Source organism: Amycolatopsis lurida, assembly GCF_900105055.1.
Classification (GTDB): domain Bacteria; phylum Actinomycetota; class Actinomycetes; order Mycobacteriales; family Pseudonocardiaceae; genus Amycolatopsis; species Amycolatopsis lurida.
Genome location: NZ_FNTA01000004.1, coordinates 3,160,252 through 3,217,922 on the forward strand (window position 1 = coordinate 3,160,252; position 57,671 = coordinate 3,217,922).

The 57,671-nt window shown below is 69.7% G+C and carries 52 protein-coding genes and 1 pseudogene (2 of these 53 only partly in view); 21 read left to right on the forward strand and 32 right to left on the reverse strand.

Translation table 11 applies throughout. The features are described 5' to 3' along the window. On the reverse strand, positions 1–187 hold the 5' portion of the coding sequence (locus BLW75_RS19775; protein ID WP_034304513.1) for a DUF3017 domain-containing protein. It extends 113 nt beyond the left edge of the window; 187 of the gene's 300 nt are visible here — the first part of the coding sequence; its start codon is at positions 185–187; its stop codon lies beyond the left edge, outside the window. 117 nt (positions 188–304) lie between these two features. Here BLW75_RS19775 and BLW75_RS19780 point away from each other — a divergent pair, with 117 nt between their 5' ends. Continuing rightward, entirely contained in the window at positions 305–2,965 is a 2,661-nt protein-coding gene (locus tag BLW75_RS19780) for a TNT domain-containing protein (protein WP_395766718.1), read from the forward strand. A gap of 69 nt (positions 2,966–3,034) precedes the next feature. Here BLW75_RS19780 and BLW75_RS19785 read toward each other — a convergent pair whose 3' ends face one another. From BLW75_RS19785 to BLW75_RS19815, 8 genes are all read right to left on the reverse strand, one after another. Continuing rightward, positions 3,035–3,622: a pentapeptide repeat-containing protein gene (locus BLW75_RS19785; protein WP_034304509.1), complete on the reverse strand. Its 588-nt coding sequence runs from the start codon at positions 3,620–3,622 to the stop codon at positions 3,035–3,037. 22 nt (positions 3,623–3,644) lie between these two features. Further along, the gene (locus BLW75_RS19790; protein WP_034304507.1) at positions 3,645–4,715 is read right to left on the reverse strand and encodes a reverse transcriptase family protein; all 1,071 of its coding nucleotides are present in this window, start codon (positions 4,713–4,715) and stop codon (positions 3,645–3,647) included. Positions 4,716–4,854: 139 nt separating this feature from the next. Further along, positions 4,855–5,337 (reverse strand): VOC family protein, encoded by a 483-nt coding sequence (locus tag BLW75_RS19795; protein WP_034304504.1) that lies wholly within the window; start codon positions 5,335–5,337, stop codon positions 4,855–4,857. A 67-nt stretch (positions 5,338–5,404) separates the two neighbouring features. Continuing rightward, positions 5,405–5,914 carry a hemerythrin domain-containing protein gene (locus tag BLW75_RS19800; protein WP_034304502.1) on the reverse strand — a complete coding sequence of 170 codons (510 nt, stop codon included), beginning with the start codon at positions 5,912–5,914 and terminating at the stop codon, positions 5,405–5,407. A 106-nt stretch (positions 5,915–6,020) separates the two neighbouring features. Then, positions 6,021–9,374: an error-prone DNA polymerase gene (locus BLW75_RS19805; protein WP_034304499.1), complete on the reverse strand. Its 3,354-nt coding sequence runs from the start codon at positions 9,372–9,374 to the stop codon at positions 6,021–6,023. 3 nt (positions 9,375–9,377) lie between these two features. Next, entirely contained in the window at positions 9,378–9,530 is a 153-nt protein-coding gene (locus BLW75_RS42860; RefSeq protein WP_167373507.1) for a hypothetical protein, read from the reverse strand. 2 nt (positions 9,531–9,532) lie between these two features. After that, complete coding sequence (locus tag BLW75_RS19810) at positions 9,533–11,125, reverse strand: DNA polymerase Y family protein (RefSeq protein WP_034305029.1); 1,593 nt, start codon at positions 11,123–11,125, stop codon at positions 9,533–9,535. 14 nt (positions 11,126–11,139) lie between these two features. Then, positions 11,140–11,814, reverse strand: coding sequence for a hypothetical protein (locus BLW75_RS19815; RefSeq protein WP_034305027.1), 675 nt, complete (start codon positions 11,812–11,814; stop codon positions 11,140–11,142). Positions 11,815–12,043: 229 nt separating this feature from the next. Here BLW75_RS19815 and BLW75_RS19820 point away from each other — a divergent pair, with 229 nt between their 5' ends. Beyond that, positions 12,044–12,862, forward strand: coding sequence for a hypothetical protein (locus tag BLW75_RS19820; RefSeq protein ID WP_034304497.1), 819 nt, complete (start codon positions 12,044–12,046; stop codon positions 12,860–12,862). A 107-nt stretch (positions 12,863–12,969) separates the two neighbouring features. After that, positions 12,970–13,917, forward strand: coding sequence for a prolyl aminopeptidase (pip, locus tag BLW75_RS19825; RefSeq protein WP_034304495.1), 948 nt, complete (start codon positions 12,970–12,972; stop codon positions 13,915–13,917). A gap of 329 nt (positions 13,918–14,246) precedes the next feature. On the opposite strand, the gene BLW75_RS19830 is transcribed toward pip, so the two are convergent. Further along, the gene (locus BLW75_RS19830) at positions 14,247–14,732 is read right to left on the reverse strand and encodes a pyridoxamine 5'-phosphate oxidase family protein (RefSeq protein ID WP_034304493.1); all 486 of its coding nucleotides are present in this window, start codon (positions 14,730–14,732) and stop codon (positions 14,247–14,249) included. Positions 14,733–14,914: 182 nt separating this feature from the next. On the opposite strand from BLW75_RS19830, the gene BLW75_RS19835 reads away from it, so the two are divergent. Next, entirely contained in the window at positions 14,915–15,619 is a 705-nt protein-coding gene (locus BLW75_RS19835; protein ID WP_034304490.1) for an SRPBCC family protein, read from the forward strand. Here the strand turns inward: BLW75_RS19835 and BLW75_RS19840 are convergent. From BLW75_RS19840 to BLW75_RS19880, 9 genes are all read right to left on the reverse strand, one after another. Continuing rightward, positions 15,616–16,377, reverse strand: a complete 762-nt coding sequence (locus BLW75_RS19840) for a hypothetical protein (protein WP_034304487.1) — start codon at positions 16,375–16,377, stop codon at positions 15,616–15,618. The genes BLW75_RS19835 and BLW75_RS19840 overlap by 4 nt on opposite strands. Positions 16,378–16,615: 238 nt before the next feature. Then, on the reverse strand, positions 16,616–18,178 hold the full coding sequence (gene purH, locus BLW75_RS19845) for a bifunctional phosphoribosylaminoimidazolecarboxamide formyltransferase/IMP cyclohydrolase (protein ID WP_034304485.1): 1,563 nt from the start codon (positions 18,176–18,178) through the stop codon (positions 16,616–16,618). Beyond that, positions 18,175–18,792: a phosphoribosylglycinamide formyltransferase gene (gene purN / locus BLW75_RS19850; RefSeq protein ID WP_034304483.1), complete on the reverse strand. Its 618-nt coding sequence runs from the start codon at positions 18,790–18,792 to the stop codon at positions 18,175–18,177. The genes purH and purN overlap by 4 nt, the downstream gene beginning before the upstream one ends. 76 nt (positions 18,793–18,868) lie before the next feature. After that, on the reverse strand, positions 18,869–20,347 hold the full coding sequence (locus BLW75_RS19855; RefSeq protein ID WP_034304481.1) for a cell division protein PerM: 1,479 nt from the start codon (positions 20,345–20,347) through the stop codon (positions 18,869–18,871). A gap of 143 nt (positions 20,348–20,490) precedes the next feature. Then, on the reverse strand, positions 20,491–21,300 hold the full coding sequence (locus BLW75_RS19860; protein ID WP_034304478.1) for a DUF5336 domain-containing protein: 810 nt from the start codon (positions 21,298–21,300) through the stop codon (positions 20,491–20,493). A gap of 308 nt (positions 21,301–21,608) precedes the next feature. Continuing rightward, on the reverse strand, positions 21,609–22,496 hold the full coding sequence (gene sucD, locus BLW75_RS19865; RefSeq protein ID WP_005165134.1) for a succinate--CoA ligase subunit alpha: 888 nt from the start codon (positions 22,494–22,496) through the stop codon (positions 21,609–21,611). Position 22,497: 1 nt separating this feature from the next. Continuing rightward, entirely contained in the window at positions 22,498–23,667 is a 1,170-nt protein-coding gene (gene sucC / locus BLW75_RS19870) for an ADP-forming succinate--CoA ligase subunit beta (protein WP_034304473.1), read from the reverse strand. Positions 23,668–23,784: 117 nt separating this feature from the next. After that, positions 23,785–24,144, reverse strand: a complete 360-nt coding sequence (locus BLW75_RS19875) for a hypothetical protein (protein ID WP_034304470.1) — start codon at positions 24,142–24,144, stop codon at positions 23,785–23,787. Next, entirely contained in the window at positions 24,141–25,982 is a 1,842-nt protein-coding gene (locus BLW75_RS19880) for a hypothetical protein (protein ID WP_034304467.1), read from the reverse strand. The genes BLW75_RS19875 and BLW75_RS19880 overlap by 4 nt, the downstream gene beginning before the upstream one ends. Before the next feature lie 665 nt (positions 25,983–26,647). Here BLW75_RS19880 and BLW75_RS19885 point away from each other — a divergent pair. Then, positions 26,648–27,334, forward strand: a complete 687-nt coding sequence (locus BLW75_RS19885) for a M23 family metallopeptidase (protein ID WP_034304465.1) — start codon at positions 26,648–26,650, stop codon at positions 27,332–27,334. 693 nt (positions 27,335–28,027) lie between these two features. Here the strand turns inward: BLW75_RS19885 and pcrA are convergent. Further along, a complete protein-coding gene (gene pcrA / locus BLW75_RS19895; RefSeq protein ID WP_034304460.1) occupies positions 28,028–30,442 on the reverse strand; it encodes a DNA helicase PcrA in 2,415 nt (804 codons plus the stop codon). Between the two features lie 90 nt (positions 30,443–30,532). On the opposite strand from pcrA, the gene BLW75_RS19900 reads away from it, so the two are divergent. From BLW75_RS19900 to BLW75_RS19930, 7 genes are all read left to right on the forward strand, one after another. Further along, a complete protein-coding gene (locus BLW75_RS19900; RefSeq protein ID WP_034304457.1) occupies positions 30,533–30,952 on the forward strand; it encodes a DUF1707 SHOCT-like domain-containing protein in 420 nt (139 codons plus the stop codon). A gap of 167 nt (positions 30,953–31,119) precedes the next feature. Beyond that, entirely contained in the window at positions 31,120–31,407 is a 288-nt protein-coding gene (locus BLW75_RS19905) for a chorismate mutase (protein WP_034304455.1), read from the forward strand. An 86-nt stretch (positions 31,408–31,493) separates the two neighbouring features. Beyond that, complete coding sequence (locus tag BLW75_RS19910) at positions 31,494–31,799, forward strand: hypothetical protein (RefSeq protein ID WP_034304453.1); 306 nt, start codon at positions 31,494–31,496, stop codon at positions 31,797–31,799. 338 nt (positions 31,800–32,137) lie between these two features. After that, positions 32,138–33,379, forward strand: coding sequence for a hypothetical protein (locus tag BLW75_RS19915; protein ID WP_034304450.1), 1,242 nt, complete (start codon positions 32,138–32,140; stop codon positions 33,377–33,379). 255 nt (positions 33,380–33,634) lie between these two features. After that, positions 33,635–34,480 carry a hypothetical protein gene (locus BLW75_RS19920; RefSeq protein WP_034304449.1) on the forward strand — a complete coding sequence of 282 codons (846 nt, stop codon included), beginning with the start codon at positions 33,635–33,637 and terminating at the stop codon, positions 34,478–34,480. A gap of 219 nt (positions 34,481–34,699) precedes the next feature. Beyond that, positions 34,700–36,322 (forward strand): serine/threonine-protein kinase, encoded by a 1,623-nt coding sequence (locus BLW75_RS19925; RefSeq protein WP_034304447.1) that lies wholly within the window; start codon positions 34,700–34,702, stop codon positions 36,320–36,322. Positions 36,323–36,335: 13 nt separating this feature from the next. Further along, positions 36,336–37,364: a serine/threonine-protein kinase gene (locus tag BLW75_RS19930; protein ID WP_034304444.1), complete on the forward strand. Its 1,029-nt coding sequence runs from the start codon at positions 36,336–36,338 to the stop codon at positions 37,362–37,364. On the opposite strand, the gene BLW75_RS19935 is transcribed toward BLW75_RS19930, so the two are convergent. Together BLW75_RS19935 and BLW75_RS19940 are read right to left on the reverse strand one after the other, a co-directional pair. Next, positions 37,361–38,029 (reverse strand): alpha/beta hydrolase, encoded by a 669-nt coding sequence (locus BLW75_RS19935; RefSeq protein WP_034304442.1) that lies wholly within the window; start codon positions 38,027–38,029, stop codon positions 37,361–37,363. The two genes, BLW75_RS19930 and BLW75_RS19935, sit on opposite strands and share 4 nt — an antisense overlap. Before the next feature lie 70 nt (positions 38,030–38,099). Next, positions 38,100–39,032, reverse strand: a complete 933-nt coding sequence (locus BLW75_RS19940; protein ID WP_034304439.1) for a LysR family transcriptional regulator — start codon at positions 39,030–39,032, stop codon at positions 38,100–38,102. 102 nt (positions 39,033–39,134) lie between these two features. Between BLW75_RS19940 and BLW75_RS19945 the strand changes: the two genes are divergently transcribed. Both BLW75_RS19945 and BLW75_RS19950 read left to right on the forward strand, forming a co-directional pair. After that, positions 39,135–40,076, forward strand: a complete 942-nt coding sequence (locus BLW75_RS19945) for a DMT family transporter (protein ID WP_034304436.1) — start codon at positions 39,135–39,137, stop codon at positions 40,074–40,076. Further along, the gene (locus BLW75_RS19950) at positions 40,073–40,417 is read left to right on the forward strand and encodes a hypothetical protein (RefSeq protein ID WP_034304433.1); all 345 of its coding nucleotides are present in this window, start codon (positions 40,073–40,075) and stop codon (positions 40,415–40,417) included. The genes BLW75_RS19945 and BLW75_RS19950 overlap by 4 nt, the downstream gene beginning before the upstream one ends. 77 nt (positions 40,418–40,494) lie before the next feature. Here BLW75_RS19950 and BLW75_RS19955 read toward each other — a convergent pair. The 3 genes and pseudogenes from BLW75_RS19955 to BLW75_RS19965 all read right to left on the reverse strand — a co-directional run bounded on the left by BLW75_RS19955 (position 40,495) and on the right by BLW75_RS19965 (position 42,933). Beyond that, positions 40,495–40,862 (reverse strand): annotated as a pseudogene (locus tag BLW75_RS19955) (DUF4345 domain-containing protein). Beyond that, positions 40,863–41,537: a response regulator gene (locus tag BLW75_RS19960; protein WP_005165099.1), complete on the reverse strand. Its 675-nt coding sequence runs from the start codon at positions 41,535–41,537 to the stop codon at positions 40,863–40,865. 40 nt (positions 41,538–41,577) lie between these two features. Further along, entirely contained in the window at positions 41,578–42,933 is a 1,356-nt protein-coding gene (locus tag BLW75_RS19965) for an ATP-binding protein (protein WP_091597916.1), read from the reverse strand. Between the two features lie 110 nt (positions 42,934–43,043). Between BLW75_RS19965 and BLW75_RS19970 the strand changes: the two genes are divergently transcribed. Next, entirely contained in the window at positions 43,044–44,315 is a 1,272-nt protein-coding gene (locus tag BLW75_RS19970; protein WP_034304429.1) for a PspC domain-containing protein, read from the forward strand. Beyond that, complete coding sequence (locus BLW75_RS19975) at positions 44,308–44,541, forward strand: hypothetical protein (protein WP_034304426.1); 234 nt, start codon at positions 44,308–44,310, stop codon at positions 44,539–44,541. Before BLW75_RS19970 ends, BLW75_RS19975 begins: the two co-directional genes overlap by 8 nt. Before the next feature lie 177 nt (positions 44,542–44,718). On the opposite strand, the gene guaA is transcribed toward BLW75_RS19975, so the two are convergent. Beyond that, positions 44,719–46,275 carry a glutamine-hydrolyzing GMP synthase gene (gene guaA, locus BLW75_RS19980; RefSeq protein ID WP_016331177.1) on the reverse strand — a complete coding sequence of 519 codons (1,557 nt, stop codon included), beginning with the start codon at positions 46,273–46,275 and terminating at the stop codon, positions 44,719–44,721. 126 nt (positions 46,276–46,401) lie between these two features. Between guaA and BLW75_RS19985 the strand changes: the two genes are divergently transcribed. The 3 genes from BLW75_RS19985 to BLW75_RS19995 are packed head-to-tail and all read left to right on the forward strand — an operon-like array spanning position 46,402 to position 49,481. Continuing rightward, the gene (locus BLW75_RS19985) at positions 46,402–46,938 is read left to right on the forward strand and encodes a DinB family protein (RefSeq protein ID WP_034304423.1); all 537 of its coding nucleotides are present in this window, start codon (positions 46,402–46,404) and stop codon (positions 46,936–46,938) included. A 44-nt stretch (positions 46,939–46,982) separates the two neighbouring features. Further along, complete coding sequence (locus BLW75_RS19990) at positions 46,983–48,017, forward strand: zinc-dependent alcohol dehydrogenase family protein (protein ID WP_034304422.1); 1,035 nt, start codon at positions 46,983–46,985, stop codon at positions 48,015–48,017. A gap of 18 nt (positions 48,018–48,035) precedes the next feature. Beyond that, positions 48,036–49,481: an aldehyde dehydrogenase family protein gene (locus tag BLW75_RS19995; protein ID WP_034304419.1), complete on the forward strand. Its 1,446-nt coding sequence runs from the start codon at positions 48,036–48,038 to the stop codon at positions 49,479–49,481. Here the strand turns inward: BLW75_RS19995 and BLW75_RS20000 are convergent. Genes BLW75_RS20000 through BLW75_RS20015 form a run of 4 tightly spaced genes read right to left on the reverse strand, consistent with a single transcriptional unit; the run spans position 49,478 to position 53,727 of the window. Continuing rightward, positions 49,478–50,902, reverse strand: coding sequence for an FAD-binding oxidoreductase (locus tag BLW75_RS20000; protein ID WP_167373509.1), 1,425 nt, complete (start codon positions 50,900–50,902; stop codon positions 49,478–49,480). The genes BLW75_RS19995 and BLW75_RS20000 overlap by 4 nt on opposite strands. A 37-nt stretch (positions 50,903–50,939) precedes the next feature. Beyond that, the gene (locus BLW75_RS20005) at positions 50,940–51,734 is read right to left on the reverse strand and encodes an ABC transporter ATP-binding protein (RefSeq protein WP_034304416.1); all 795 of its coding nucleotides are present in this window, start codon (positions 51,732–51,734) and stop codon (positions 50,940–50,942) included. Further along, positions 51,731–52,789: a FecCD family ABC transporter permease gene (locus tag BLW75_RS20010; protein ID WP_034304413.1), complete on the reverse strand. Its 1,059-nt coding sequence runs from the start codon at positions 52,787–52,789 to the stop codon at positions 51,731–51,733. Before BLW75_RS20010 ends, BLW75_RS20005 begins: the two co-directional genes overlap by 4 nt. Beyond that, a complete protein-coding gene (locus BLW75_RS20015) occupies positions 52,786–53,727 on the reverse strand; it encodes a FecCD family ABC transporter permease (protein WP_395766717.1) in 942 nt (313 codons plus the stop codon). The genes BLW75_RS20010 and BLW75_RS20015 overlap by 4 nt, the downstream gene beginning before the upstream one ends. A gap of 119 nt (positions 53,728–53,846) precedes the next feature. On the opposite strand from BLW75_RS20015, the gene BLW75_RS20020 reads away from it, so the two are divergent. Beyond that, a complete protein-coding gene (locus BLW75_RS20020; RefSeq protein ID WP_198935643.1) occupies positions 53,847–54,830 on the forward strand; it encodes an ABC transporter substrate-binding protein in 984 nt (327 codons plus the stop codon). 24 nt (positions 54,831–54,854) lie between these two features. Here the strand turns inward: BLW75_RS20020 and BLW75_RS20025 are convergent, their stop codons facing one another. Continuing rightward, on the reverse strand, positions 54,855–55,577 hold the full coding sequence (locus BLW75_RS20025; protein WP_034304407.1) for a maleylpyruvate isomerase N-terminal domain-containing protein: 723 nt from the start codon (positions 55,575–55,577) through the stop codon (positions 54,855–54,857). A gap of 9 nt (positions 55,578–55,586) precedes the next feature. Continuing rightward, positions 55,587–57,293, reverse strand: a complete 1,707-nt coding sequence (locus BLW75_RS20030; protein WP_034304404.1) for a GMC family oxidoreductase N-terminal domain-containing protein — start codon at positions 57,291–57,293, stop codon at positions 55,587–55,589. A gap of 102 nt (positions 57,294–57,395) precedes the next feature. On the opposite strand from BLW75_RS20030, the gene BLW75_RS20035 reads away from it, so the two are divergent. After that, a protein-coding gene (locus BLW75_RS20035) for a hypothetical protein (protein ID WP_241783207.1) crosses the window boundary here: on the forward strand, positions 57,396–57,671 show its 5' portion. 120 nt of this gene lie beyond the right edge of the window; 276 of the gene's 396 nt are visible here — the first part of the coding sequence; the start codon lies at positions 57,396–57,398; its stop codon lies off the right edge, out of view.

Consider the following 57,671-nt stretch of genomic DNA (forward strand, 5'->3'; position numbering starts at 1 on the left):
TCGCCTCGGGCAGTACCGCCCGGAGCAGGCCGGCGAGCAGCAACGCGCCGCCGATCAACGCGGCCCCCTGCCGCCAGTGGTACTGGCCGATCCGCAGGGCGGCGACCGCCACCACCAGCATCACCAGCAGGAACGGCAGGTGATGGAGCAGTGCCCCACGGTCACGCCGTTGTCCGGCCACCGCCATCAGTCCTCGTCCTTCAGAGTCGCGTGGGCGATTCGAGTCACTCCGCCAGTATCCCGGGTGAGTGACCTGGGACCAGGTCAGGGCGTCTTCGGGGCGGTCAATAGCGGCAAAACCCACATGCGGGGTGCACACGAGCGCGGATACGGTCAAAATGTGACCGTGGCACAACCGACGACTCAGTTGAACGCGACCGAGCAGGACACCCTGGTCAAACAGATCGGCCTCGCCCTGCTGCGGGCCGCTCCGCGTGATTGGCGGAAGGTGACCGCCGAGTACCGAGCCGTCGGCAGGTACCACGAGATGACCGGCGAGATCATCACCGAGGACGGCACCTCGCACGAATGGATCGCGACGCACGACATCGCGACGCTGTTCGGCAGGCTCCGTGCCGGGATGTATCGCGACGGCCGCGGCACCTGGTTCAACGCCCGTTACCAGCTCGACCACCCGTCCAGCTACAACCTCGAATACAACCGCGACGAGCCGCAGTGGCGTCTCGCGCCGCCTCCGCAGGCGCTCTCCGACGAGCTGCGCATGTTCCCCCGCTCCGAGGAGAACGTGCCCGAATGGCTGATCCGGCGCATGTCCGGCCTCGGCCCCGAGCAGCCCGGACCGCATTTCCGCATCGCCCGCATCTTCGACACCATCGGCCCGGCCGGGCGTCCGGTGATCAACCGGCCCGACCTGGAGATCGAGGAGCAGGACAGGCTGCTCGAGTACCTCGACCACGCGCCGCTGGTGGTCACCGATCGCGGCTACGACATCGACCGGCTCGCGCAGACCCCCGAGGCCACCGTCCCGGTCGCCTTCCACAGTGATGGGCAGTGGATCTGGCCCGCCGCCGTGAACTTCTATCTGCGCCAGTACGGCGTCTCGCCGGAGCTCGACCTGATCGAGCACGTCCGGCAGAACGACTTCACGCTGCCCGAGGTCGACCCTCCGACGCTGCAGGCCGCGGCGGGGTACCTCACCCGGGGGAATCAGCCTCCGCAGCAGCGTCCCAACGGCCCGGGTGGCCCGGGCGGGCCTGGTGGGCCTGGTGGGCCCAACAACGGCTCGCCCGCGGGCCCGCCTCCGCAGGGTCCGCCGCAGCCGCCTCAGCAGCAGGCCGCGCCCGGTCAGGCCGGACCAGGTGGTCCCGCGGGCCCCGGTCCGAGCCAGGCGCTCGCCCAGCCGCCGCACCCGCAGGGTCCGGACCAGGCCGCGATGGCCGCCGCGGCCGCCGCACCGGTCGCCGCGGCGGCGGCCGTCCCCTCCTCCGACACAGGCGTCCCGGACCAGGCCGAGCAGGCCCAGCGGTACGAAGACGACTACGACACCCGGGATTACCAGGCGCAGGACTTCCACGAAGCCGCCGCCGAGCAGCAATACGAAGACGGCTACGAAGACCCGTACGCACACGACGAGGCGCGGTTCCACGAGTCCGAACAGGACGTCTTCACCGACGAGGAGCGGCAGGGCACCGAGCCCGAGCCGGAACCTCGGGCCGACCCGGAGGCCACCACGTACGCGCGGGTCCCACAGCCCGACGCCTACGAGCAGCCACCGCTCGAGGAGGAGCAGGACGCGTACGCCCGGCAGGAGGAAGACCAGCCGTACGCGCCCCCCGAAGAGGAGACGACCACCGGCTATACGCCGGTCGAGCAGGCCGACGCCGGTCCCGAGCTGCCTCTCCTCACGCACGACGCGGAGCCGAACGTGGCTCCGCCGCCGTCGGACACCGAGGTCACGCAGGTCGACGTCCCGCCGCCTGCCCCCATGGCCCGCCCCGAGCCCGGACCGCGCCGCGCCGAGCACCCCGAGCCGGTGCTGAACGAGTTGCAGGCGAAGTTCGACGAACTCGACGTGCCCGGCGACGTCTACCGCATCGGTTCGCCCGCCGAGCACGGCTGGAGTGTCGAGCCGGTCGATGGTGGCGGCTGGCGGGTCGGCTGGTACGACGGGAAGCTGACCAATCCGGCGGTGTTCGGCGACGCCGAGGACGCGGCCGCGTTCATGCTCGGCAAGGTCCTGCTGAACCCGAACGGCGCTCCGCCTCCCTCGGAACAGCCCGCCGTCGCGGAGGAACCCGCCGACGAGCCCGCTCCGGCGCCGCCCGTGCTGGCGACACTGTCCCCCGAGATCGCCACCGGTTCGCATCCGGTGCCGCCGCGGGAGTCGATCCCGGCACAGGAACAGACCGCGTTCACGACGGCCGAAGAGCTGCTCGGGGACGATGTGGACGACGAACCCGCGCCGGTCCCGCCCGCGCCCCCCGCGCGGCCGAACCCGGTGCCGGCGAGCCCGGTGTCGGCGAGCCCGCCGCCCGCGCCGCCGCGGCGCGAGCCACCGGTGACGCCGCCTCCGCCACCGCCGATGCGGCGCGAGGAACCGGCCCGCCCGCCGGCCGCGGCGAACGCCGCCGGGGCGCCCGACGCCAAGCAGAACTGGCCGATCTCGCCGCTCAACGGTGAGCCGCCGCTGACACTGTTCCGCGGCAAGGAGCTGCGTGAGCTGCCCGCAGGCAGCGAGCTGGACCGCTTCGGCGGCCCGAACGGCAACCTGACGTACGCGGCCGGGACGCCGTTCGAGGAGCGCTCGCTCGTGCCGGAGTGGGTGAACCGGCCGTACCACGTTTATCGCGTGCAGCGTCCGCTCGAAGCCCTCGCCGGAGTCGCGATCCCGTGGTTCAACCAGCCGGGTGGCGGGTCCGCGTACCTGCTGCCGGCGTCCATCGAGGAACTGCTCGCCGAGGGCGACCTCATCGAGCTGGATCCGGGCGAACCGCCGATCGACTAGTCCGTTCTGCGATGAAGGGGCCTTTCCTCGCGAAACTTGCGAGGAAAGGCCCCTTCATCGCACGCGGGGTCAGCGGATGACGAGGCCGTGTGCGGCGGCGTAGGCGATCGCGGTTTCGGTGTCCACGTGGACACCGGAGAGGTTCGCCTGCACCAGGCCGTTGGCGTCGAGCCGCGCGCCGCGCAGGTCCGCGCCTTCGAGCTTCGCGCCCGCCAGCCGGGCGCCGGTGAGGTCCGCGCCGCGCAGGTCGGCGCCGGTCAGGTCGGCTTCGAGCAGGTTCGCCTCACGGAGCCGCAGGCCACCGAAGTCCACTTTGGACAAACGTGCCTTGCTGAGCGAGACCAGCGAAAGGTCGCATTCGGTGAAGGCGACCTTCTGGAACCGGCAGTCCACAAAGGACGATCCCAGCATCGAGCAGGAGCTCCACCGCGTTTTCGCCAGCACACTGCGGTCGAAGGTGCACGAGCGGAACGCGGACGCCTCGTGGCGCGAGCCTTCGAAGTCGGCCTTGGTGAAGTCGCACTGGTCGAAGGTGCAGCCCTGGGTACGCAGCCCGCGCAGGTCGGCTTCGGTGAAATCACAGCCGACGAAACTGCGTTTTTCCCACCATTGCTCGGAAAGAACGGCTTCTCGGAAATCCTCCGCGGTCTCGATCACCCGTCCAGGATCGCATATCCGCTCACGACCAGATGATGCCGCCGAACAAGTCGCGCAGCTTCGCCGCCCGGCGCTCCGAAGACGCGGCGATCCAGCCGATCCGGCCGAGCAGATGGGCGCGGAAGTCCGGGTGGCCGGCCCGGTTCTGTTCCTCCGGGCCGGTGCGGGCGCAGTTGTGGAGCAATGCGCGCAGGGCGTCGTAATCGGCGCGCGTCGCGGCGGGCGCGCTGTTGACCACCAGTCCCGCGACCCGTTGCCGCTGGTGCGCGGCGGCGATCGACGTCTTGTCGTCCCGGAGCCGGAAACCCTCGTCGGTCACGATCCGCCGAACTCCGGGGAGCAACCGGTGCAGCGGCAGGGAATCCCCGGAGAACGCCAGATCGTCGGCGTACCGCGTGTAGACCGCGCCCAGCGCCCGGGCGAGGCCGTCGATCCGCCGGTCCAACTGGTGTGTGACCGCGTTCGCGACCGCGGGCGAGGACGGCGCGCCCTGCGGAAGATGCGTGGCCGCCAGGTTGCTCAGCAACCGCACGCGCGCCGGATCCCGCCGGCCGTCGGGCACGGTGGCGAGGACATCCGGCGGAACGGCCGTGGTGAGCACACCCGCCAGCGCCTCCGCCACGACGGACGGATAGCCGGCGAGGGCGAGCAACGCCGAGATCCGGCGCGCGGACACCGTCGGGAAGAACCCTTCGAGATCCATCCGGACCACGGTCTCCCGGCCGGCATGCGGTGCCGCGCACGACATCGGCGACCGGCCGCGCCGGAAGCCATGCGCGGCCTCGTGCACCGGCAGCGCGTCGACGACGTGCCGCACGATCCGGCGTTGCAGTTCGGCGATCCGCGGCTTCGGCCGCTCGATGAGCCGCACGCCGCCCGAAGCGGTCGGGATCCAGCGGTAGGTGTAGTGCCGGATCGGCTCGGCCGCACGCCTGTTCCAGCCCTTCGCGTCGGCGAACCATGAGAGTTCGCCGGATGTCAGGTCCAGACCGGCCGCGCATTCGTCGAAGGTCGCCCAGCGGGCCACCTGAAATCGCCAGACCGGCGGCAGGGGGTCGAGGAGCGACGCGGAGGTGACTCTTTCTCCTGTCATCCGCGCGGACTCGCACGCGAAGCATGCCGCGCTCGCGCGGGGCGCCTTGTCTCGCTGTCTTCGTACTCCCCGGGGTTGCCCCGGAGTGGGTGGCGATCCACCGGCTCACCTCCGCGTCGCTATCGCCACCCTACCGACTTCAGCGGCTCGGGATGATCTCCGTGCCGGAGACGTAGCGCATGGCCTCGATGAACTTCGGGTCGTTCATCCGGCGCTCCATCTCCGGATAGTCGAGGTCGGCCAGCCTGGTCTGGATCCACCACAGGTTGCCGAACGGGTCGCGGACCCGGCCGACGCGGTCGCCGAAGAAGAGTTCGGTCTGCCTCGTCACCTCTTCGGCGCCCGCCTCGATGGCCCGGCGCTGCGTCTCCACGCTGTCCTCGACGTAGAGCCGCAGATACGCCGGGGTGTCGACCCAGTTGTCACGCGAGTCGAACAGCATGACGACCGAGTCGCCGATCCGGACCTCCGCGTGCCCGATCTTCCCGCCTTCGACGTACACCGGGTCGCCCAGCGGCTCGGCGTCGAAGACCCGCTTCAAGAAGTCGATCACGCTCGCGGTGTCGCGCGAGATGATCCACGGGGTGACCGTGTGGTAGCCGTCGGGGATCGGGTTGGTCATCGGGGTTCTCCTCGGTCGTCGTGTGCGATGAGAAGAACGCTAGAGCCCGTATAGGACAGATCGTGTCCTAATGCGTCTTCAGCAGGAAAGGCGGCTTCGACTCCTGCCATTCCGGCATGTCCAGCGAGTTGAGCACCTCGACGATCCGCTTCTCCTCGTACCGGAAATGCGTCTCCATGATCGCCGTGAGCCCGTCCAGCTCCCGTTGGACGTGCAGGATCTCGGCCTGACTCGACCCGGGGCCGACACCGGCGACCAGCTCTTCGAGCCGTTCGATGATCCCGGTCATGACCTCGTGATCGTGCGCGAGCTCTTCGAGCGACGGCCGCAATTCGGGGAATTTCTCCGCCAGCACGAGAAAGGCGCCGCCGTCCTCGCCGGTGTGATGCCTGGTCAGCGCCGAGCAGAAAGTGAGGCAATGAGCCCGGAGATCGCGCAGCCGCTCGGCGCGCCCCGCCGCGACCGAGCCGAGGTCGTCGTGCAGCGCGGCCAGCTCTTTACGCAGCCAGTTGTGAACCTGAACGAGTTGATTTCCGAACGCCGTCAAACGGCCGTTCGTCCGAGAAGGGGTTTCCATGATTTCCCATGGTCCGGCGCCTCCATGCCCGCGACGGTCTCTTTGCCGGGTGCACTGCGACGCTGGAAACACTTCAGCACGGTCCCCTGATGATCGTCAAGAGGGCTCAGCGGAAGTCACGGGACTTGGCGGTGATCCGCAGCGGCAGGTGCCGGATCTGTTCGGCGAGGACGTTCACCACCTCGCCGGTGCGCTCGACCACGCCCCGGACCAGCAGCGCGGGACTGCCGCGGGCGACCCGGTGATAGCGCTGCCACACCCCCATCGTGCAGATGATGTTGATCATCCCCGTCTCGTCTTCGAGGTTCATGAAGGTGACCCCGCCCGCGGTCGCCGGCCGCTGGCGATGGGTCACCGCGCCGCCGGTCAGCACCTGCGCGCCGTGCGGGATCTCGCGCAGGCCCGCCGCCGTGACGACGCCGAGTTCGTCGAGGTGCTCCCGGACGAACTGGGTCGGGAAGCTGTCCGGCGACACCCCGGTGGCCCAGACGTCCGCGGCCGCGATGTCGATTTCGTCCATCCCCGGCAACATCGGCGCCTTGGCCCCGGTGATGAGACCCGGCAGTTTCTCCGGGCTTTCGTCGGCGACCGCGCCCGCCGCCCAGAGCGCGCTTCGCCTGCTCTCGCCGAAACAACCGAAGGCACCGGCCGCGGCCAGCGCCTCGACCTGCGGCCTGGTCAGCCGTACCCGCCGGGCGACCTCGGACAGATCCGCGAACGGGCCGTCGCGTTCCCGCTCCTCGACGATCTTCTTCGCCAGGTTCTCACCGATCATCCGCACGGTGGACAGGCCACCCCGCACGGCGAGCAGTTCTCCCCCTTCCGGCAAGGGTTCCAGCGTCGCGTGCGGAAGACTCGCGTTGATGTCCGGGCCGAGCACCCGCACCCCGTGCCGCCGCGCGTCGGCCACCAGCGACTGCGGCGAGTAGAACCCCATCGGCTGCGCGCGCAGCAAACCCGCCAGGAACGCGTCCGGGTGGTAGTACTTGAAGTACGCGCTCGCGAACACCAGCAGGGCGAAACTCAGCGCGTGGCTCTCCGGGAAACCGAAATTCGCGAACGCCTTGAGCTTGCCGAAGATCTTCTCGGCGAGCTCGCCATCGACGTCGTTCTTCGCGGCGCCTTCGAGGAAGCGGCGTTTGAGCCGCTCCATTTTCTGTTCGGACCGTTTCGCCCCCATGGCGTGCCGTAACTGATCCGCCTCCGCCGGCGTGAAATCGGCGATATCGAGGGCGATCTGCATCATCTGTTCCTGGAACAGCGGGACACCGAGGGTCTTTCCCAGCGCGTTGGCCAGTTTCGGATGGTCGAAATCCCATTTCTCCTGGCCGTTCTTGCGCCGGATGTAGGGATGCACCGAACCACCCTGGATCGGCCCGGGCCGGATGAGCGCGACCTCGACCGCCAGATCGTAGAACTTCTTGGGACGCAAGCGGGGCAGCGTGGCCAGCTGCGCACGGCTCTCCACCTGGAAGACACCGATCGCGTCGGCCCGGCAGAGCATTTCGTAGATGTTCTGATCCTTGAGATCCAATTCGGAGATGTCGACCTCTTCCCCTTTGTGGTCACGAACCAGGTCGATCATATAGTGCAGGGCCGACAACATTCCGAGGCCGAGCAGATCGAATTTGACCAGCCCCGCGGCGGCGCAGTCGTCCTTCTCCCACTGCACGACACTGCGATTCTCCATGCGGGCCCATTCGATCGGGACGACCTCGCTCACCGGCTGACGGCAGATCACCATCCCGCCGGAATGGATACCCAGATGCCGAGGGAAGTCTTCGAGTGCGCAGGCCAGCTCCACGACCTCTTCCGGAATGTCGTGATCGTGGTCCTTTTCCGTGGCCCGCAACGCTCCCCAGCGGTCGATCTGCTTGCTCCACGCGTCCTGCTGGCCGGGCGAGTACCCCAGCGCCCGTGCCGCGTCCCGGACCGCGGACCGGGCCCGGTAGGTGATGACGTTCGCCACCTGCGCGGTGTTCAGCCGCCCGTATTTCCCGTAGACGTACTGGATCGCCTCCTCACGACGGTCGGATTCGATGTCGAGATCGATGTCCGGATAACCGTCGCGATCCGGGGCGAGGAACCGTTCGAAGAGCAGGCCGTAGCGCACGGCGTCGACCTTGGTGATGCCGAGCGCGTAACAGACCGCCGAGTTCGCGGCAGATCCCCGGCCCTGGCAGAGGATGTGGTTGGTCCGGCAGAAGTTCACGATGTCCCAGACGATCAGGAAGTAGCCGGGGAAGCCCAGTTCTTCGATGACGTCCAGCTCGTGGTCGATCAGCTTCTTGGCTTTTTCGCGGTATTCCTCGTCCTTGTTCTTTTCGTGCTCCTTCGCTCCCGCGTAGGTGAGTTCGCGGAGATAGGACGCTTCGGTGTACCCCTCCGGTACGTCGAACGGCGGCAGCTTCGGCTCGATGTGGTGGAGTTCGAACGCGCACTCCCGGCCGAGCAGCGCCGCCCGCTGCACCGCGCCCGGGTACCGCTCGAAGATCTCGGCCATCTCCTCCCCCGACCGCAGGAACGCCGTTCCCGCGGCGGGCAGCCAGCCCTCCATGTCCTCCAGGCCTCGCCGCGCGCGGATGGCGCTGAGCGCGTCGGCGAGCGGGGCCCGCTCCGGCCGGGCGTAATGCGCGGCCGTGGTCGCCACCGTCGGCAGGCCGAACTCGTCGGCCATTTCGCTCAGCAGGTCGTTGTGCGTGCTGTCCAAGGGAAGGCTGTGGTCGATGAGCTCGACGTAGACGTTCTCCCGGCCGAAGCAGTCGATGAGTTCCTTCAGTCTCACGACGGCCGCGGCGGGGCCCTCGGTGACGAGCGCCTTGCGTACCGCGCCCTTGCGGCAACCGGTGAGCACCACGCACTTCCCGCGCACCTCTTCGGCGACCGCGCGCAGGTCGTAGACCGGCCTGCCCTTCTCCGCCCTTTCCTTGGGCGACAGCGTTTCGCGGTCGAAGCCGGACAACTGGCCGGCGGTGATCGCCCGGTTCAGGCTCAGGTACCCGTCCTGTTGCTTCGCCAGTAGGAGCAGGTGCTCGCCCTCGGGATCGGCGAAGCCGTTCTGCGGCCCGGAAAGACCGAAACTGAGTTCAGTGCCGAAGACGGTGTGCACGCCCAGCTCCCTCGCCGCTTCAGCGAAGCGCACCACGCCGTACATGCCGTCGTGATCGGTGAGCGCGATCGCGTCCAGACCCAGCCGTGCCGCCTCCTCCACCAATTCCTCGGGATGGCTCGCCCCGTCGAGGAAACTGAAGTTCGAATGGCAGTGCAGTTCGGCGTACGGCACCCGGCGCGCGGTGGCGCCGTCGTCTTCACCGATCAGCCCGGTCAGATCCGCGGGCGGCCGATACCCCTGCCGCTTCGCACTCCAGGCGGGACTGTCACCGCCGTCGCCGGGCGGCACCTCGCCCGCGAGCTCACGGGCGAGGTCCTTCCACGGCCGCGGAGGGTTGTTCCAGCCCATGGGTCACCGGTTCTCGGTCGAACTTCTCGGCGCGGGAACGAACACTTCCGCGCGCGGGACGCACGCCGCCCAGGCGGTGTCCAGCTCGGCACGCTGCACCGGGATGGCCGGTTCCTCCAGCCAGCGTCGCACCAGCCGCGTGTACTCCTCGTCCATGGTCAGTCGTACTTCCCTTCCAGTGTCCACATCGGATTCTTGTGGTGCTCGAAGCGCAGCAGCACCGCCTCTTCGGCGTCCTGCCCGTCGGCCAGCAGCACCTGCAACCGCATCCGGGTCCCCGACCGGGCGTGCCCCGCCCCGGCTCGGACACCGACGAACCACGGCCCGGCCCAGGCGATCACCTCGCGCGGCTCACCACCCTCGAAACTCACGAGGAACGGCGCGGCGGTGACCCGGCGCCGCGCGGTGATCTCCACGGCGCGCCCGTTCTCGTCCAGCACCTGAGCGGGCACCGGGCGGGCGAACACCGTCGCCGGGGAGGGCGACGGGAGCCGCCCCGCCCAGTTCGCGTCCGCCTGCGCCGACTTCTCCCGCCTGTCGCCCCACGGCACCAGCCGGACCCGCTCGGCGGGGTCGCGACCGCCGTCGAGCACCGCGGTGAAGACGCTCTCCGGACCGAGCAACCCCTGCACCCGCACCAAGGCGCGGCCGGCACGCTCACCGGACAGCCCTTCGTCCTCTGTGGACGGACGCAGCACACCCGTCGCGCCCGCCTGCCACAAGCCGAGCTGCAGCGACCGCCCTTCGACCGTCTCCTCCGGCTCCAGCCGCAACCGCACGACTCCGGAGTTGGGGCGGTCCTTGGCTTTCAGCCAGCCTTCGAACTGCCAGCGCACCCTGTCCGCGACACCGAGCGGAGTCAGCGGTTCGGCGCAGCGCCACACCCGGCCGAGCTGCTCGCCGGTCTCGGTGGTGGCATAGATGCCGAGCCGGGTGCAGGCCAGCCCGTGCGCGGCGAGCCCGGCGTGGAAGCGTTCGCCGAGTCCTTTCGCCACGAACGCGGCGGCGTCCACCCGGTCGATCGGCGGGTCGAACGCCTTCGCCAGGGAGAGTTCCGGTGGTGGCCGCCGACGCGACGGCGGACGTTCGGACCGTCCTCGCGCCAGCCGGTGCGCGAGCACACCCTCCGCCCCGAAGCGCGCGGAAACGTCGCTTTCGTCGAGCGCCGCGAAGGCGCCCAGCGTGTGCAGGCCGAGCTGCTTGAGCAAGGTGACCAGCTCGGCGCGGCCCGCTTCGGGCTGATCGAGCTCGCGGATGGGCAACGGCGCCAGGAATTCCGCCGTCCCACCGGGTTCGACCAGCGTCGACCGGCGGGCGGCGAGCGTCGCGGCGAACAGGCCGTCGGCGACGCCGACCTGACTTTCTACTCCCGCCGCCACGGACACCTCGTCCACGAGTCTTTCGAGAAGGCCGTGCTCACCGCCGAAGTAGCCGGCCGCGCCGTCGACCGGGACGGCGACGATCCCCGGGCGGACCACCTCGACACCGACGGCCAGCTCCTCCACGGCCCGTGCGACGGACTCGAAGAGCCGGGCGTCACGACCGTCGTCCTCGCCGAAGACCGCCAGATCCGGGCAGCAGGACTGGGCCTCGCGCCGCCGCATCCCGCGGCGGACGCCGTATCCCCTGGCCACCGCGGTGCAGGCGACCACCCGGTTCGCCGAGAAGACCGCGGCGGGGCGGCCGACGGGTTCGCCCGCGACGGCCGCGGCGGCGACCGCGGGCCAGTCCGGGCACCACAACACCAGCATGCGCACAGGCAGATTCACGCCGTCCCCCACCTGGTCGCGGGGAAGTCCGCCCGCTCGACCTCGCCCTGGCCGGGGAACCGCAGCAAAGCCGACATCGGCCGGGCGGCCGCACCCCGGCCACCCGCCCGCACCTCCACCTCACGAGTGCGCAGATGGCCCGCGCCACCGCCGGTGAAGCCCGTCCATCGCGTGCGACGACAGCTCAGTTCGACCTCAGCACCGGGCCAGGAGCCCAGCGAAAGCAGCACCGATCCACGGTTACGCGCGCGGGCGGACAACCTTCTCGCCACCTCGGGCCGGGCGAGCCCCGGCCCGACGACCACGAGGTCGAAACCGTCGAGCAGCGCCGCGGTCACCGCCGGGAACTCGGCACCGGGACGGGGGACCAGCGCCAGCCTGCCCACCTCGACCCCGAGTTCCGCGGCGGCGACCACCCCGAGCGCGGGCAGGCCGACCGCGACCGCCCACGCACCGCCGGCGGTCGCGGCGGCCAGCAGGGTGAGCATCAATGACGTGGACCCCAGCACCGAAACGGTGCTCCCGCGCCGGAGCCCCGCGGCGGGCAGCAGACCGGACAACGCCGGGGACACCGGGAGCACCCTTCCCGTCGTCCTCGCGTGTTCGGCCGCGGAAGCCACGCCACTGGCCGTGCTCACTCCTGGCAAAGCCGCCAGCCTCGCCAACGGCAAGGCCCGCGCCTCGACCACCTCCGCTGTCACCGGACCTCGCCTCCCCACGACACCTAGACCGTCCTTTGTGGACGGCGACGGCGTGCCACGGGGAAGGCGGCACATCGAACGCTTGTTCGATGCCTCCAGTAGACCGGGTGGCGCAGCGGTTGTCAAGCGAGCCGGAACGATCACCGGACCTGTCACGTCCGATGTCCGGAATCGCCGTGTCAAGAAAGGAAAACCCGCAGTGGACGACGCTTGGCCCGAGACGGTGAACGGCTGGGAACTCGCCAGGGAAGGCCATATCGAGAACTACCGCAAACGCCTGGCCAACCGGGTCACGGTCACCGCGATCTGGGAGAACGGGACCGGACGGGGCCAGGTGGACGCCCGCACCGAGCCGCTGGGCGGCGGGCGGACCCTGACCAGCAGCCGCAAGGACTTCCAGGACAAGGACGCGTTCTGGACCGCCGCGACGTGCGTGCTGGAGATGGCTGCGAACCTGCCGTCGCTGGACTGGGGCACGAGCCCGGCGCCCACGGCGCTGGCGGGCACCGTGGCGGGCATGGTCGAGGCGAAGCCCGGCACCAGTGGCCACCCGGAGGCCGAACTGACGTTCACGTTGACCGAAGGCCACACCGTGACCCTGGTCATGACCGACGAACAGGCCTTCGACCTGAGCAACAGCATCTCGCGGCTCGATCACCACGTCTGGTCCGAAGAACGCGAGGACGAAGAAGAAGATGAAGACTACGAGGACTACGACGAGGCCGTCGTAGTCGAAGAAGTGCCTGACGTCAGCGAAGTCCAGTCCGGTCCGGACACCGGGCACGACCTGGTCACGGTTCTGGAGGAACGGTTCGGCGTCACCGAGGACAATCTGCTGGCGCACGTCGACTGGTCCGCGCTCATCGTGGTGGGTGAACCCGCGGTGAGCTCCCTCATCGAACGAGGTGAAGAGCTGACCGCCGCGGTCGCGCCGCGGTGGTATCCGGTCGTGGCGGACCGGCCCGGTGAGCGCTGGGTCGTCCTGAAGCGCACCGGCCTGCGCTACCACGGGGAATGAAGCCTCGTGAGTGGTAAGGACGGTTAGAACCGTCCTTACCACTCACGAGACCGGACCGCCGTTGTCCAGCGAGCCGTGAACCGCGCCGCGTGCCCGACAATAGGCACATGTACCCGGAGATCGAGCCCCACGCGTCAGGCCACCTGGACACCGGCGACGGCAACCTCGTGTACTGGGAGGAATGCGGGAACCCCGGCGGCAAGCCCGTGGTGTTCCTGCACGGCGGCCCCGGCGGCGGCTGTTCACCGTCGCACCGCCGGCTGTTCGACCCGTCCGCCTATCGGATCGTCCTGTTCGACCAGCGCGGGTGCGGGCGGTCGCTGCCGCACGCGTCGGAGTCGGAAGACCTTTCGTCGAACACGACCTGGCATCTCGTCGACGACATGGAACGCCTGCGGAAGTCGCTGGACATCCCGCGGTGGCAGGTGTTCGGCGGATCCTGGGGGTCGACGCTGGCGTTGGCGTACGCCGAAAAACACCCGGAACGGGTGGCGGAACTGGTGCTGCGCGGGGTCTTCACGCTGCGTTCGTCCGAAGTGGACTGGTACTACCGGGGTGGCGCGGCGAACGTCTTCCCGGACCTGTGGGAGAAGTTCACGGCGCCGATCGCCGGCCTCGACGGCGATCCCGTCGAGTTGTACGCGAAGCTGCTCGCCGACCCCGACCCCGCGGTGCACGGGCCTGCCGCCGTCGCGTGGAGCACTTGGGAGGGCGCGACGGGCACCCTGCTCCCCCAGCCCGAACGGGTGGCGGATTTCGCCGTGCCGGAGTACGCGCTGGCGTTCGCCCGCATCGAGAACCACTATTTCGTGAACAACGGGTGGCTCGAGGAAGGACAGCTGATCCGGGAGGCCACCGTGTTGAAGGACATACCCGGCGTGATCGTGCAGGGGCGGTACGACCTCGCCACGCCCGCGGTTTCCGCGTGGGACCTGCACAAGGCATGGCCGGAGTCGGAACTGGTGATCGTGCCGGACGCCGGGCACGTGTACGACGAACCCGGCATCCTGGCCGCGTTGCTGGCGGCGACGGACCGGTTCCGCGATCGGCCCTAGCGAGGAAGCGGTGCCGGAACGGGGGTGCGGAACTCCCGGCCGGCGCCCGGCCTCGCAACACCCGCGACGCCGTCAGTTCCTCCGCGGCGGTGTGCCGGCACTGGCCTCCCTGATGCGCGAACAGCCGCCGGAGGGAATCGACACGATCGCCGTAGGTCCGCTCGTGTCGCCGATCGGGTGCAGCGTGACGACGGGCGGCCGTCCACGTCCTGCCGGCGTCCCGACGCGGGTGAGCCAGATCAGCCCGGTTCCCGCCCTAGGACAGCTGGTCGTAGACGGCCAGAACGAACTCCGTCCGTGGATCGCCTTCCAGCTTCTTGAGGGTCATGTCAGGCACTCTTCCGGCGGATGAGCTCTTCGACGGCGGAAGGCAGGGTGGTCTCGAAGTCGATGAGCTTGACCCAGGTCGGGGTCATCACGACGCGGACCATGCCGTCGTAGAGCGACCGCACGTTTTCCTCCCACTCGACCCGCTGCTCGGGCGTCATCTCGTAGGTACCGCTCCACTGCAGGTACTCGTCGGGGATGCCGTCGACGTAGTCCAGTTCGACGGTGCCACGGAGGAGCAGGATCTTCGGCGGGTGCGATTCGGTGTCGATCGTCAGCGCGACGGCGGGGTTGCGGCGCAATGCCGGCAGCTTCTGGGCGTTCGTCGGGGTGCACATGACGATCTCCTCGCCGTTCCAGTGGATGCCGATCGGAATGGACCGCGGCGTGCCGTCGAGCGCGGTGTAGGCCAGCCGCGCCAGGTCACGGGCCAGGAGTTCCTGGCTGAGCGGGCGGTTCAGGATCTCGTCGATCGTGTTCTGCTGCATGTCGCTCTCCTCGGGTCGCCGTCTTCGCGGACACCCCAGGGACGCCGCCGCCCGGTGCACTTCGACACTCCAGAATGTGACCTGTGTCACATCGACTTTAGCGGGCTAAACGCGATCCGGTTGTCGAAAGCGCCCCTGGCCAGGCGTCGCTCTTGTAAAGGGCTGACGAGAGAGGGACAGAAATGGCGAAGGAATCCGAGGTCCGCTTCGAGGGCTTCCTCCCCACCACACCCGCCGACACCTGGGCCGCGATCACCACGGGCAGCGGCGGCTGGCTCTGGCCGATCCAGTACGAACCCCGGGACGGCGGCGCCGAGTCCGGCCTCACCCCCGACGGCGGCATGGTCACCGTCTGGAAGCCGTCACAGCGCTTCGTCACCTACGCGGAAGACGAGAGCGGCTGGTTCAACACGCTCGAATACGTCCTCGAACCGAGGGACGGGGGCACGTACCTGCGCTACGAGCACACCACCGTCCTCGACGATTGGGACGTCGAATACGACGCGTGCCGTCAGCACACGTCGTTCTACCACCACTCGCTGGGCGAATACCTGACGCACTTCAACCGGCGTCCGGCGAAGTACTTCAAGACCGACGCGCCCGAAGTGTCGAAGGCCCCGGAGGCGTTCGAGGCCGTGCGGGCGGCGATAGGCGCGAAGGCCGCGGGTGACCGGGTGTACCTCGACATCCCCGGCGTCGAGGGCGTCGTCGACTATCTGACACCGGCCTTCATCGGCGTCCGAACCGAAGACGCGCTGTACCGCTTCTACGGCCGGAACGCCTGGGGCTGGCCTGTCGGCATCGGGCACCACCTGTTCGCCGAAGACGCCGACGCGGGCGAGGCCGAGAAGGCGTGGACGGCCTGGCTGAACGACCTGTACGCCTAGCGGGGCAGGTTCTTCACGAGCTCCGCGCCCACGGACTTCGCCACTTCGGCGGACTCCGCGGGCGGAATCGGCGAGTTCGTGAAGAACCCTTTGTCCCATCCCTTGTAGGTGACGATGACGACGTACACGCCCTGGGTGACCCGGAGCTCAGCGCCGCTGAAGGCGCTGTCGGTGTCGAGGGAGACGAGAACCGCCTTCTCCCCGATGCCCTGCACCTGCTGTTGACGCTCGGACGGCGCGGCCGACCCGGGGGACGACTCCGAGGCGCGCTTCTCGGCGTTCGGCCCCTCGTAGCGGTACACCGTGATCTGGAGGGCGCGGTCGTGGACGTTGTCGCTCTCCGGCGGCAGCCAGGAACAGCCCTGCTGCTTGGTGACGATGTCGCCCGCCTTGATCTCGTTGTCCCGGACGCCCTGGAAGCTGTTGGTGAACGTCTTGCTCAGGAGCTCCGGCGAGAGCGTGCACTCGGCGGGCGGCTGCTGCGAGACCGGCGCCTTGCCGACCGACGAGTAGTACTCCGACGCGAAGATGCCGCCTGGGATGCCCAGCCCGAGAAGGACCACGCCGCCCACGATCAGGCCGACGATCAGCCCGGTCTTTTTCTTCTTGGGTGGCGGCCCGTAGCCGGGCGGGCCATACCCGGGCGGCGGACCGTAGCCGGGCTGAGGCGGGCCGTAACCCGGCTGCTGCCCGTAACCCTGCCCAGGTGGCGGGCCGTGACCCGGCCCCTGGCCGTACCCCTGCGGCGGCTGGTGCACCGATCCTCCCCTACCGATTCGCCTACGTCCGCGTCGCGTTTAGCCCGCTAAAGGCGACGCGCGCCCGGACCTGCGTTTCGCGGGCTAACCGCGATCCGCGGCCAGCATGGCACGACGGCCGGGACCGGGCACCAGAGGAATGCCGTGGTCCCGTCCGCGGTCGCCCCGGATCGCGATTAGGGGGCTAAACGCAGGTCCGGGCCCGGATCGCGATTAGCCCGCTAAACGCAGGTCGGCGTCAGTGGGCGAAGTGGCGCGTGCCGGTGAGGTACAGGGTGACCCCGGCGGCCTCGGCGGCGGCGATGACCTCGGCGTCGCGGATCGAGCCCCCCGGCTGGACGACGGCGCGGACGCCGGCCTCCAGCAGGACCTCGAGCCCGTCCGGGAACGGGAAGAAGGCGTCCGAAGCAGCGACGGAGCCCTTCGCACGGTCGCCCGCACGCGACACCGCGAGCCGCGAGGAGTCGACCCGGTTGACCTGGCCCATGCCGACGCCGACGGTCGCGCCGTCGTTCGCCAGCAGGATCGCGTTCGACTTCACCGCGCGCAGCGAACGCCACGCGAACTCGAGGTCGGCCAGCGTCCGCTCGTCGGCGGGCGCGCCGGTGGCCAGGGTCCAGTTCGCCGGGTCGTCGCCCTCGGCGGCGATCGTGTCGACGGTCTGCACCAGCATGCCGCCGGAGATCGGCCGGAACTCGATCGGATCCGGCGACGTGATCGCGGGCAGCTTCAGCAGCCGCACGTTCTTCTTGCGCTGAAGGATCTCCAGCGCCTCGGCGTCGAAGTCCGGCGCCAGGACGACCTCGGTGAACACCTCGGAGATCTGCTCGGCGGCCTCGCGGCTCACCGGCCGGTTGGTCGCGATCACCCCGCCGTAGGCCGAAACGGGGTCGCACGCGTGCGCCTTCCGGTGCGCCTCGGCGATGTCCTCGCCGACCGCGATCCCGCACGGGTTGGCGTGCTTGATGATCGCGACGGCCGGGGCCTCGAAGTCGTAGGCGGCACGGCGCGCGGCGTCGGTGTCGACGTAGTTGTTGTACGACATGGCCTTGCCGTGCAGCTGTTCCGCGTGCGCGAGGCCCGGCCGCCAGTGCTTGTACAGCGCGGCCTTCTGGTGCGGGTTCTCGCCGTAGCGCAGCACGTCGCCGCGCTCCCAGGAAGCACCGGTGAAGTCCGGGAAACCGGAGTCGTCCGCGGGCGCGTAGACGTTCGCGAACCACGCGGCGACGGCGGTGTCGTACGCCGCCGTGTGCGCGTAGGCCTGCGCGGCGAGCCGCTTGCGGTCGGCCAGCTCGAAACCGCCCGCGGCGACACGCTCCAGCACCCACTCGTAACGGGCGGGGTCGACCACGACGGCGACGCTGTTGTGGTTCTTCGCCGCGGCGCGCACCATCGCCGGACCGCCGATGTCGATGTTCTCGACACAGTCTTCAGGGCTCGCGCCCGAAGCGACGGTCTGCGTGAACGGGTACAGGTTGACCACGAGCAGGTCGAACGGCGCGATGTCGAGCTGCTTGAGCTGCTCGACGTGCTCCGGACGATCACGGTCGGCGAGCAGGCCCGCGTGCACGCGCGGGTGCAGCGTCTTGACCCGGCCGTCGAGGGACTCCGGGAACCCGGTGACCTCTTCGACCGGCGTCACCGGCACCCCGGCGTTCGCGATGACCTTCGCCGTGCCACCGGTCGACACGATCTCGACACCCGCCGCATGCAGCCCGGTGGCGAGTTCGAGCAGGCCGGCCTTGTCGGAGACGCCGATCAGCGCGCGCCGGACGGGACGCTGTCCCTGTGCGGTACTCACGAAAACCTCACCTTTCGTCCCTCGACCGCGCACCCGCTCCGGCCGAGCTTTTCGATCGTTTCCACCAGGAGCCTGCGTTCCACGGCCTTGATCCGCTCGTGCAGGACGTGCTCGTCGTCGTCGGGCTCCACGATCACCGGCTCCTGCGCGATGATCGGCCCGGTGTCGACTCCGGCGTCGACGAAATGGACCGTCGACCCGGTGACCTTGACGGCCATCGCCAGCGCGTCGGCCACGGCGTGCGCGCCGGGGAACGACGGCAGCAACGCCGGATGTGTGTTGATGACGCGGCCGGGGAACCGCTCGAGGAATTCGGCGCCGAGGATCTTCATGAACCCGGCCGAGACGACCAGGTCCGGCTGATAGGCGGCGACGGCTTCGGTGATCGCTTTGTCCCACGCCGCACGGTCGGGGTGGTCGGCCATCCGCACGGCGAACGACGGCACGCCGGCGCGTTCGGCCCGGGTGAGCGCCTCGATCCCGGCGCGGTCCGCTCCGACGGCGACCACCTTCGCCGGGAAGTTCGGCTTTTCGACCGCGTCCAGCACGGCTTGCAGCAGCGTGCCGGAACCGGACGCGAGGACGACGAGCTTCACCGGAGTGGGCAGGTCCAACCGACTAGCCAGAACGGGCTCCTTGCCACGGCGGTACGCACTCGGGCGTACAGCGCTTCACCTGGTCGCGACAACCCTAACGGTCGTCGCCGGGGGCGCTTTCGTCGCCGGACCCCTCGGTGGATTCGGTCACAGCGTCGTCGACGGCACCTTCGGGCTCGGGCTCCGGCTCGACCGCTGGTTCCGCCGGGGTCTCGTCGAGGTCCTCGCCCAGTTCCCTGGCGAGTTCCTCTTCGGCTTCGTCGTCGAATTCCTCGTCGAGCTCGGCTTCGGGTTCCTCCGCCGGTTCTTCGGATTCGGACTCGACGGGTTCTTCGCCGGCTTCGGCGATGTCTTCGACCTCGGGTTCACCCGGTGGTTCTGGGGCCTCGTGCGCTCCGGCGAAGAACGCGACGAATCCGCCGGGGACGACGATCCAGCAGAAGGCGATCACCGACGCGACCCCGACCGGCACGCTGACCGGATCGAACGGCCCGTCTCCCAGCCTGCCACCGGCAAGGGTCCCGAGGATGACGCAGCCGAACGCGACGAGCGCGCCGGCGACGGCGACCGCCCGCATCCGCAGCATCGGATCCTCGTCGATCGCGCGGATCCGCCAGCCGACCAGCGCGCCGACCAGCGCGGGCAGGAGCAGCAACGCGGGCCACCAGACGGCATGGTGCGACGGGACCCCCGCCAGCACCGGCACCCCCGGCAGCTGCCCTTCTTGGTAGCCGAACATCCCGACCGTCAGCGAACCGACCGAGAAACCCGGCCCGGTGGTGAACGACAGCGCGGCGACGACCGCGTTCGGCAGATAGGCGACGGAAAGCACGAACAGGCCGAAGCTCGCCCCGAGTCCCGGCCCGAACAGACTGTCCACAGTGGACCACGAGAGCGCGGTGGCCGCGGTGAACACCACGGCACCACAGGCGATCAACGCGGCGAGGCCGAGCGCACCCGCCCGCAGGCCCTGGACGGCCACCGGGTCGAACCGGTCCCGCACCGCGGCCGGAAGCCCGCAGACCCTGGCGACTCCCGCGATGGCGGCGAGTCCGGCGAGGAGGCCCGGCACGCAGAAGGCGGTCAGTGGGTTCACGTCGATCGGCGATCCGCCCGCCAGCAGGGCGACGAGCACACCGAACAGGGCATGGGCGCCGGCGATCACCGTCACTACCGGAATGGCGTCCGCCGGGGTCCGGCCGCCGCCCCTCCTGGCGGCGCGCGCGGCCGCCCGCGCCACGAGCCAGCCGACGACGAGCGTCGGGAGCAGCGGCAGCACGCCGAGCGGATGACCGCCGAGGTCGAGCTCCACCTGCCACGAGGCGAGCCAGCCGGGGCCGGCGGCGAGCAGGGAGCCGGTGGCGGAGAACCGGGACCGGTCGGCGGCGAACGAAACCATCGCGAGAACGGCCGCGATGGCGGTGAAGGAGAACAACAGGGGCGCGCAGGCCGCCGCGAGCAACACACGAACCCGCTTCGCCCTGGAGACCTCCAGCTCGGGGACGAGGTCGCTCACCGGCTCTTCGCCCGGCGGGCGTTCGTCGCGGGTGAGCAGCTTCATGAACCGCACCATGACATCCGGACTGGGCCGTCCGGGTGAGGCACGCCGCCCCCCGTCTTCGCACGTGGCCCAACCCACCCGGTCGGGTAACCCGGAAAAGAAAAACACCCGCTGTGACACGGAGAGTCACAGCGGGTGTTTTTTCGTGCGAGAGGTCAGCTCTGCTTGCCGAAACCACCGGGCGGCGTGCCCGGGTTCTGGCCCGACTCCGACGAGGAGGACGGCGGCTGCTGGAAGAACTGGCCCTGCTGCGGCGCGTACGTCGTGGCCTGCTGGCCCGGCGGCTGCGTGACCGGCGGCTGGAACCCGCCCGGCTGCGAGAACGGGCCGGACTGCTCACCCTGCTGCGGCCCCTGCTGGCCCGAACCGGGGAACGGCTGGACCTGCGTGGCGGCCGGGCCCTGCTGAGCCTGCTGGCCGAACGGACCCTGCGGGCCCTGCTGCGGGAACTGCTGGCTGTAGGGGGCCTGCGGCGCCTGCTGCTGCGGCTTCGCGGCGGGCAGCTTGATGACGTCGTGCTCGAACAGCAGCGCGGCGACCGCGACCAGCATCTGCAGGATGCCGAGGATCAGGACCACGGTGAGGATGCCGGGGACCGAGATGTCCTCACGGCCGCTCCCGTAACCGATGACCAGGTCCAGTGCCCCGAACGCGCCGATGACGCTGAACAGCGCGGCGAACGGCAGCGTCTTCGGGCCACGCGGCAGCGCGTGCAAGGCCGCGAGCAGACCGCTGATCAGGAGGAAGAGCGAGACCTGCCCGGCGGCGTCGGCCTCGTCGGAGAAACCGATGAAGAACTGCACCAGCCCGAGGACCGTGACGGCGAGCGCGAGCAGCAACGCCAGGTTCAGCGGAGTCGCCGGTGACGGCGCCTGCTGCTGCGGAAAGGCTCCCGAGCCGGGGTTGGGGTGTTGCTGGCCGCCACCCTGCTGGGGGTAGCCGGGCCCACCGCTGGGATAGGACATCCGAATGCTCTCCTGTCGTTCGACCGGCACCCCGGGGCGCGCGGAACTCCCGGGACAAACGAGGCGGCTGTGATGCTCGAACGCTAGCGCACACGCGGTCACCCCACGCCTCGGGCTCTGAGACGTCTCTACACCCGGTCAGGTTCCGTGCGGAACCCCTCGGCGACGTCCGGATCGCGATTAGGGGGCTAAACGCAGGTCCGCACCGACGTGCGTTTAGCGGGCTAATCGCGATCCGGACGCAAAGAGGCGGGCCGGGCACCGGTGAAGGTGCCCGGCCCGCCGGGGAAAGCGTCAGTCTCCGAAGATCAGAGGCTGTTGTACAGCTCGCGCGCCAGGACGGCGGTCTCGCTCGGGGTCTTCCCGACCTTGACGCCGGCGGCCTCGAGGGCCTCCTTCTTGGCGGCCGCCGTGCCGGAGGAGCCGGAGACGATGGCGCCGGCGTGGCCCATCGTCTTGCCCTCGGGCGCGGTGAAGCCCGCGACGTAGCCGACGACCGGCTTCGTCACGTTGTCCTTGATGTAGGCCGCGGCACGCTCTTCGGCGTCGCCACCGATCTCGCCGATCATCACGATGACCTTGGTCTCGGGGTCGGCCTCGAACGCCTCGAGGGCGTCGATGTGCGTCGTGCCGATGACCGGGTCTCCGCCGATGCCGACACCGGTCGAGAAACCGATGTCACGCAGCTCGTACATCATCTGGTAGGTCAGCGTGCCCGACTTCGACACGAGACCGATCGGGCCGGCACCGGTGATGTCGGCCGGGATGATGCCCGCGTTCGACTTGCCGGGGCTGATCACGCCGGGGCAGTTCGGCCCGATGATGCGGGTCTTGTTGCCGGTCGCGACCGCGTGCGCCCAGAAGTAGGCCGAGTCGTGCACCGGGATGCCCTCGGTGATCACCACGGCGAGCGGGATCTCGGCGTCGATCGCCTCGATGACCGCGTCCTTGGCGAACTTCGGCGGCACGAAGATGACCGAAACGTCGGCGCCGGTCTCCTTGATGGCCTCCTCGACCGTGCCGAACACGGTGAGGTCCTTGCCCTCGATGGAGACGGTCTGGCCGGCCTTGCGGGCGTTGACGCCACCCACGATGTTCGTGCCGGACTTCAGCATCTTGGTCGCGTGCTTCATGCCCTCGGAGCCGGTGAGCCCCTGGACGATGACCTTGCTGTTCTCGTTGATGAAGATCGACATCTCACGCACCTGCCGCGGCGAGCTCGGCGGCCTTGTCGGCCGCGTTGTCCATTGTGTCCACCACGGTGACGAGCGGGTGGTTCGCGTCGGCAAGGATCTGACGTCCCTCGACGACGTTGTTGCCGTCCAGCCGCACGACGAGCGGCTTGGTGGCCTCGTCGCCCAGGATCTTCAGCGCTTCGACGATGCCGTTCGCGACCGCGTCGCAAGCGGTGATGCCACCGAAGACGTTGACGAAGACGCTCTTCACGTCGGTGTCGTTGAGGATGACGTCCAGACCGGCCGCCATGACCTCGGCCGAAGCGCCGCCGCCGATGTCGAGGAAGTTGGCGGGCTTGACGCCACCGTGCTTCTCGCCCGCGTACGCCACGACGTCCAGCGTGGACATCACGAGGCCCGCGCCGTTGCCGATGATGCCGACCTCGCCGTCGAGCTTGACGTAGTTGAGGTCCTTGGCCTTGGCCTTCGCCTCGAGCGGGTTCTCCGCGTCCTTGTCGACCAGGGCCTCGTGGCCCGGCTGACGGAACGAGGCGTTCTCGTCGAGGGTGACCTTGCCGTCGAGGGCGATGATCTTGTCCTGCGGGTCACGAACCAGCGGGTTGACCTCGACCAGCGTGGCGTCCTCGGAGACGAAGGTCTCCCAGAGCTTCACGACGACGTCGGCGGCCTCGTCGACGATCTTCTCCGGGAACTTGCCCGCGGTCAGGATCTCGACGGCCTTCGCCTTGTCGACACCGGCGATCGCGTCGACCGGGATCTTCGCGAGCGCTTCGGGACGCTCGACGGCCAGCTGCTCGATCTCCACGCCGCCTTCGGCGGAAGCCATCGCGAGGAAGGTGCGGTTCGCACGGTCCAGCAGGAAGGAGAAGTAGTACTCCTCGGAAATGTCCGAGGCTTCGGCCACCAGCACGCGACGCGTGATGTGGCCCTTGATGTCCAGGCCGAGGATCGCCTCGGCCTTCTCGGCGGCCTCATCCGGCGTCTGGGCCAGCTTGACGCCGCCCGCCTTGCCGCGGCCGCCGGTCTTGACCTGGGCCTTGATGACGACCTGGTTGCCGATCTTCTCGGCGGTGGCCTTGGCTTCTTCGGGGGTGTTTGCCACGGCACCCGGCAGAACCGGTACTCCGTGGGCGGCGAAGAGATCCCTCGCCTGGTACTCGTAGAGGTCCACTACTCCAGTCTCCTGACGACACGCCACTGTGGTGGTCCGTTGCCGGACCGCGCTGTCGGACCAGTCGAGGTTAGCGACCTGCGCAGAAGCAGGGGACTCCGCACCTGGTGAAGTCGGTCACCGTACGCGGTCAGACGGTGTTTCCACGGTGTGAGACCGCACACCGGAGACCCAGTTCGCCGCGTCTTCCAGGCTTTCGAAGGCGTTCTCGAACCCGCTCGGGCCGTTACCGACCGCGAAGAGAAGAACGCCGGGGACGGCGTCGGCCAGCCCCTCCGGTTCGCTCGCGCCGCACAGGACGCCGAGGATGTCGGGATCCTCCTGTTCGACCGTCCTGGCCATTTGGTCGACCGTGTCGAGGCGCCCGGCATAGACGACCTCGACGCCGTCATCACGCAGCAACCGTCCGAGAGCGACCGCCGCGCCTTCCTCGACGTCGAACTCGGCCAACACGACGCGAAGAAGACGGCGCGTCATCCGGCCCGCCGTGCGCCCGCGACGGCCATCCCGGCCGTGACGAGGGTGACGGCGGCACCGCCCAGCGCGAGCCAGAACCCGATCCCGGCCGACGAGCCGTCGTACTCCGAGCCGACCAGTGGGAGTTCCGCCGCGCGCAGGCCGAGCACCAGCGCGGCCCCGGCCAAGGCGGAAGCCGCCGCGGCCGGCCGGGAGCGCGGAACGAGCGCGTACAGGCCGAGGACGACCGCGAGCGCGCCGAGCAGGCCCCACGACGCCGCGCCGAAGTCCGACCACAGCCCGGGAGCGGTGTAGCCGGGCGCGGTGAACACCGGCGAGCCGAACGCGGCGATCGCCAGTATCGCCGCCGCGACGAGCGGGGTGAGCACATTCCCGCCGGCCCGCGTTCCGTCGAGGCCGGTGTCCAGTTCCGCGTTGTCGTCATCGTCGGAGACGTCGCGCTCCACGACGCCGGTGATCACCGCGGCGAGGGCGGCCACGGCCGCCAGCACGAGCGCGACGAACGTCCACGTGACGCCGGGGCCCGCCGAAAAGCCGACCTTGTCCGGCAACGGCAGGTCGACGCCGAACAGCGCCGGGTCCACCGCCTTGTCCTCGGTCACGGACAGGGCCGCGCTCAGCACCGCCGCGCCCGCGAGGACGACACCCGCCCACGTGGCCGCGACGACTCCCCTGGCGAACGCCGAGAGCCGCGGCACGAAGACGAACAGCGCGGGCACGGCGAGCACGACCGCGGCGCCGAGCAGCAGCCAGCGCGCCGGTGTCTCGGGTACCGGCGTCGGACCATTGGCCTTCAGCACCGGGGCCAGCGCACCCGCCGCCGCGGCCGCGGCGGCGAGCAGAGCCAGACCGCCGGTGGCCAGCCGCCACCAGAACAGCCCCGGCAGCTTGGCCTCGCCCGCCATGTCCCCGGTGACGGCCTCGCGCGTTTCCGTGACGTCGAACCGGGTGAAGGCCAGCCCCACCAGCGCCATGCCCGCGACGGTCACGACCACCGAACCCGGCGCGACCGAAAGCCGGTCCACGACCAGTCCCGCGATCACGGGCGGGACACCGACCGCGAGCGCGGCCAGCCCCGCTCCGGCGAATCCGCCCTTGCCGACCTCGGCCGAGGGCGAACTCACCGCCACGAGCGCGGTCAGCGGCAGCAAGGCCGCGAGCAACAGGTATCCGGCCATCGCGACGGTCGGGCCCTCGAAGGCGTTCTTGGCCAGCAGGTACGCGTTGCCCGAACCGAACGGCGCGAGGAGCAGGCCGACCCCGCCCGCCACACCGAGCACTGGCCCGAGCAGCCGCCAGCGGCGCCGTCCGTCGAGCTCGCCCGCCAGTTCCGCCTCGTCGCGGGCGGCCCCGGCGGCGAACGCGCCGGCCGCGAGCGTGAGCAGATGGCCCGCCACCAGCGGCCACAGCCCCGGTCCCGCCGGAGGCAGCGCGAGCAGCCTGTCGGCGAGGAACAGTTCCGGGCGCGCGGCGAGGGAGCCGTCGGCGAGCAGCTGCAGATCCAGCAGCAGCCGTCCGGGCGCGAGCGCGGTGAGCCCGAGGACCAGCCCAGCCGCGAGCCCTGAGCGTCCGGTGGCCAGCGCGTAGAGCACGGCCGCCGCGGGCGCCAAGGCCAGCACGACCAGTAGCGGAGCGGCGATGAAACCGGGCGAACCGCCCTGGATGACGGGCAGCAGCGCGCCGGCGGCCAGCGCTACCGCACCGGCCGACACCAGCCCCGCCGACAGCAGGAGCGCTCGCGGGCGGGGGCCCGGTTCGCTCCGGAGAAGTTCGGCGGACGCGGTACCGGGGACGGCTTGCCCGGCGGAATCGCCAGGGTGCCGTGAGCGCGAAGTCATCGACGGCGACGCTAGCAAGCCGTAGTGGGCATGGCCCGGCAGCAGGGCGCGCCGCAGGTCTCACCGGCGCTGGGCCAGGCCACTGAAGAGGCCTGGACGCCGTCCGCTAGGTCCGGTTCGCGGTTTTCCTGCCCCCGGCGGCCCCTGACGACACAGGCGCATAAGTCCGCCCAGTCCGGGTAGACCTCCTTCAACACCGTCGGGCAACCGCTTATTTCCCTCGTTTGCCTTCTTTTCGGCCCTCCGATACGCCCGAACAGCCCTCTGATCTTGTAACGCAAGTCACATGGTTGCGAGTAAACCTCCTCTAACTTTGGGTAATTTTCACTGGACAACGGCCAGATCACCGTCGCCCGATCGGCCGAGAGCGCCGCCAGATCTTGCTGATCGGGGTGCCGCTTCGTTACTGTCCCGGGGTCCCCATTACAGTCAGATCACGAATGAGAGCACCGAACGAACCACCCCCGAGGTTCTTCACCGGGATCCCCCGCCCGGGCTCTTGATCCGACTCCCCGAACATGGAAGGCCCCGTCTTGGCTTCACACCGCTCCCCCGGCGGCCAAGCTCCTTCCCCGGCGCTCGAGAACGCACTGGATGGTGCGGTCGTCCGCGTCCGGGGCTCGCACCGCCTGTCGCCCCCGTCCTCCGCTCTTCGCGGTCGTGTCGTGGTCGCAGCCGTCGCTGCCGGCGCCTTCGCGGCCGCCGCTGCCGGGCAGACCCTGAAGTCCGTTTCGGAATCCTCCGACGCCGCCGTCACGCCGCTGGCCAGCACTCAGGACGCGAGCGCCTCGTTCGCCCTCGGTGGCGGAGCCGGTGGTGGCGCACCCGAGCTGCTGCCGACGAGCCAGTCGACGAACGCCTCCGCCGAAGCCCAGAAGCTCTCGGAGAACAACAGCATCACCCAGGCCCGGGTCAAGCGTGAGGCCGAAGCGGCCCGCAAGGCCGAAGAAGAGGCCAAGCGTCCCAAGACCTGCATGCCCGCCAAGGGCACCTTCACCTCGGGCTTCGGCGCCCGGTGGGGCACGAGCCACCTCGGCATCGACATCGCGGCCCCGATCGGCACGCCGATCGTCGCGGCCTCCGACGGCACGGTCATCGAAGCCGGCCCGGCCAGCGGTTTCGGCCTCTGGGTCAAGGTCCAGCTCGCCGACGGCACCATCCACGTCTACGGCCACATGAACTCGTTCTCCGTCCGCGAAGGCCAGAAGGTCAAGTGCGGCGAGGAGATCGCCGAGGTCGGCAACCGTGGTCAGAGCACCGGCCCGCACCTGCACTTCGAGGTCTGGCAGAACGGCACGAAGAAGATCGACCCGCGCCCGTGGCTCGCCGCCCGTGGCGTGAACGTCGGCTGATCGAGCCTCGGCTTTCCTTTCACCACACCGTTTCACCACTCCGGTGGCTACGCCCGCGATGAGGGCGCGCCGGGCAACGACGCTCTGGCGCGCCTTCCACGCCTCCGCTTCCCGCTTTGAAGCCATCGGCTTCGAGCACACGGGGAAGCGTCGTAGGCCGTCCGGCCCGGAGCACATGTGGTCTTCGAGGCCCTCAAAGCCCTCACGCGACGCCGTCGGCCCGCTTCCTGACGAAGTACCCCACGGCGATCTGCCAGACGGTGCAGAGACCGGCCGGGCGCCGTTCGATCGGCCGCCATCCGGCGAAAAGTCCCCGGGAACGAGTCCGGCACCCGGCTGGCCGCGGCCCGAACAGCCATCGCCGCGCGTGACCGCATACGACGCACCGTCCGGCCCCGTCCGGTTCGTGCGTCCGCAGTAACGCGCGCCAGGCCGCGACCAGCCTGAGCACTTCCGGCGGTTCCGGACCCCGATCCGTCCCCGCCCCTTCTTCAACACCCCGCAAGTACTCGAGTACCCCACTCGAGAGAACCCCAAACAAGACCCCGTCCACACCGCTGCGCCCCCTCCTCCTGAACGGGGCACACCGGCTCTTCCAGCCTACCCCAGCGCATCGAACTCGTGTTCGATGGCACAGGTATACGGGAGGGGTCCGACAATTTTCGCGAGCGGCGAAGAAACCGCAGGTCAGGGCTAGAGTTTGACCATCGGGACGCTGCCGATGAGCATCAGCCGGACCTTGCCGGCGGCGCCGAAGTCGATCGTCGCCGTGGCCCGGGGGCCCGCGCCGTCGCAGGCGACGACGGTCCCGAGTCCGTACTTGTCGTGGCTGACCCTGTCGCCGACGTCCAGTTTGAGCGCGACGGTGTCCTTCCAGCCCTTGCCGAACGGGCTCGTGCTCGCCGACCTCGAAGGCGACGAGCCACCGCCACGGCTCCCCCACGTCGTCGCGGCACGCGGCGATCCACCCGACGAACCGAAGCCGCCGGAAGAAGAGGAAGGCGCGAGCCTGCGCCAATCGACCAGATCGGCGGGCAGCTCGTCGAGGAACCGCGAGGCCGGGTTCATCTGCGGCTGGCCCCAAGCGGAGCGCACCATCGAACGGGAGACGTACAGCCTCTTCCTCGCCCGCGTGATCGCGACGTAGGCGAGCCGGCGCTCTTCGGCGAGTTCGGTCGGGTCACCGAGCGCGCGCATATGCGGGAAGATCCCGTCTTCCCAGCCCGTTCCGAAGACGACCGGGTACTCCAGGCCCTTCGCCGTGTGCACGGTCATCAGCGTGACCACACCCGCGTCATGCCCGTCAGCGTCGTCTCCGCCGTCGGGCGACGGGACCGAATCCGCGTCCGCCACCAGCGACACCCGCTCCAGGAACGCGGGCAGCGAGCCCGGCTCCGGCACACCGGGGTCCGCGGTGTCGATTTCGGGGAGTTCGCCGTCCGGACCGGCGACCTCGGTGGTGAATTCGGTGAACTCCCGCGCGACGGTGACGAGTTCCGTCAGGTTCTCCACCCGCGACGCGTCCTGCGGGTCTTCGGACTCCTCGAGTTCCGCGCGATAGCCCGTGCGCTCCAGGACCGCTTCGAGGATGTCGGCGACTTCCGCGCCGCCCTGGACGACCTCGCCGAGCTCGTCCATCAGCTCGACGAAACCGGTGATCGCCTTGGCGGAGCGCGGGTTCAGCAACGGCACCTCGCCATTGACGGCACCGCGCAACGCCTGCGCGAACGAGATGCGCTCGCGCTCGGCGTACGTCGCGATGACCGCTTCGGCGCGGTCGCCGATGCCTCGTTTGGGGACGTTGAGGATGCGGCGCAGGCTGACGGTGTCCTCCGGGTTCGCCAGCACCCTCAGGTACGCGAGCATGTCCCGGACCTCGCGCCGTTCGTAGAACCGCACCCCGCCGACGACCTTGTACGGCAGGCCGAGGCGGATGAAGATCTCTTCGAAGACACGGGACTGGTTGTTGGTGCGGTAGAAGACGGCGACGTCGGAGTAGTCCGCTTCGCCCTTGTCCGCCAGCGCGTCGATCTCGCCCGCGACGAACGCCGCTTCGTCGTGCTCGTTGTCCGCGACGTAGCCGACGATCTTCTCGCCGTCACCGGAATCGGTCCACAGCCGCTTCGCGCGCCTGTTCGGGTTTCGCGCGATGACCGCGTTCGCCGCGTTCAGGATCGTCTGGGTCGAGCGGTAGTTCTGCTCCAGCAGCACGGTCCGCGCGTTCGGGAAGTCGCGTTCGAATTCCTCGATGTTGCGGATCGTCGCGCCGCGGAAGGCGTAGATCGACTGGTCGGCGTCACCCACGACGCACAGCTCGGCGGGCTCGATCCCGGCCTCGTTCGCCTCGGTGCCCACCAGCTCGCGGACCAGCGTGTACTGCGCGTGGTTCGTGTCCTGGTACTCGTCGACCAGCACGTGCCGGAACCGCCGCCGGTAGTACTCGGCGACGTCCGGGTACCGCTGCAGGAGTTCGACCGTCCGCATGATGAGGTCGTCGAAGTCGAACGCGTTGGCCTGGTTCAGCCGCCGCTGGTACTCGACGTAGACCTCGGCGACGCGGCGTTCGAGGTCGTTGCCCGCGTCGGCGACCGCCGTCTCCGGATCGATCAGTTCGTTCTTGAGGTTCGAGATGTGCACGGCCAGCGTGCGCGCGGCGTACTTCTTCGGGTCGATGTCGAGATCCCGGGCGACGAGGGTGATGAGCCGCTTCGTGTCGTCCGAGTCGTAGATCGAGAAACTCGACGACATCTCCAGCGTTTTGGCCTCACGCCGCAGGATCCGCACGCACATGGAGTGGAACGTCGACACCCACATGGCGTTCGCGCGGCGGCCGACGAGGTCGCTCACCCGCTCTCGCATCTCCGCGGCCGCCTTGTTGGTGAACGTGATCGCCATGATCTGGCCGGGATGCACGTCCCGTTCGGCCAGCAGATACGCGATCCGCCTGGTCAGCACCCGGGTCTTGCCGGAGCCCGCGCCCGCGACGACCAGCAGCGGCGAGCCCGCATGGGTCACGGCCTCGCGCTGTGCCGGGTTCAGGTCGTCGAGCAGGTCCGAGTGCCGAGGCTTGGCCGGACCGTCCGCTGGGAGATCGAAGAGGGTGTTCATCGCCGGTCCACGCTACAGCGCCGGGCGTAGGCGGTGTTGCCGCCTGCCGTCCGACGCGCGAGCGGTGTTCGCGGCGGAGGATCGGATGCCATGGACACCAACGGAATTCCCTCCCGGCTCAGGGCGGCCGACACCGACCGGGAGCGGGTCGTCTCGCTCATCCAGGCCGCCGGCGGCGAAGGCCGTCTCACCCTCGAAGAAGTGGAAGAGCGGCTCGGCACTGTGTATTCCACCAAGTACACGGACGAGCTCGCCGCGCTCACGGCCGATCTGCCGAAACCCGTGCCGAAGCGGCGCCTGGTCGCCTTCGGGCATCCGGCGGTGCGGATCCATCTCGCGGTCGCCGTCGTGCTTTCGGTGCTGCTGATCGTCCGCTGGACGGCTTCGGGGACGCCGTTCTTCTGGCCTGCGATGCCGATGTTCTGGCTGGCCATGAGCGTCCTGGTGCACGCCCGTGTCCGCGGAGCGCGCCGCCGCTTCGAGCCGGAGGAGGGTTTCGCTGTGGCATAATGATGCGCATGCGGCACGTGACGCGATTTTTTTACGGGACCCGGACTCCGGCTCCCGTGATCGCATAGTGCCGAAATGCCATCACCCGAAGCCCCGGAGTCCACGGACCCCGGGGCTTTACGCTGTTCCGGGGGCCAGCAGGGAATCCGGACCGAAGAGAGGTCCCGATGAGCACCACACAGAAGCCGGACGCCGAAGAACCCACCGCCACCGCCGAAGAGATCGGTGAGCTCCGCAAGGAGATCGACTTCCTCGACGGCGAGATCCTGCGGCTGGTCAAACGCCGCGTCGAGGTCTCCAAGACGATCGGCGCGGCCAGGATGGCCGCGGGCGGCACCAGGATCGTCTACAACCGCGAGATGGACGTGCTGGCGCGCTACCGCGAACTCGGGCCGGAGGGGCGGCAGCTGGCGATGGCGCTGCTCAACCTCGGGCGAGGCAGGCTGGGGCGGTAGGCGCGGGCGTCACGATTGCGTGCCGTGAGGCGAAACTCAGGGTGTTCCCCGAGCCACGACGGCCAGGGACAGGGCAAACTGGACACATGATTAACCTCATCGCCGTGATCATCGCGATCGCCGGTGTCCTCGCGGCATTGGGCCATCTCGGTTATCTCGCCATGCTGAACAACGCGGCGGGTAAGCGCGCGGGCGGCACCCCCATCGCCCAGTACGTCAAGACGCGCTGGCCGATCGCGGCGGGTACCACGGCCGCGTCCCTTTTCGCCTGGCTGCTCACGAGTGGGGGAACGACGCTCGACGTCATCGCCATTTTGCTTGCAGCGGGTAGCGGGATCACGGCCACGAAAGCCCTGCAATCGACCCAGCAGAAGTACCGCAGCGGCAACTGAACGGCTTCACCAGCGCCGATTGCACTCCGTAACGTCACCGAGGCCCGTTCGGCCGCGCCCGACCGAGTGAAACATCTGCAACTTGCAGAGTGGGTGAAGACTTGCGGGTGTCGAACTTTTAGTGTGGTCCTCGTGTGGACCCTTGCGTCTGGGTCGGGCGATGCCCGTATGGCGCGCGGGGGCGATGGCCCCGCGCGCCCCCAGTCGTATGCGCGTGCATTTGCTCACGAGACTGCTTGGGAGTCTGCAAGCGAGGGATCCCGTGAAGCCGCTGCTCCGTTCGGCTTAACCGGTGTCACATCGCCGTCAGGGCCGGCCTGTGAGGGGGTCGCTCGGACATGAACGGCTGGGCGGAACACCAGGGACGGAACGGCGCCACGCAAGCGGGCCGCCACCGGGCGGGCGGTACCGAAGGCTGGACTCCTTCCGTGCCGCCGCGGCGGCAGCGACCCACCGGGCACGGGCATCACGCCCACCGCGAGTTCGCCCCGCCCTCCACCGGTTCCCTTCCCCTTCCGCCACCGCGGGACAGGAGGGCGCCGAGCCCCGGCTACGCCCCATCGAGCGGCCGTCTGCCGCTCCCCCAGCCCGCTCGTGAGGTCCCCGTAGAGCACACAGCCCGCCCGGCCCGCGTAGAGGTCTCATTCACCGACCCCGTCCCTCCCGTCGAGGAACGGCGCGCGAAGGCCGCCCAGCGCACGAAGGTGACGCTGACCGCCCCCGCTCCCCGCCGCCCCGAGCCGGTGGAAGTCGACGACAACGACGACGTCCGCGTCTACCTCGCCCCGCCGGTCGACGGTCTGAGCACCTTCGACCTCGGTACGGTGCCCGCTTCGGTGACGCCGCCCAAGACCTGGCGCAAGGCCGCCTGGTTCGCGGCGGCGGCGTCCGCGCTGGTCGTGGTCGGCCTGCTCTTCGCCGGTTCGTACCTGGTCGGCAAACCCCTCCCGGAGCAGCAGAGCCAGGGCGGCTGGCCCGGATACCGCGGGGGCAGCCCGCTGACCCAGGACGGTCTCGCCGGCCTTCCGGCCACGCCACCGCAGGGCGGCGCGGCGGGCAACCCGTCCGAATCCGAGACCGAGTCCTCCACCAGGGACGACCGCAGCTCCGCCAACTCCGGCACCAGCTCGGACAGTGAAACCGCCGGGACCGGCTCGTCGCGGCCCGACTCTAGCGGGCCGGCGCCGTCCGGACGGCCCGCGCCGCCGTCGAGCGACCGGCCGCAGAAGCCACCGGTCGTCCCGGCCAACCGCACCACGACCCCGGCCCCCTGGTACGCGTCGCAGCCGGACGCGCAGGCGATGGGCGACAACACCGAACTCTTCCTCAACTCGGTCACCACGAACCCCCAAGAGGCGTCTTCGGTGACCTCCGGCGGCCTGCGCGAAGAAGGCGCGGAGGGCCTGCGGGACCGCTACCGCGACGTCGCCTACTTCGAGGTGAAGAAGGTCAGCATCGACCAGCGCCGCGGCGTCACGGTCAACACCGTCGAGGTCACGCACAAAGACGGAACGAAGACCATGGAGCAGCGCACCTTCACCTTCGGCGACGACGACAAGATCGTCGACGACGGCATGTAGGCGACCACGCACGTGCAAGTGTCCTGTTCCTCTGCACGTGCGGTGCGCTGAGCGGTCGCCCCTGGTCCGGGTGGGTGACCTAAGCTGCCGTTCGTCGTATCGCGACGGCATTCCGGCGATGGAGCCTGGCCGTGGACCGTCCGCACAGGGTTACCTGACGACTGCAGGGTCCGCACCGTTCAGAAGACGGCCGCGCGGACCAGAGGCGTCGGCCGAACGGCCCAGCGCCTGCCCCGGACCAGAGCGAGGAATTTCGTGCTTGATCGACAGCGCATACGGCGTGAGGATGCCGTACGTGTCGAGGACGTCATCCCGGAAGAGATCCTGAACGACACCCGCGTCGACCGCGAGTACCTCGAGCAGGTCTTCCGCGAGCCGCAGAAGTTCGTTCCCGCGCGCACCCGCGAAGAGCGGTCGCCGCAGCCCGAACCCGAGGTGGACGAGCCGGAGAGCCGGGCCGCCCGGCGGGCCAAGCTGGCCGGTCTGGTCGCCGCCGGATTCCTGGTCGCGGGCGCCGTCGTCACCGCGGGCGTGCTCGCGGGCGCGCAGCCGCAGGGCACCGTGCCGGGTGCCGCCGCACCCCAGGTGATGAGCGGAGCCGCCGCGCTCGGCGGGCTCGCCGTCCCGGACTCCACCGAGCCGGAGCGCAAGCAGGAGACGCCGAAGACGTCGGGCACCAGCACGACGCCTCAGCCGTCTTCGGGCACCGGTTCGGGCTCGCTCCCGCCGCGGGGTTCGTCGTCCAGCAGCGCCAGCTCGCAGCCTGCCGCCAAGCCCGCCGCGATCAGCACCGCCGCGGACAAGATCGACGCGGTCCGGAAGTTCTACCAGACCGTCGACGCCGATCCGTACGGCGCGATGTCGCTGATCACGCCGGTGCTGGCCGAGTCCGAAGCAGGCAAGCTGATCGAGGCGTGGAGCGCCATGGACGCCATCCAGATCCAGGACATCCGGGAACAGGCCGACGGCGCCATCCTCGCCGTCGTGACCATGCGCAACCCGGACGGCGGCCTGCTGCGGGTCACGCAGGTGCTGGAATTCGCCGACGAGACCTCCGGCCTGATCACCGACGCGCGACTGCTGTCCGCGCAGCACATGTGACTAACACCGCGCGTGCAACAGTCCTCCACCCAGGGCGATCAGAGTGTGCCGCGTGTGTGTGCGCAGAGTGAGCGCCTAGCCTTGTCACGAGTCGGTCTCGGAAAAGCCGGCACACAGACCACTACATGTGCATACGCTCCAACGCTGTGGCGTGCCGAAGGCCGCACCGCGCACGCGGACCATTCCGCGTCGTGAAGACGGAGCCCAAAGGGAGGTCGCGTGAGCGACGAGGGTCGCCTGGTCGCCGGTCGATATCGCATCGCCGGGCGGATCGGCACGGGCGCGATGGGTGCCGTGTGGCAAGCGCACGACGAGGTACTCGGCCGCACGGTGGCGATCAAGCAGTTGCTTCTGCAACCAGGACTTGAGGCTCACGACGCCGAAGACGCCCGTCAGCGCACGATGCGCGAGGGCCGGATCGCCGCCAGACTGCACCACCCGAACGCCATCTCGGTGTTCGACGTCGTCACCGACGACAACGGCCAGCCGTGCCTGATCATGGAGTACCTGAACTCCACCAGCCTCGCCCAGGTGCTGCAGGAGGAGCGGACGCTGCCGCCGACGGAGGTCGCGCGGATCGGCGCGCAGGTCGCGGCGGCGCTGACCGAGGCGCACGCGGTCGGCATCGTGCACCGGGACATCAAGCCGGGCAACATCCTGCTGGCGCCCAACGGCACCGTGAAGATCACCGACTTCGGCATCTCGCGGGCCAAGGACGACGTCACGGTCACGAAGACCGGGATGATCGCCGGAACCCCCGCCTATCTGGCGCCCGAGGTGGCCATCGGCGGAGACCCCGGCCCGGAGTCCGACGTCTTCTCGCTCGGCTCGACGCTCTACGCGGCCTGCGAAGGCCAGCCGCCGTTCGGCCTCAGCGAGAACACGCTGAGCCTGCTGCACGCGGTCGCGGCCGGGCAGATCATCCCGCCGCGCCAGTCCGGCCCGCTCGCCAGCGTGCTGGCCGTGCTGCTGCACCCGGAGGTGCGGCACCGCCCCACCGCCGAAGAGTGCGAAGAGCTCCTCGCCGCGGTCGCGCGGGGTGAAACGCCGTTGGGCGCCCCCACGGACGACACCGTGCTCGCCGCCCCCATCGCGGGCGCGCTCGCCGGCGGTGGCGTGACCCAGGCGCTCGACAGCGAGGCCGCCGGTCACTCGGGCTCGCTCCTCGACGAGCAGAACGCGGCCGGGTCGTACTACGACGACGAGGACGACTACCACCAGCCGCCCGCCTCGGGCTACCCGGAAGACGACTACGACGGGTACGACAACTACGACGAGACGGCGTTGCTGGCCGAACGCGGCCACCCCGGCGGCGGCCCCGCGCCGACGCGCGCCGTCCCGATCCCCGCGGGCGACTACGACGACGATCCCTACGACGACGATTACGACGACCCGCCCCCGCCGCCGCCGCCCACCCGCGCGCAGACCAGCCCGGTGGACGAGGACGACGACGAAAAGCCGGGCGCGTGGAAGAAGCCCGCGATCATCGGCGGTGTCGTGGTGGTGGCGCTGGCCGCGCTGGGGTTCTGGCTGTTGAGCCCGAACAACCCGGAAGCACCCGCACAGGTGGGGAACTCGTCCTCGACGAAGCCGTCCCCGTCGGCGACGTCGTCGGCTCCGGAGACCACGGAAACGCCGACGGAAACGCAATCGGCCGAGCCGCCGAAGGAAACGACCTCGTCGAAGAAGACATCGAGCAAGGCGACGCAGACTGAGCCGGATCGGCCGACCAGTTCGAAGCCGACGAAGACGACCAGCTCGAAGCCGCCGACTTCTTCCGATGACCCCCCGCCGAGCACTACGCCGACCCCGCCCGTGAGTTCAACCCCGGCCGGCACTTGATCCGAGGCTGCAATTGAGTTCTGAAGGTTCCATCGTCGGCGGCCGGTACCGCCTGGACCAGCCCATCGGGCGTGGCCGGGCGGGCATCGTGTGGCTGGCGTTCGACACCCGCCTGCTGCGCACGGTCGCGATGAAGCGCATGTACCTGCCCGTCGGCCTGCCGCCGGACCGGGCGGAGCAGGCCAAGGCCGTCGTCGTCCAAGAAGGCAAGGACGCGGCCAAGTTCGAGCACGCCACCGCCATCAAGGTGTACGACGTGCTGCCCGACGGGCCGGACGTGTGGCTGGTGATGGAGTACATCCCGTCTCGCGGGATGGCGACCTTCCTCGCCGAGCACGGCAGGCTGACCGCGGAACAGGCCGCCGGGCTGGGCATCGTGCTCGGCCGCGCGCTGGCCGCGATGCACGAGGCCGGGGTGGTGCACCGGACCGTCGAACCTGGCACGGTCCTGCTGGCGGACGACGGCGGCGTGAAGCTCACCGACATCGGCATCACCGGCGGTGGCCCGAGCCCCGCGTACCGGGCGCCCGAGGTGGCGCGCGGCGAACCGGCGACTTCGGCCTCCGACGTGTTCTCGCTGGGCGCGACGCTGTACACGGCCGTCGAGGGGGTGCCGCCGTTCGGTGAAGACGGCGAGTCCTCGGAACGGCCGCCGCAGACCGCCGGGCCGTTGGCCGGCGCACTGCGCAAGATGCTGCGGGCGGAGCCGGACGCGCGGCCGACGATGACCGACACCGTGCGCTCCCTGAACGCGATCACCGAGGGGCGGCAGACGGCGTTCATCCCGCCGACCGCGCCTGCCATGCCGACGGTTCCGGCCTCGATGCCGATGCCGATGCAGCAGGCTCCGCAGTTCCCCCAGCACCAGCCCCAGCAGTATCAGCCGCCGCAGCCGCAGTACGCGCCACCGGCGCAGCAGTACGCTCCCGCCGCGCCGGTGGCGGCGAAGTCGCCGGATACCCGGAAGTGGTTGATCAGGGCGGGCGCCGTGGTGGCGGCGATCCTCATCGGTGTGCTGTTCGCGGAACTGTTCCTGATTTAGAGCCGCTCGAGGACCAGCTCCGCCAGTTCGACCGGACGGCTGAGGTACGGGCTGTGGCTCGCCCGCCACGTCACCGTCGTCTCGCAGCGTCCGGCGAAGTGGACGACCATTTCCGGGACGAGCGCCCGGTCTTCGGTGCAGGTGACGTACGTGGTCGGGGTGTCCTTCCACGCCGAGCCTTCCGGCGACTCGTCGAAGATCGTGACGGGCTCGGGACGCAGCAGTGCCGTGGCGCGTTCGGCGACGGCGTCCGTGCAGTCGGCGTACAGGGCCTCGCGGACGACGGCGAGATCGAGATGGGTCAGGCCTTGGTCGTCGAAGGTCAAGGGCAGCTGCCGGGGTTCGCGTCCGGTTTCTTCTCTGGTCCGCTCGATCCAGTACTGCGCGGTTTCACCCGGCTCGCTGACGATCGCGGCCAGGTAGATCAGATGCGAGGCCCCTTGGAGCCCGCTGGCGGTCAGGCCCCCGAAGGAGTGCGCGAGCACCACTGGCGGCTCGGCCGCCTTGTCGACGATTTCCTGGACGGTCCGGGTGGTTTCGGCGATCGGGCGCCCGCCGAGGTCGGGGACGGTGACCTCGACGCCGTCCCGGCGGAGGCGTTCGACGACGTCGTCGAAATGAGCGGGCTGGTGCCATGAGCCGTGCAGGACGATCAGGGGACGCACGGAAGTCCTTTCGCCGGCGGGATTGTGGCTTCCCTGCCAGGTTGTCGGCCGCCGTCGCGGCTGTTCAAGCTCAGCCGGTTTTCGTGCCCACTCGGCCATTCCCGCTTACCTGTCCGGCCCCTTCGCGGATCGCGCCGAGGAACCGCCGCACCGCGGGGTGTTCCCTGGCGTGCGCGGCCACGGCGGCGTGGATGGACCGCACCGGATCCGGACGGCGGACCTTGCGGATGGCGACGCCGGGATGCGGGGCGCCGAGGCCGAGTTCCGGAATCAGCGCGACGCCGAGCCCGGCGGCCACGAATCCTTGTGCCGTCTGGTAATCCTCGGATTCGACGACATGGTTCGGGGCGAATCCGGCCGCGCCGCAGGCGTCGAGCAGGATGTCGCGGCAGGCGCCGGGGAGACCGTCGACGCCGACCCACGGATCCTCGGCGAGTTCGCCGAGATCGAGGACGCGTTTGCGGGCGAGCCGGTGGTTCTTCGGCAGGATCGCGCGGTACGGATCGTCGAGCAGGTGGACGTACTCGACCCCCTTGACCCGGGGAGTGCTGCTGGGGAGCACGATCATCGCGACGTCGGCCTTGCCCGACTCGATCTCGGGCATCGAATCGTCGGGCTCGACCAGTTTCAGGTCGAGGCGGACGCCCGGGAACTCCCGGCGCAGCGCGGCGACGGCCAAGGGCACCAGCGAGGCACCCGCCGTGGCGAAGTAGCGGATCGCGAGCCTGCCCGTGCGGCCTTCCTTGAGTTCGGTGAGCGCGGCTTCGGCCTTCGCGAGCTGGGTGCTCAGCGTTTCCGCGTGCTCGGACAGCAGTGAACCGGCGGGTGTCGGCCGCACGCCGCGGCCGACGCGCTCGAGCAGTTCGACCCCCGCTTCCCTTTCCAGGGTGGACAATTGCTGGCTGATCGCGGAAGGTGTGTAGCCGAGATTCCGGGCGGCGGCGGTGATCGAACCGCTACTGATGACGGCTCGGAGGACCTGCATGCGGCGGACGTCCAGCATGCCCCGATCTTACAGTTCTTCTTAAGGCTTCCTGCAGTTATTTTCGCTTGTCCTTACGCGTCGGCGCGGCGAAGCTGGGCCAGGCACTTAAGGAGGACTGGGGTGGGCGAGACGAAGACCCTGCTGAGGATCGGCGCGCTGGCGCTCATGTGGGGATCGAGTTTCTTCTGGATCAAACTGGGGCTCGGCGCGTTCTCGCCGGTGCAGCTGGTGCTGGCGCGGGTGGCGCTCGGCGCGGCGGTGCTGATCGGGCTCTGCTACCTCGGCCGGGACCGGCTGCCGTCCGGGCGGCGGATCTGGGGACATCTGGCCGTCGCGGCGTTCTTCCACAACGCGCTGCCGTTCCTGCTGTTCGCGTGGGGTGAGTTGACCGTCGACTCCGGGATCACGGGGGTGCTGAACTCGACGACGCCGTTGTGGGTGTTGCTGGCCGCGCCGATGATGGGCGCGCGGACGAAGATGACCGCGGTGCGGGTCACCGGGCTCGTCGTCGGGCTCGCCGGGATCCTGCTGATCTTCGCGCCGTGGGAGGCGTCCGGACTGCTCAGCTGGGGTGCGCTGGCGTGCCTCGCGGCAGCCGCGAGTTACGGGTTCGCGTTCGTCTACGAGGGCAAGTACCTCACCGGCACCGGTGACTCGCCGCTGTCGCTGGCCGGTGGGCAGATGCTGCTGGCGACCGGGTTCCTGCTGCTCGCGATGCCGATGGGCGGGTTCGAACCGGTGAACCTGAGCACCGGAGCGGTCGTCGCGGTCGTGATCCTGGGGATCGGGTCGACCGGGATCGCGTTCGCGCTGAACTACCAGCTCCTCGCGAGCGAGGGCGCCGTCGCGGCGTCGATCGTCGGCTACCTGCTGCCGGTGGTTTCGGTGCTGCTGGGGGCGGTGTTCCTGGCCGAGCCGCTGAACCTGCGGGTGATCGCCGGGATGGTCGTCGTGCTGGGCGGGGTCGCGCTGACCCGGCTCCGCCCGAGGGAGCAAGGGACCTTTGCTACCACTCCGCAGGTCGAGCGCCCTTTCGCCGCCGCCGATAAGGTCGCGCCATGACGGACACGACGACGCTGTGGCGTCCCACCGGCCCCGTCGAGCTCGACCTCGTCCGCGAGTCGGGCTGGCGCGAGTGGCCGCCGCGGCTGCCGGAGCAGCCGATCTTCTACCCCGTGCTGAACGAGGACTACGCGATCAAGATCGCCCGTGACTGGAACGTGCGCTACGACGGCGCGGGCTTCGTGACGCGGTTCGAGGTCGAGACCGCGTTCGTCGAGCGGTACCCCGTCCAGCAGGCGGGCGGGAAGACGATCCTGGAGCTCTGGGTCCCGGCCGAAGACCTCACCGAGTTCAACACGCACATCGTGGGGAAGATCGAGGTCACCCACGAATTCCGCTGACCTGCGTTTAGCGGGCTGATCGCGATGCGGTGGGGCCTGGGGGCTCGCCGGATCGCGTTTAGCCCGCTAAACGCAGGTCAGAGGGTCGCGACGATGAGCAGAGCGGCGAGAACGATCTCGACCCAGAAGTAGAGCCAGCTCGGATAGAACCACTCCGGCCGCTCCGCGAACCGGGCGACCAGCCGCCCGAAGGCCATCCCGGCGAGCGCGACGGCCACCGCGATCGCTGCGCCCCGCTGGATCCCGCCGACGTCGAAAGCCGCGAACCCGAGCAGCACCGCGACAGCCACGCCGAAGCCGCCGTACACCGCGCGCACCTCGGTTCGCGCCGTCGCCGACTCCAACGAGATGCCGAACGGCCGGATCAGCCGTTTCGGCGCGGCGAGCCCGAGCAGCCCATCCCCAGGAAGAACACGGCCACCAGGCCGATGAGAACAGGCGCCACCTAGACGAGACGCCGGTCGGAAGCCCAGCGCGAAAGCTCGTATCGGTTCGAAAGCTGCGTCTTCCGCAGCACGCTCGACACATGCGTCTCGACGGTCTTCACCGAGATGAACAGCTCGGACGCGATCTCCTTGTACGCGTACCCGCGCGCGAGCAGCCGCAGCACGTCACGCTCACGCGGGGTCAGCAGGTCGAGATCCGGGTCGCTGATCGGCGCGGAACCCGGCCGGTCGGCGAACGCGTCGAGCACGAACCCGGCCAGCCGCGGCGAGAACACCGCGTCCCCGTCCGAGACCCGCACGACGGCGCGCACGAGTTCCTTCGACGAGATCGTCTTCGTGACGTACCCCCGCGCCCCCGCGCGGATCACGGCGATCACGTCCTCCGCCGCATCGGAGACCGACAGCGCGAGGAACACGACGTCCGGCAGTTCCGGCCGGACCCGGCGCAGCACCTCGGCGCCGCCGCCGTCCGGCATGTGCACGTCGAGCAGCACGACCTGCGGTTTGGTCCGGGCGATGCCCGCGACCGCTTCGGCGACCGAGCCCGCCTCACCGACCACGCGGACGTCGTCGGTGATCGAGTCCAGTTCGGTGCGCACACCCGCGCGGAAGAGCGCGTGGTCGTCGACGAGGAAGACCTTGACCGGCTCCCGCGTCTGCTGGTTCTCCGTCACGATGCTCCCTCGCTCGCCCTGTCCCGTGAGCATAGCGACCTCACGCCGCGCCCTTCCCCGCCTTGACCGGCATCTCCAGCTGGACCTCGGTTCCTTCACCCGGCGCGGTACGAAGCTTGAGCTTCCCGCCGTGCCGCTCCATCCGTCCCCGGATGGAATCGGCGAGACCGTGCCGATCGCTCGGCACGACGTCGGGGTCGAACCCCTTGCCCCGGTCGCGTACGAAGACCGTCACCGCCGTCGGCTCGACCTCGGCGTACACGCTGACCTCGTCGACACCCGCGTGCTTGGCGGCGTTGACGATCGCTTCGCGTGCCGCCTGGACCAGCGCGGTCAGCGGTTCGTTCAGCGTGGCCTCCCCCACGACGACCTGCTGCACCGAGATCGCGAACGCGTCCTCGACCTCGCCGCACGCGGCCGCGAGTACTTCGGACAGCTGACCGCTGATGGCCTCTTCCTCGGTCTTCTTGCTCTTGCCGTATCCCGACGGCCCGTACAGCCAGCCGCGCAACTCGCGTTCCTGACCGCGGGCGAGCCGAGCGACCTCGCGCGGCGATTCCGCCTGCTTCTGGATCAGCGCGAGGGTCTGGAGGACCGAGTCATGCAGGTGAGCGGCGATTTCGGCACGTTCGTCGGTGCGGATGCGGGCCATGCGTTCGTCGGACAGGTCGCGGACCAGGCGCAGCCAGAACGGGACGGTCAGCACGGCCACCCCGAACAGCGTCGCGATCACGGCGACCAGCGCGAACTTGACCTGGTCGATGCTGCCGCTCTCCAGGACGACGACACCGATACCGGTCATCACCAGCGCGACCCCGGCGACCACGCGGATCGCGGCCGACCAGCCACCACCGCCGAGGAACGCCGTGGCGACGCCGCCCTTGGCGCCGAGACGCCAGCGACGGCGTTGCGACTCGTCGGCCTCGCGCCAGACGACGGCCGCGCCGATCATGGCCAGCGCCAGCGGAATGGCGACCCAGCCACTGATGAAACCGGTCAGCGTGCCACTGGCGACGGCGAGGCCGACACCCAGCGCCATCAGGCCGAAAGCCTGCTGCTTCTCCTTCGGCGCGGCTTTCTCCGGCTCGACCTCACCGGATTGCTGCTGCACGAACACCCAGAGCAAGCCGTACGCGAGCAGACCGACGCCGTTCAGCGCGGCCAGCAACGCGAACGCGGTCCGGACCCAGAGCACCTTGACGCCGAGGTGGTCGGCGAGGCCGCCGGCGACACCCGCGATGGCGCGGCCGGAGCGGCGGCGGTACATCTTGGGCGGCTCGAACGGTGCCGGGGACAGGCTGCCGGCGACGGGCACCGGCGGGCGCTCGATGATCGTCGGCTTCACCGGTCCGGCGAGGTCCTTGGGGGCGGATTCCTGCACGTTCTCCATGGTCACACGGAGTGGGGTACCGATCCATCGGGGAAACCCCTGACTCTTCCCGCTGGGGGAAACCTCAGGGACGTTCCCGGATGTGGCGGGGCCCGCCGGGGCGCATTCTTTGTGGCATGAGTGGGAGTGAGACACAGGTTCCGAAGCGCGGCCCCGCGGCCGGCTTCGAGGAGACCGTCAAGGATTTCTGGCGGAGCAGGCCGGTCCGCCCGGTGGCGGGCCGCAAGTTCGCCGGCGTGGCCGCCGGCATCGGCTACCGGTACGGCATCGACCCGACCGTGGTCCGGGTCGCGCTGGTCGCGGCGACCGTGTTCGGTGGTTTCGGTGTCTTCGTCTATCTGCTGGGCTGGCTGTTCCTGCCGCAGGAGGGCGATCCCGTTTCCGCGTTCGAGAGCCTGATCGGCCGTGGGCGCGCGTCGAGCTCGCCGGCGTTCGCGGTGCTGCTGCTGATCCTGCTGTTCCCGGGTCTCACTTGGACCTTGAGCGGCGGCTGGATGACCGACGGCACCGGCCTGATCGGGTTCGCGCTGATGGCCGTCGCGCTGTACCTGCTGCACCGCAACCGCGGTCAGTTCAACCGGCCGACGATGCCCGCTCCGGCTTATCCGACGGCCGCGTTCTCGATGGCGTCGGCATCGGCGGCCTCCACCTCGACGGCGACCGAGGGCGGCTGGGACCCGCTCGCGGCCGACCCGTCGGCTTGGGACCTGCCGAACGCTTCGCCCTCGGGTGGGCTGCCGCCCCAGACTCCTCCGCCGCCTCCCGCGCCGCCTGCGCCTCGCGGTCGGAAATCGAAGATCGGTGCCGCGACCTTCGGGATCGCCGTGCTGGTGGCCGGGGTCGGCACCGTTCTTGGCCTGGACGGCGAGGCGTGGTTCACCCCGCAGCACGTCGTCGGGCTCACCCTGGGTGTGGTCGGCATCGGGCTGGTGGCCGGCTCGTTCGTCCGCGGCGGCCGCGGGCTGATCGGGCTGGCGGTGCCGCTGGCGATCGTCGGGATGGCGCTGACCACGGTCCCGTTCGAGAACTTCTCCGTGAAGGGCGGCGTCGGCGACCTGAAGGCGACGCCCGTCCAGGCGTCCGAGGTGCTCCCGGAGTATCACCGCTCCGCGGGAAACATCGACGTCGACCTGACCAAGCTGCCCGCCGGCGCGTCGGTGAGCACGAAGGTCTCCCTCGGGGCGGGCAACTCGACGGTGCTCGTGCCGGCGGGTGCCGAAGTGAAGGTCTCCTGCGAGACGGGCGCGGGCGACATCGACTGCCTAGGCCAGTCGCGCTCGGGGGTCGGTGAGGAGGTCGTCGACTTCACGTCGCCGGGCACCACTGGACAGAAGATCACTGTGAAGGTCGAGAACGGTGTCGGGAACGTGGAGGTGCGTCGTGGCTGAGTACGACTACGACAGCACGCAGACCCAGTCGTCGCAGCCCGCGAAGCGCGGGGTGGACGCCATCACCCTGTTCGTCGGGATCGCGACGCTGCTGGTGTCGGCTTACGTTCTCTCGGACGGCGCCTCGTGGCTCCCGCAGTTCGACTTCCGGTGGGTCATGGCGGGTGGGGCGATCTTCGTCGGCGTCCTGCTGCTCGCCGCTTCGCTGCGCAAGAGCCGCCGCTAGCGGCGCCGCCCACGATCCACTCCACTCCGAAGGCCCCGGCCCCTCGCCGGGGCCTTCGCCTTGCTGCCGCCCCGGGCCGACCTGCGTTTAGCCCCCTAATCGCGATCCGGTCGCCTGGGTGCCCAAAGGCGGCAGATCGCGATTAGGGGGCTAAACGCAGGTCCGGGCCGGAGTCGGTCACTCCCACTCGATGGTGCCCGGCGGCTTGGACGTGACGTCCAGGACCACTCGGTTCACCTCGGCGACCTCGTTGGTGATGCGGGTCGAGATCCGCTCCAGCACCTCGTACGGCAGCCGCGTCCAGTCCGCGGTCATGGCGTCCTCGGACGACACCGGCCGCAGCACGATCGGGTGCCCGTAGGTCCGCCCGTCGCCCTGCACGCCGACGCTGCGGACGTCGGCAAGCAGCACCACCGGGCACTGCCAGATCTCGCCGTCCAGTCCGGCCGCGGTGAGTTCTTCGCGCGCGATGGCGTCCGCCGCGCGCAGCGTCTCGAGCCGCTCGGCGTCGACGGCGCCGATGATCCGGATCCCGAGCCCCGGGCCGGGGAACGGCTGCCGCTGCACGATCGTCTCCGGCAGCCCGAGCTCCAGCCCGACGCGCCGCACCTCGTCCTTGAACAGCAGGCGCAGCGGCTCGACGAGCTCGAACTGCAGGTCGTCGGGCAGCCCGCCGACGTTGTGGTGGCTCTTGATGTTGGCCGCGCCCTCGCCGCCGCCGGACTCGACGACGTCCGGGTACAGCGTGCCCTGGACCAGGAACTTGTAGTCACCCTCGGCCTTGAGGTCGCGCTCGGCCTGCTCGAACACGCGGATGAACTCGCGCCCGATGATCTTGCGCTTCTCTTCGGGGTCGGTGACCCCGGCCAGCGCGTCGAGGAACCGGTCGCGCGCGTCGACGGTCACCAGGTTCACCCCGGTCGCGGCGACGAAATCGCGCTCGACCTGGGTGCGCTCGCCGGAGCGCAGCAGTCCGTGGTCGACGAACACGCAGGTCAGCCGGTCACCGATGGCCCGCTGGACCAGCGCGGCGGCCACGGCGGAGTCGACGCCGCCGGACAGCCCGCAGATCGCCCGGCCGTCGCCGACCTGCTCGGCGATGCGCTTGACCTGGTCGTCGACGATGGACGACGTCGTCCACTGCGGCTTGATGCCCGCGATGTCGTGCAGGAAGCGGCGAAGCACCTCCTGGCCGTGCGGCGAGTGGTGCACCTCGGGGTGGTACTGGACGCCGGCGAAGCGGCGCTCGACGTCTTCGAACCCGGCGACGGCGGCGCCGTCACTCGAAGCGGTCACGGTGGCGCCCTCGGGAGCCTTGGTGACGCTGTCGTTGTGGCTCATCCAGGCGGGCTGGTTGCTCGGGAGACCCGCGTGCAGGACACCGCCCTCGCCGGCGACGCGGACTTCGGTACGGCCGAACTCGCGGATCCCGGTCGGCTCGACCGTCCCGCCCAGGGCCTGCGCGAGCACCTGGTGGCCGTAGCAGATACCGAGGATCGGCACGCCCGCGTCGACCAGTCCGGGGGCGAGGGCGGGCGCGTTCTCCGCGTACACGCTGGAAGGACCACCGGAAAGAATGATCGCGGCGGGGTCCTTGGCGAGGATGTCCTCGGCGGTGGCGGTGTGCGGGACGACCTCGGAGTAGACCTGCGCCTCACGCACGCGCCGCGCGATCAGTTGCGCGTACTGCGCCCCGAAGTCCACGACGAGTACCGGACCGGTGGGACTGGGCACCTGAAACCTCCAGATCAGAGCAGTACGCTTCCCCACCATCGTCCCAGGTGGGCCGGGTCACCTCGCCGCCAACCCCCTCACGATTCAGGACAGCGGATGACCGCGAGGCGTCCTAACGTCCGGGACATGGACATCGACTGGAGCAAGGAACTCTCCGAACAGCTCGACTGGCACTGGACACAGCATCTCCGGCCCCGGCTGGACACCCTCGGCGACGACGAATACCTCTGGGAACCCGTCGAGGACTGCTGGACGATCCGCCCGGGCGAGAACGGTGCTTTCACGATCGACTGGGCGTATCCGGAGCCGTCTCCGCCACCGGTGACGACGATCGCGTGGCGCCTCGCCCACATCATCGTCGGCGTGTTCGCGATGCGGTCCGCGTCGCATTTCGGCGGCCCGCCCGCCGACTACCAGACCTTCCCCTACGCGGGCTCCGCCGAAGAAGCGCTGAAGCAGCTCGACGACGCCTACGCGCGCTGGCGGGACGGCGTCCGCGGCCTCACCGCCGAAGACCTCCAGCGCCCCTGCGGCGAGGCCGAGGGCCCGTACGCGGAATACCCGCTCGCGGCGCTCGTCCTGCACATCAACCGCGAGGCCATCCACCACGGCGCCGAGGTCCTCCTGCTCCGCGACCTCCACAGATCGCGTTTAGCGGGCTAAACGCGACGCGCCCATACTGGGGCCAGCCGAGGAAAGGAACCGTCTTGCGAGCGACACTCATCTACGGCGCCGGTGACGTACGCGTCGAGACCGTCCCGGACCCGAAGCTGAGCGAACCGACCGACGCCCTCCTCCGCGTCGTCCGCTCCTGCATCTGCGGCAGCGACCTCTGGCCGTACGGCAGCATGCCCGCGCGCGACCGCGGCGTCCGGATCGGGCACGAGTTCCTCGGCGTCGTCGAGGCCGTCGGCTCCGACGTCACCACGCTCAAGCCGGGAGACCTGGCCGTCGCGCCCTTCGTCTACTCCGACAACACGTGCCAGTTCTGCCGCGAAGGCCTCCACACCTCCTGTCTGCACGGCGGCAACTGGGGCGCGAAGGGCGTCGACGCCGGCCAGGGCGAGGCCGTCCGCGTCCCGCAGGCCGACGGCACGCTGGTGAAACTGCCGCACACGGAGGACGACGACCTCCTCGCCTCGTTCCTCACGCTGTCCGACGTGTTCGCGACCGGCCATCACGCGGTGGTCAAAGCGGGGGTGAACGAACGCACCACCGTCACTGTCATCGGTGACGGCGCCGTCGGTCTCTCCGCGGTTCTCGCGGCGAGGCGCCTCGGAGCCGAGCGCATCATCCTGATGGGTCGCCACCGGACCCGCACGGACCTCGGCCGCGAGTTCGGCGCGACAGACGTCGTAGCCGAGCGCGGCGACGAAGGCATCGAGCAGGTCCGAGAGCTGACAAACGGCGAAGGCACGCACACCGTCCTCGAATGCGTCGGCACGAAGCCCGCCTTCGAGATGGGCATCGGCGCCGTCCGCCCCGGCGGCACGGTCAGCCGCGTCGGCGTGCCGCAGTACGCCGAGGGCCCGATCGGCCCCGCGCTCTTCCGCCGCAACATCACCGTCACCGGCGGCGTGGCCCCCGCCCGCCACTACATCCCCGAACTGCTCGAAGACGTCGTCGAGGCCAAGTACCGGCCGGGCAGGGTCTTCGACCGCACCATCGGGCTCGAAGAGGTCCCCGACGGTTACCGCGCGATGGCGGACCGCGAAGCGCTCAAGGTGCTCGTCAAACCCTGACTGGAATACCTTGTCCCCATGGACATGATCACCCCGGAGCCGCGCCCCGCCTGGATCGCCGGACGCCCCGAGCAGGGCGCTTCGACGATCACCGTGCATCACCCCTACGACGGCAGCGAAGTCGCCACCGTCGCGGTGCCCGGACCGGAGCAGGTCGAACGAGCGGTGAGCGCGGCGGCGAGCGTCGCGAAGGAGTTCCGGCGTTCCTCGGCGCACAGCCGCGCCACCGCGCTCGACCACGTTTCGCGGGTCATCGCCGGCCGGGCCGAGGAGATCGCCGAGGTCATCACCGCCGAGAACGGCAAGCCGCTCAAGTGGGCCGAAGCAGAGGTCCGGCGCGCGGTGTCGGTGTTCCGGATCGCGGCCGAAGAGGCCCGCCGGTTCAGTGGCGACCTGCAGCGCCTGGACACCGACCCGGCGGGCGAGGGCAGACTGGCGCTCACCCGGCGCATCCCGCGCGGCCCGGTGCTGGGCATCGCGCCGTTCAACTTCCCGCTGAACCTGGTGGCGCACAAGGTGGCGCCGTCGCTCGCGGTCGGCGCGCCGATCATCGTCAAACCCGCCCCGCGCACACCGTTGTCCGCGCTGATCCTCGGCGAGATCCTGGCCGAGACGGATCTGCCGGAAGGCGCGTTCTCGGTGCTGCCGCTCGGCAACGAGGAGACGTCGGCGCTGGTCGCCGATCCTCGGCTGCCGGTCGTGTCGTTCACCGGTTCGGGTCCGGTCGGCTGGTCGATCGCGGACGCCGCGCCGCGCAAGCACGTCGTGCTCGAACTCGGCGGCAACGCGGCCGCCGTCGTGCTCCGCGACTGGCCGGATCCCGAAGGTGCCGCGGAACGCATCGCGACCTTCGGCAACTACCAGGCCGGGCAGTCCTGCATCGCCGTGCAGCGCGTGATCGTCGAACGCGAAGTCGCCGAGGAATTCGTACCCGCCTTGGTGGAAGCCGTGCGGGCACAGCGAACCGGCGACCCGTACGACAAGAACACCGACGTCGGCCCGGTCGTCGACGAGGCCGCCGCGGAGCGGATCGTCGCCTGGATCGACGAGGCCGTCGCCGCGGGCGCGAAGATCCTCACCGGCGGCAAGCGGGACGGCGCGACGGTGGAGCCGACCGTGCTCACCGACGTACCACCGTCCACAAAGGCCTGGTCCGAGGAGATCTTCGGTCCGGTGCTCGCTGTGTCCCTTGTGGACGGTGTCGACGAGGCTTTCGCTTCGGTCAACGAATCCGCCTACGGCTTGCAGGCCGGAGTGTTCACCCGCGACGTGCATCTCGCCTTCTACGCGTCGACGGAACTCGAAGTCGGCGGCGTGATCATCGGTGACGTCCCGAGCTACCGCGCGGACCAGATGCCTTACGGCGGCGTCAAGGGGTCGGGCGTCGGCAGGGAGGGCGTCCTCGCCGCGATGCACGACCTCACCGAGGAACGAGTCACCGTCTTCACCGGAATCGACCTCTAGTCCGGGGTGACGGCCTGCGCGAAGCCGAACACCTTGTCCGGGTCGTAGGTCTTCGCCACCTGCTTGAGGCGGGTGGCGTTGCCGCCGTAGTAGGCCGTCATCCAGTCGGGAAGTGCGGGGTCGATGTAGTTGACGTAGCCCCCGCCCAGCCCGAGACCGGACACCACCTCCGCGACGGAATCCGTTGCCGCGGAACGGTTACGAGCGTCCGCCTGGCTGTAGATCTGCACGCTTCCGAGTGCTTTCCGGTGCCAGAACGCGGTGGCGTCCGGGGCGATGTCGGCGACGGCACCACCGAGACCGTCGATCAGCAGGTCCATTCCGCGTCTGCCATTGAGGATCGACGTCAGTTTCGCGGGATCCGCCGGTTCACCGAGAATCCGCGATGAGGCCACAAAGGACTGACGGTTCTCGCTGCCGGAGAAGTACTTCATCGCGCCAAGGTAGTCGAGCTGCTTCATCATCCGTGTCCCGCCGATCTTGTCGAGCAGCCGGGTCAGTGATGCCGAATCCCCGACATGGCAACCGGAAATCCGCACACCGACCGGAGAACCTCCCGACAGCACGACATTCGCCCATAACTCAGGCGGCGCTTCGGGCAGCCAGCGCTGCCATTCGGCGAGGATGTCCTTCGCACTACCCGCCGGAAAATGCAAAGAGAACACCGAAACGGCCGAAGGCGCCGGATCGGTGCGGAAGGTGAACGAGGTGACCACACCGAAGTTCCCGCCTCCCCCGCCACGCAACGCCCAGAACAATTCGGGTTCGGAATCCGCCGACGCCGTCCGGATTTCCCCGTCCGCCGTGACGACCCGCGCGGACACCAGATGATCACAGGTGAGGCCGTATTTCCTGGCGAGGACACCGATTCCGCCACCGAGTGTCAGCCCGGCGATCCCGACGCTGGGACAGGAACCCGCGGGCAGGCACCGGCCCGCGGCGCCCAGCGTCGCGTAGACGTCCTTCAGCTTCGCGCCCGCACCGATCACGACGCGGTCTCCCTGAACGTCCACTGAGGACATTCCGCCGAGGTCGATCATCAAGCCACCGTCGGGAACCGAGTAGCCTGCGTAGCTGTGCCCACCACTGCGCGCCGCGATGGGAACCCGTCGCGCGGCGGCGGAAACAGCGGCCTGCACGTCTTCGGGCTTGGCGCATTTCGCGATGGCGGCGGGTTCGAGCCCGTCGAAGGCCGGGTTGAACACGCGTTTGGCGTTGTCGTAGCCGGAATCTCCCGGCAGGAGCAGGGAAACCTTGTTCCGCAGCGCCGCCCAGTCCGGCGGAGCGACGCCGGTACTCGGGGGCAACGACGTACCCGGCGCGGAGCTGGGTGCCTGGGCCGGAGGCGCGGCGGAGCACGCCGTCGCGGCCGCCCCGGCCACGGTCGCGCCGGCGAGCTTGAGGAACGCCCTTCTCTCCATGCCCGTTAGACGCCCAGCGGACGAGCAGGTTGCGGCGCTACCCCCGAAGGTGTGCGCTCACCGGCACGACCAGCGGCGTACCGGACACCGGATCGGCCATGACCTTCGCCGTCAGACCGAAGATCTCCTCGAGGAGCGGCTCGGTGAGCACTTCGGCGGGCGGGCCCTGCGCGACGATCCTGCCGTCGCGCATGGCGACCAGCTTGTCGGCGTACCTGGCGGCGAGATTCAGATCGTGCAGCACCATCACCACGGTGGTCCCGCGTTCGTCGTGCAGCCGGTACACCAGGTCCAGCACGTCGATCTGGTGCGCCAGGTCGAGATACGTGATCGGCTCGTCGAGCAGGAGCAGGCCGGTCTCCTGCGCCAGCGTCATCGAGATCCACGCCCGCTGCCGCTGCCCTCCGGAGAGCTGGTCGACGACCCGGCCGGCGTGCTCTTCCATCCCGGTCAGCCGCAGCGCCCGCTCGATCGCCTCGTCGTCGGAGGAAGACCACTGCCGGTACCAGCTCTGATGCGGGTGCCGCCCCCGGCGGACCAGATCGGAGACGGTCAGCCCTTCGGGCGCGGACGGCGTCTGCGGCAGCAGGCCGATGATCTTGGCGACCTCCCTGGTCGGCAGCTTGTCGATGCGCTCACCGTCGAGCAGCACCGCGCCCTGCCGCGGCTTGAGCAACCGCGCCAGCGCGCGCAGCAAGGTCGACTTGCCGCAGCCGTTGGGGCCGATGATCGCGGTGACGGTCCCGTCGAGGACGTCGAGGTCCAGCCCGGTCACGACGGGCGTTTCGCCGTAGCCGAGTTCCAATTCCCGGGCACGCAGTCTGGCGTTCACGCGCGCTCCTCCTTACGGCTGCGGACGAACAGGAAGATCAGATACGGCGCACCGAGGATCGCCGTCAGCACGCCGACCGGGAGCCCGGACAGGCCGGGCGTCACTCGCACCACGAAATCCGCGCCGACGGTGAGCAACGCGCCGAGGACCATCGAGCCGAACAGCGGCGGCTGTGCGGAGCGGACCAGCCGCAAGGCGATCTGCGGGGTGGCCAGCGCGACGAAGGTGATCGGGCCCGCGGCCGCGGTGGCGACGGCGGCCAAGGCCGCGCCGAGCAGCAGCAGGGTCCCGCGGGCGGCGTCGACCCGAATGCCGAGGCCGCGCGCGGTGTCGTCGCCGAATTGGAGTCCGCCGATGGTGTGCCCGGCGATCAGCGTGACCGGCGCGAGCACGGCCAGCGCGAGCAGGACCGGGGCGACCGACTCCCAGCCGACATCGGCGAGACTGCCGACGATCCACGTCGTCGCCCGCGCGGCGTTGTCGACGTCTCCGATGGTCAGCAGCCAGTACACGAGGTTGTAGCCGACGGCCGAAAGCGCGATGCCGATCAGCACGAGGCGGTAGCCGTCGATCCCGCGCCGCCACGAAAGCGCGTACAGCAGGATTCCCGCGATCACGCCGCCCGCCAGGCCCGCGAGCGGGACGCCCAGCGTGCTCGCCAGGCCGCTGACCTGGCCGCCGGTGCCGCCCGCGACGATCACGCCGACCGCGCCGACGCCCGCGCCCCAGGTGATGCCGAGGATGTCCGGGCTGGCCAGCGGATTCCTGGCGATGGTCTGGAACAGCGCGCCGGACAGCCCGAGGGCCGCCCCGACGCCGATCGCGGTCAAGGTGCGCGGCATCCGCAGGTCGAAGATGATTCCGCGTTCCCGCGCGGTGCCGCCGCCGAACAGCGTCTTCAGGACGTCGCCGAGGCCGATGTGGGAGGTGCCGATCCCGATGTTCAGCGCCGCGACCAGCACCAGCGCGACCGCCGCGAAGAGCACCACGGTGAGTGTCCTCGGCCGGACGGTCCAGGCCGCCGGGCCGAGCGAGATCACCTTGGGAGCCGTCATATCCGTGCCAAGCCCTTCTTGCGGACCAGGTGGACGAACACCGGCACGCCGAGCACCGCGAGCATGATGCCGACCTCCAGGTTGTCCGAAGCGACGACGCGGCCGAGCAGGTCCGCCGCCAGCAGCAGGATCGCGCCGAGCACGGCGGAGAACGGCACCAGCCACCGGTAGTCGGGTCCGCTGATCGCCCGCGCGAAATGCGGGACCAGCAGGCCGAGGAACGCGATCGGGCCGCAGGCCGCGACGGCCGCGCCGGTCAGCAGCGTGATCGCGACGACCCCGAGCAGCCGCGTCCGGCCGACCCGCCGTCCGAGCGCGACGGCGACGTCGTCACCGAGCGCGAGCGTGTTCATGCCCGGGGTGTTGATCACCGCGAGGAGCAGGCCCGCGGCCACGAACGGGGCGATCTGGCCGATCATCGCGGGATCCCGGCCCGCGATCGAGCCGACGTGCCAGAACCGGTAGGTCTCCATCCCGCGGTCGTCGCCGAGCACGATCGCGGAGATGACGCCGTTGAGCAGGGCGCTCACCGCGGCTCCGGCCAGCGCGAGCGTCACCGGCGTGGCACCGCGGCCGCCGACCGCGCCGAGCAGGAACACCACGGCACTCGCGACGAGAGCACCGGCGAAGCCGAACCAGATGAACGCGTACAGGTCGTCGATGCCGAGCACGACGACGGCGAGCACCACCGCGAACGCCGCGCCCTGCGTGACGCCGAGCAGGCCGGGGTCCGCGAGCGGATTGCGGGTGTGGCCCTGCATGAGCGCCCCGGCCGCGCCGAGTGCGAGCCCCGCCAGGATGCCGAGCAGTGTGCGCGGCACCCGCAACGAACGAACGATCAGGTGATCCGGCACACCCGCGGGGTGGAAAATCGCGTCCCACACGACACCCAAAGGAATCGAACGCGCACCCAGGGCGATGCTCGCGACGCAGATCACAGCCAGGAGGGTGACGAGCAGAGCGCCTACTGTCGCCTTTCCAACACGAACTTCCACTGTGGACATCCGCCATCCTATGCTCCGGTTAGGAAAGCCTAACCGCACAGAAAGAGTGACCCATGACCCCACCCCGGCGCGCAGTCCTCGCCCTCGCCGTGACAGCCTGCCTGGCACTCTCCGCATGCGGTGGCGGTGAACAGGAATCCGGTCCCACCGGCACCGGCCAAAGTGGATTCCCGCGCACCGTCGAACACGTGATGGGGTCCGCCCAGATCGAGAAGCAGCCCGCCACCGTCGCGGCGCTCGACTCGAGCTACGTCGACGCCACGCTGGCGCTCGAGACGAAACTGGTGGCGTACACCAAATATCGCAACTACGACAAGCTGCCGGACTACCTGGGCGACGACCGCAAGTACGCCGAGGGCGCCAAGGAGATCGGTGCGCTCGAGAGCCCGGACATCGAGCAGCTGTACGACATCAAGCCGGATTTGATCGTGTCCGCGAAGGTGCGCCACGAGAAGTTCTACGCGGAGTTCAGCAAGGTCGCACCCACGGTGTTCAGCCAGACCACCGGTGCCACTTGGAAGGACAACGTCCGGATGCTCGGCAAGGCGCTGGGCAAGGAAGCGTTGGCAGAGCAGAAGATCAAGTCCTACGAGGAGCGGGCCCGCAAGGTCGGTGACGCGGTCAAGGCGAAGCTCGGCAAGCCGGTGACAGCCTCCGTGGTCCGCTTCATCGAAGGGGAGCCGACGGTGCGGCTCTACAGCACCGCGTCGTTCCCCGGGAGCGTGATGGCCGACGCCGGGATCCAGCGCCCCGCCGGTCAGCCGGACAACAAGACGAAGATCTCCAACGACCTGAGCCAGGAGGAGATCGGCAAGCTCGACGCCGAAGCGATCTTCATCGCCAGCTACACCGATGAGACCAAGCAGGCCGAAAACCCCATGACGAAGTTCCAGTCGAACCCGCTTTGGGGAACCCTCAAGGGAAAGAAGATCGACGTCAACGACACCACCTGGTTCACGTCGGTGAGCCTGCAGGGTGCGCACGCCATGCTGGACGACATCGCCAAGCAGTTCGGCGTGGACTCGTTCCGAAGCTGATCCTGTCCTCTTTGGACGGTGATGTCACAGCCAGCGCGGGAGCGCCGGCACGTCACCGTCCAAAGAGGATCCGTCACTGCGGCCGGTGATCCAGGCCAATACCTCGCCACGGGTCCCGGTCAGCGTCGTCAGTTGCCCTTCGCTCATCCGCCACTCGTGGCGGTAACCGTTCTCTTCGGCGGCGACCAGGAGCACGGCGGGCAGTTCACCTCCGTACATTCCGATGGCGTTGCCGACGACGGTGTCGAACTCGTCGCCGAGCAGCTCGGCGACGCTGGCGAAGTCGTAGCCGAGATCGAGATCGGCGAGATGGATCGAGGTTTCGGAGAGCCGGAGCCAGAGCACGAACTCCGCCGGGATCTCACGTCCCTGCCGGGCGCGCACGCGGACCTGCCACGCGCCGTCCGGCAGGCTCTCCGCGACCTGGACCAAGCGCGCGGCGGAGCCGACGACGTCCTCGGCGATCTCCTCGACGGACCGGTACGCGCCCTTCTCGATGTCGTGGTCCCTGGCCGCCTCGCCGAGGTACATCGGCGTCTCGACGCCGGATTTGGCCCAGGTGAGCAGGTTGACCAGGCCGTCGGCGTTACGCGCGAGGTGGGACAGCAGATGCGCACGCGTCCAGCCGGGCAGCGCGCTGGGGCCGCGCACGGCCTCCTCGTCGATCCCGCGCACGACGTGCTCCCATTCGTCGTGCAGGGCGCGGACGCGGTTCAGCAGGGCATGTGCGCGTTCGGAGGCTGTCACCTCCCCAAGCTACCGCCGCAGCGCCGCGGGCGCGTCCGCCGGAACGGACGGGTTCTTCGGCGCGATAGGTTCGAGCCGCGCGTACGGCGAGTCCTGCGGCGGCCTGCTGTCCTGTTCGCCCTTGTTGGGCCAGAACGAGAAGGCCCGCTCGGCCTGCGCGGTGATGGTCAGCGAGGGGTTCACGCCCAGGTTGGCCGTGATCGCCGACCCATCCACAATGGACAATCCCGGATAGTTGAACACCCGGTGGTAGGGGTCGATCACGCCGTTGTCGGGCGCCGTGCCGATCGGGGCGCCGCCGATGAAATGCGCCGTGAGCGGGATGTCGAAGATCTCGCCCCAGGTGCCGCCCGCCATGCCGCCGATACGCTCGGCGGTGCGGAGGTTGGCTTCGTGCCCGGCGGGGATGAAGCTCGGGTTCGGCTCGCCGTGGCCCTGCTTGGACGTGTACTTGCGGCGGCCGAAGAGCCCGCGTTTGGTGTACGTGGTGATGGAGTTGTCGAGGCTCTGCATCACCAGCAGGATCACCGTGCGCTCGCTCCAGCGGTAGCCGTTGAGCAGCTTCACGGTCTGGACCGGGTGCTTGAGCATGAAGTTCACGGCCTGGCGCCAGCGCGGGACCGCCGAATCGCCTTCGGTGGCGATGGTCTGGAGCAGGCTCATCGCGTTGCTGCCCTTGCCGTAGCGGACGGGCTCGATATGTGTGTTCTCGTCGGGGTGGATCGACGACGTGATCGCGACGCCGCGGCTGAAGTTGCGCTCCTCGTCGACCGAGGTCCGGGCGGCGCCGATGATCGCCTCGGAGTTCGTGCGGGTCAGTTCGCCGAGGCGCGGCGAGAGCTTCGGCAGCTTGGCCGTGTCGCGCATGCTGTGAAGCAGGTTCTGCGTGCCCCACGTGCCGGCGGCGAGCACCACCTGCGCGGCGGTGAGCTTGTGCCGGAACCTGCGCGAGGTGGTCCCGGTCTTCTTGATGCTCACCTCGTACCCACCTGCGTTCAGCGGGCTGATCGCGCTCACGGTGGTGAGCGGGATGACCTTCGCGCCGTCCTTCTCCGCGAGGTACAGGTAGTTCTTGACCAGCGTGTTCTTGGCGCCGACGCGGCAGCCGGTCATACAGGAGCCGCATTCGGTGCAGCCGGTGCGCGCCGGGCCCGCGCCGCCGAAGTACGGGTCCTCCGCGCGCTCCCCCGGCTTGCCGAAGTACACGCCGACGGGCGTCGGGTGGTACGAGTCCGGCACGCCCATGTCCTCGGCGACGCCCTTCATGACCACGTCCGACGGCGTCACGCTGGGATTGGTGACGACGCCCAGCATGCGGCTGGCCTGGTCGTAGTGCGGGCCGAGCTCGGACTCCCAGTCGGTGATGTGTGACCACTGCGGATCCACGTAGAACGGCCTCAACGGCCGATACAGCGTGTTCGCGTAGACCAGCGAGCCGCCACCGACGCCCGCGCCGGCGAGCACCATGACGTCCTTGAGCATGTGGATGCGCTGGATGCCGAAGCAGCCGACCTGAGGCGCCCAGACGTAGCGGCGAAGGTCCCAGGACGTCTTCGCGAACTCGTCGTCGGCGAAACGGCGGCCCGCCTCGATGACGGCGACGCGGTAGCCCTTCTCGGTCAGCCGGAGGGCGGCGACACTGCCGCCGAACCCGGAGCCGACCACGATCACGTCGTAGTCGAAGTCGTCTTCAGTGGTGGTGTTACTCGCAGTCACACCCTCGACTGTAACCCCGGCCACCCCTTCTGACCAGAGGTAAGTTACTCGTCGGTTACCTTCCAGCCGGATGCACCAACGCGGCTGGGGCATCATCGACCGGTGGATACGGATGCCCCGGTGGCGATCGACCTGACGCGTGACGAGCGCACAGTGCTGCGCTGTGGCCTGGCGGATTGGGGTGGACCGGCCGCGTGCACCGACGACCTCGCCGTCGCGATGGGCTTCAAGGACGTACCCGACCTCTTCGAGCAGGCGCGACGGTTGCGCGCGGCGCTGGCCGACGAAGAGCCGCTACGCGCCTCGGGCTGGCGCAGGACCCTCGTGGCCACCGAGATCGTGTTCGCCAGCGACGTCTTCGGCTCCGGGGCGGACTGG

Bases quoted from the DNA above. Each gene is read 5' to 3' on its own strand.
- BLW75_RS19780 (WP_395766718.1), top strand. From the start codon at position 305: ATGCGGGGTGCACACGAGCGCGGATACGGTCAAAATGTGACCGTGGCA.
- BLW75_RS19790 (WP_034304507.1), bottom strand. From the start codon at position 4,715: ATGACAGGAGAAAGAGTCACCTCCGCGTCGCTCCTCGACCCCCTGCCG.
- BLW75_RS19795 (WP_034304504.1), bottom strand. From the start codon at position 5,337: ATGACCAACCCGATCCCCGACGGCTACCACACGGTCACCCCGTGGATC.
- BLW75_RS19800 (WP_034304502.1), bottom strand. From the start codon at position 5,914: ATGGAAACCCCTTCTCGGACGAACGGCCGTTTGACGGCGTTCGGAAAT.
- BLW75_RS19805 (WP_034304499.1), bottom strand. From the start codon at position 9,374: ATGGGCTGGAACAACCCTCCGCGGCCGTGGAAGGACCTCGCCCGTGAG.
- BLW75_RS42860 (WP_167373507.1), bottom strand. From the start codon at position 9,530: ATGGACGAGGAGTACACGCGGCTGGTGCGACGCTGGCTGGAGGAACCG.
- BLW75_RS19810 (WP_034305029.1), bottom strand. From the start codon at position 11,125: ATGCTGGTGTTGTGGTGCCCGGACTGGCCCGCGGTCGCCGCCGCGGCC.
- pip (WP_034304495.1), top strand. From the start codon at position 12,970: ATGTACCCGGAGATCGAGCCCCACGCGTCAGGCCACCTGGACACCGGC.
- BLW75_RS19830 (WP_034304493.1), bottom strand. From the start codon at position 14,732: ATGCAGCAGAACACGATCGACGAGATCCTGAACCGCCCGCTCAGCCAG.
- BLW75_RS19835 (WP_034304490.1), top strand. From the start codon at position 14,915: ATGGCGAAGGAATCCGAGGTCCGCTTCGAGGGCTTCCTCCCCACCACA.
- BLW75_RS19855 (WP_034304481.1), bottom strand. From the start codon at position 20,347: ATGGTGCGGTTCATGAAGCTGCTCACCCGCGACGAACGCCCGCCGGGC.
- BLW75_RS19860 (WP_034304478.1), bottom strand. From the start codon at position 21,300: ATGTCCTATCCCAGCGGTGGGCCCGGCTACCCCCAGCAGGGTGGCGGC.
- sucD (WP_005165134.1), bottom strand. From the start codon at position 22,496: ATGTCGATCTTCATCAACGAGAACAGCAAGGTCATCGTCCAGGGGCTC.
- BLW75_RS19875 (WP_034304470.1), bottom strand. From the start codon at position 24,144: ATGACGCGCCGTCTTCTTCGCGTCGTGTTGGCCGAGTTCGACGTCGAG.
- BLW75_RS19880 (WP_034304467.1), bottom strand. From the start codon at position 25,982: ATGACTTCGCGCTCACGGCACCCTGGCGATTCCGCCGGGCAAGCCGTC.
- pcrA (WP_034304460.1), bottom strand. From the start codon at position 30,442: ATGAACACCCTCTTCGATCTCCCAGCGGACGGTCCGGCCAAGCCTCGG.
- BLW75_RS19900 (WP_034304457.1), top strand. From the start codon at position 30,533: ATGGACACCAACGGAATTCCCTCCCGGCTCAGGGCGGCCGACACCGAC.
- BLW75_RS19905 (WP_034304455.1), top strand. From the start codon at position 31,120: ATGAGCACCACACAGAAGCCGGACGCCGAAGAACCCACCGCCACCGCC.
- BLW75_RS19910 (WP_034304453.1), top strand. From the start codon at position 31,494: ATGATTAACCTCATCGCCGTGATCATCGCGATCGCCGGTGTCCTCGCG.
- BLW75_RS19915 (WP_034304450.1), top strand. From the start codon at position 32,138: ATGAACGGCTGGGCGGAACACCAGGGACGGAACGGCGCCACGCAAGCG.
- BLW75_RS19940 (WP_034304439.1), bottom strand. From the start codon at position 39,032: ATGCTGGACGTCCGCCGCATGCAGGTCCTCCGAGCCGTCATCAGTAGC.
- BLW75_RS19950 (WP_034304433.1), top strand. From the start codon at position 40,073: ATGACGGACACGACGACGCTGTGGCGTCCCACCGGCCCCGTCGAGCTC.
- BLW75_RS19970 (WP_034304429.1), top strand. From the start codon at position 43,044: ATGAGTGGGAGTGAGACACAGGTTCCGAAGCGCGGCCCCGCGGCCGGC.
- BLW75_RS19985 (WP_034304423.1), top strand. From the start codon at position 46,402: ATGGACATCGACTGGAGCAAGGAACTCTCCGAACAGCTCGACTGGCAC.
- BLW75_RS19995 (WP_034304419.1), top strand. From the start codon at position 48,036: ATGGACATGATCACCCCGGAGCCGCGCCCCGCCTGGATCGCCGGACGC.
- BLW75_RS20000 (WP_167373509.1), bottom strand. From the start codon at position 50,902: ATGGAGAGAAGGGCGTTCCTCAAGCTCGCCGGCGCGACCGTGGCCGGG.
- BLW75_RS20010 (WP_034304413.1), bottom strand. From the start codon at position 52,789: ATGACGGCTCCCAAGGTGATCTCGCTCGGCCCGGCGGCCTGGACCGTC.
- BLW75_RS20020 (WP_198935643.1), top strand. From the start codon at position 53,847: ATGACCCCACCCCGGCGCGCAGTCCTCGCCCTCGCCGTGACAGCCTGC.